The organism is Bradyrhizobium sp. 157 (assembly GCF_023073815.1).
Taxonomy (GTDB): Bacteria; Pseudomonadota; Alphaproteobacteria; order Rhizobiales; family Xanthobacteraceae; genus Bradyrhizobium.
This window is the reverse complement of sequence record NZ_JADPKF010000073.1, coordinates 1-55,065: the sequence shown is the minus strand read 5'-3', so window position 1 is coordinate 55,065 and position 55,065 is coordinate 1. Positions and strand designations below refer to the sequence as shown.

55 protein-coding genes (1 of these 55 only partly in view) are annotated in these 55,065 nt (G+C 62.8%); 36 read left to right on the top strand and 19 right to left on the bottom strand.

All coding sequences use genetic code 11. The features are described from left to right. Positions 1-721, bottom strand: partial view of a tyrosine--tRNA ligase gene (tyrS, locus tag IVA95_RS16055; RefSeq protein ID WP_247511342.1) — the 5' portion only. Its footprint begins 533 nt before the window's first position; only the first 721 of its 1,254 coding nucleotides appear in the window; it begins with the start codon at positions 719-721; its stop codon lies off the left edge, out of view. Positions 722-897: 176 nt separating this feature from the next. On the opposite strand from tyrS, the gene IVA95_RS16050 reads away from it, so the two are divergent. Together IVA95_RS16050 and IVA95_RS16045 are read left to right on the top strand one after the other, a co-directional pair. Next, positions 898-1,998, top strand: a complete 1,101-nt coding sequence (locus IVA95_RS16050) for an anhydro-N-acetylmuramic acid kinase (protein ID WP_247511724.1) — start codon at positions 898-900, stop codon at positions 1,996-1,998. Positions 1,999-2,114: 116 nt separating this feature from the next. After that, positions 2,115-2,795: a glutathione S-transferase family protein gene (locus IVA95_RS16045; RefSeq protein WP_247511341.1), complete on the top strand. Its 681-nt coding sequence runs from the start codon at positions 2,115-2,117 to the stop codon at positions 2,793-2,795. Between the two features lie 116 nt (positions 2,796-2,911). Here the strand turns inward: IVA95_RS16045 and IVA95_RS16040 are convergent, their stop codons facing one another. Next, positions 2,912-3,559, bottom strand: coding sequence for an alpha/beta hydrolase (locus IVA95_RS16040; RefSeq protein ID WP_025589847.1), 648 nt, complete (start codon positions 3,557-3,559; stop codon positions 2,912-2,914). Between the two features lie 276 nt (positions 3,560-3,835). Between IVA95_RS16040 and IVA95_RS16035 the strand changes: the two genes are divergently transcribed. From IVA95_RS16035 to IVA95_RS15995, 9 genes are all read left to right on the top strand, one after another. Then, positions 3,836-4,990 carry a cysteine desulfurase family protein gene (locus IVA95_RS16035; protein WP_247511340.1) on the top strand — a complete coding sequence of 385 codons (1,155 nt, stop codon included), beginning with the start codon at positions 3,836-3,838 and terminating at the stop codon, positions 4,988-4,990. Positions 4,991-5,080: 90 nt separating this feature from the next. Then, positions 5,081-6,562: a Fe-S cluster assembly protein SufB gene (gene sufB / locus IVA95_RS16030; RefSeq protein WP_247511339.1), complete on the top strand. Its 1,482-nt coding sequence runs from the start codon at positions 5,081-5,083 to the stop codon at positions 6,560-6,562. Further along, positions 6,559-6,888 (top strand): hypothetical protein, encoded by a 330-nt coding sequence (locus tag IVA95_RS16025; RefSeq protein ID WP_247511338.1) that lies wholly within the window; start codon positions 6,559-6,561, stop codon positions 6,886-6,888. The genes sufB and IVA95_RS16025 overlap by 4 nt, the downstream gene beginning before the upstream one ends. A 23-nt stretch (positions 6,889-6,911) precedes the next feature. Next, the gene (sufC, locus tag IVA95_RS16020) at positions 6,912-7,664 is read left to right on the top strand and encodes a Fe-S cluster assembly ATPase SufC (protein WP_247511337.1); all 753 of its coding nucleotides are present in this window, start codon (positions 6,912-6,914) and stop codon (positions 7,662-7,664) included. 17 nt (positions 7,665-7,681) lie between these two features. Further along, on the top strand, positions 7,682-9,007 hold the full coding sequence (sufD, locus tag IVA95_RS16015) for a Fe-S cluster assembly protein SufD (protein ID WP_247511336.1): 1,326 nt from the start codon (positions 7,682-7,684) through the stop codon (positions 9,005-9,007). Beyond that, positions 9,004-10,251, top strand: a complete 1,248-nt coding sequence (locus tag IVA95_RS16010) for a cysteine desulfurase (protein WP_247511335.1) — start codon at positions 9,004-9,006, stop codon at positions 10,249-10,251. Before sufD ends, IVA95_RS16010 begins: the two co-directional genes overlap by 4 nt. Next, a complete protein-coding gene (locus IVA95_RS16005) occupies positions 10,248-10,619 on the top strand; it encodes an SUF system Fe-S cluster assembly protein (protein WP_028346267.1) in 372 nt (123 codons plus the stop codon). The genes IVA95_RS16010 and IVA95_RS16005 overlap by 4 nt, the downstream gene beginning before the upstream one ends. 9 nt (positions 10,620-10,628) lie before the next feature. Next, a complete protein-coding gene (locus IVA95_RS16000; RefSeq protein ID WP_247511334.1) occupies positions 10,629-11,042 on the top strand; it encodes a VOC family protein in 414 nt (137 codons plus the stop codon). 134 nt (positions 11,043-11,176) lie between these two features. Next, positions 11,177-11,563, top strand: a complete 387-nt coding sequence (locus IVA95_RS15995) for an iron-sulfur cluster assembly accessory protein (protein WP_171710914.1) — start codon at positions 11,177-11,179, stop codon at positions 11,561-11,563. On the opposite strand, the gene IVA95_RS15990 is transcribed toward IVA95_RS15995, so the two are convergent. After that, the gene (locus tag IVA95_RS15990; protein WP_247511723.1) at positions 11,502-12,449 is read right to left on the bottom strand and encodes an SIR2 family protein; all 948 of its coding nucleotides are present in this window, start codon (positions 12,447-12,449) and stop codon (positions 11,502-11,504) included. The genes IVA95_RS15995 and IVA95_RS15990 overlap by 62 nt on opposite strands. An 89-nt stretch (positions 12,450-12,538) precedes the next feature. On the opposite strand from IVA95_RS15990, the gene IVA95_RS15985 reads away from it, so the two are divergent. Next, positions 12,539-12,964 (top strand): TfoX/Sxy family protein, encoded by a 426-nt coding sequence (locus IVA95_RS15985; protein WP_247511333.1) that lies wholly within the window; start codon positions 12,539-12,541, stop codon positions 12,962-12,964. A 21-nt stretch (positions 12,965-12,985) separates the two neighbouring features. Here the strand turns inward: IVA95_RS15985 and IVA95_RS15980 are convergent, their stop codons facing one another. Both IVA95_RS15980 and IVA95_RS15975 read right to left on the bottom strand, forming a co-directional pair. Continuing rightward, a complete protein-coding gene (locus tag IVA95_RS15980) occupies positions 12,986-14,053 on the bottom strand; it encodes a GGDEF domain-containing protein (protein ID WP_247511331.1) in 1,068 nt (355 codons plus the stop codon). A 125-nt stretch (positions 14,054-14,178) separates the two neighbouring features. Further along, complete coding sequence (locus IVA95_RS15975) at positions 14,179-15,693, bottom strand: DEAD/DEAH box helicase (protein ID WP_247511329.1); 1,515 nt, start codon at positions 15,691-15,693, stop codon at positions 14,179-14,181. 383 nt (positions 15,694-16,076) lie between these two features. On the opposite strand from IVA95_RS15975, the gene IVA95_RS15970 reads away from it, so the two are divergent. Further along, positions 16,077-17,573 carry a caspase family protein gene (locus IVA95_RS15970; RefSeq protein ID WP_247511328.1) on the top strand — a complete coding sequence of 499 codons (1,497 nt, stop codon included), beginning with the start codon at positions 16,077-16,079 and terminating at the stop codon, positions 17,571-17,573. 338 nt (positions 17,574-17,911) lie between these two features. Next, positions 17,912-19,123 carry an FAD-dependent oxidoreductase gene (locus tag IVA95_RS15965; protein ID WP_247511327.1) on the top strand — a complete coding sequence of 404 codons (1,212 nt, stop codon included), beginning with the start codon at positions 17,912-17,914 and terminating at the stop codon, positions 19,121-19,123. A 96-nt stretch (positions 19,124-19,219) separates the two neighbouring features. Here IVA95_RS15965 and IVA95_RS15960 read toward each other — a convergent pair whose 3' ends face one another. The 3 genes from IVA95_RS15960 to IVA95_RS15950 all read right to left on the bottom strand — a co-directional run bounded on the left by IVA95_RS15960 (position 19,220) and on the right by IVA95_RS15950 (position 21,328). Next, positions 19,220-19,963 (bottom strand): outer membrane protein, encoded by a 744-nt coding sequence (locus IVA95_RS15960; protein WP_247511326.1) that lies wholly within the window; start codon positions 19,961-19,963, stop codon positions 19,220-19,222. A gap of 222 nt (positions 19,964-20,185) precedes the next feature. Further along, the gene (locus IVA95_RS15955) at positions 20,186-20,956 is read right to left on the bottom strand and encodes a glucose 1-dehydrogenase (protein ID WP_247511325.1); all 771 of its coding nucleotides are present in this window, start codon (positions 20,954-20,956) and stop codon (positions 20,186-20,188) included. 186 nt (positions 20,957-21,142) lie between these two features. Continuing rightward, on the bottom strand, positions 21,143-21,328 hold the full coding sequence (locus tag IVA95_RS15950) for a hypothetical protein (protein ID WP_247511324.1): 186 nt from the start codon (positions 21,326-21,328) through the stop codon (positions 21,143-21,145). Between the two features lie 163 nt (positions 21,329-21,491). Here IVA95_RS15950 and IVA95_RS15945 point away from each other — a divergent pair, with 163 nt between their 5' ends. Continuing rightward, positions 21,492-21,629 carry a hypothetical protein gene (locus tag IVA95_RS15945; RefSeq protein ID WP_247511323.1) on the top strand — a complete coding sequence of 46 codons (138 nt, stop codon included), beginning with the start codon at positions 21,492-21,494 and terminating at the stop codon, positions 21,627-21,629. Between the two features lie 11 nt (positions 21,630-21,640). Here the strand turns inward: IVA95_RS15945 and IVA95_RS15940 are convergent, their stop codons facing one another. Both IVA95_RS15940 and parE read right to left on the bottom strand, forming a co-directional pair. After that, positions 21,641-22,477 (bottom strand): porin family protein, encoded by an 837-nt coding sequence (locus tag IVA95_RS15940; protein ID WP_247511322.1) that lies wholly within the window; start codon positions 22,475-22,477, stop codon positions 21,641-21,643. A 227-nt stretch (positions 22,478-22,704) separates the two neighbouring features. Continuing rightward, the gene (parE, locus tag IVA95_RS15935) at positions 22,705-24,759 is read right to left on the bottom strand and encodes a DNA topoisomerase IV subunit B (protein ID WP_247511321.1); all 2,055 of its coding nucleotides are present in this window, start codon (positions 24,757-24,759) and stop codon (positions 22,705-22,707) included. A 502-nt stretch (positions 24,760-25,261) separates the two neighbouring features. Between parE and IVA95_RS15930 the strand changes: the two genes are divergently transcribed. The 7 genes from IVA95_RS15930 to IVA95_RS15900 all read left to right on the top strand — a co-directional run bounded on the left by IVA95_RS15930 (position 25,262) and on the right by IVA95_RS15900 (position 32,329). Continuing rightward, positions 25,262-25,792 (top strand): DedA family protein, encoded by a 531-nt coding sequence (locus IVA95_RS15930; RefSeq protein ID WP_213247350.1) that lies wholly within the window; start codon positions 25,262-25,264, stop codon positions 25,790-25,792. Positions 25,793-26,014: 222 nt separating this feature from the next. After that, a complete protein-coding gene (locus tag IVA95_RS15925; protein WP_247511320.1) occupies positions 26,015-27,004 on the top strand; it encodes an MBL fold metallo-hydrolase in 990 nt (329 codons plus the stop codon). 343 nt (positions 27,005-27,347) lie between these two features. After that, entirely contained in the window at positions 27,348-28,016 is a 669-nt protein-coding gene (locus IVA95_RS15920) for an FMN-binding negative transcriptional regulator (protein WP_247511319.1), read from the top strand. Beyond that, positions 28,013-28,993 carry an N-acetyl-gamma-glutamyl-phosphate reductase gene (argC, locus tag IVA95_RS15915; protein WP_247511318.1) on the top strand — a complete coding sequence of 327 codons (981 nt, stop codon included), beginning with the start codon at positions 28,013-28,015 and terminating at the stop codon, positions 28,991-28,993. The genes IVA95_RS15920 and argC (IVA95_RS15915) overlap by 4 nt, the downstream gene beginning before the upstream one ends. Before the next feature lie 88 nt (positions 28,994-29,081). Further along, positions 29,082-30,134, top strand: coding sequence for an N-acetyl-gamma-glutamyl-phosphate reductase (argC, locus tag IVA95_RS15910; protein WP_247511317.1), 1,053 nt, complete (start codon positions 29,082-29,084; stop codon positions 30,132-30,134). Between the two features lie 9 nt (positions 30,135-30,143). Next, entirely contained in the window at positions 30,144-30,770 is a 627-nt protein-coding gene (locus IVA95_RS15905; protein WP_247511315.1) for a class I SAM-dependent methyltransferase, read from the top strand. Between the two features lie 143 nt (positions 30,771-30,913). Then, on the top strand, positions 30,914-32,329 hold the full coding sequence (locus tag IVA95_RS15900; protein ID WP_247511722.1) for an outer membrane beta-barrel protein: 1,416 nt from the start codon (positions 30,914-30,916) through the stop codon (positions 32,327-32,329). 81 nt (positions 32,330-32,410) lie between these two features. Here IVA95_RS15900 and IVA95_RS15895 read toward each other — a convergent pair whose 3' ends face one another. Next, positions 32,411-32,809 (bottom strand): MAPEG family protein, encoded by a 399-nt coding sequence (locus IVA95_RS15895; RefSeq protein WP_213247761.1) that lies wholly within the window; start codon positions 32,807-32,809, stop codon positions 32,411-32,413. 82 nt (positions 32,810-32,891) lie between these two features. Beyond that, positions 32,892-34,697 carry a class I poly(R)-hydroxyalkanoic acid synthase gene (gene phaC, locus IVA95_RS15890; protein ID WP_247511314.1) on the bottom strand — a complete coding sequence of 602 codons (1,806 nt, stop codon included), beginning with the start codon at positions 34,695-34,697 and terminating at the stop codon, positions 32,892-32,894. Positions 34,698-34,986: 289 nt separating this feature from the next. On the opposite strand from phaC, the gene IVA95_RS15885 reads away from it, so the two are divergent. The 5 genes from IVA95_RS15885 (at position 34,987) to IVA95_RS15865 (ending at position 40,104) form a co-directional block, all read left to right on the top strand. Beyond that, positions 34,987-35,280: a hypothetical protein gene (locus IVA95_RS15885; RefSeq protein ID WP_247511312.1), complete on the top strand. Its 294-nt coding sequence runs from the start codon at positions 34,987-34,989 to the stop codon at positions 35,278-35,280. A gap of 325 nt (positions 35,281-35,605) precedes the next feature. Continuing rightward, the gene (locus IVA95_RS15880; protein ID WP_247511311.1) at positions 35,606-36,826 is read left to right on the top strand and encodes an LL-diaminopimelate aminotransferase; all 1,221 of its coding nucleotides are present in this window, start codon (positions 35,606-35,608) and stop codon (positions 36,824-36,826) included. Positions 36,827-36,853: 27 nt separating this feature from the next. Further along, complete coding sequence (locus tag IVA95_RS15875) at positions 36,854-38,173, top strand: homoserine dehydrogenase (protein ID WP_247511310.1); 1,320 nt, start codon at positions 36,854-36,856, stop codon at positions 38,171-38,173. 80 nt (positions 38,174-38,253) lie between these two features. Then, complete coding sequence (glpX, locus tag IVA95_RS15870; protein ID WP_213247332.1) at positions 38,254-39,255, top strand: class II fructose-bisphosphatase; 1,002 nt, start codon at positions 38,254-38,256, stop codon at positions 39,253-39,255. 129 nt (positions 39,256-39,384) lie between these two features. After that, a complete protein-coding gene (locus IVA95_RS15865) occupies positions 39,385-40,104 on the top strand; it encodes a haloacid dehalogenase type II (RefSeq protein ID WP_247511309.1) in 720 nt (239 codons plus the stop codon). 90 nt (positions 40,105-40,194) lie between these two features. On the opposite strand, the gene IVA95_RS15860 is transcribed toward IVA95_RS15865, so the two are convergent. Beyond that, positions 40,195-41,289 (bottom strand): methyl-accepting chemotaxis protein, encoded by a 1,095-nt coding sequence (locus IVA95_RS15860; protein WP_247511308.1) that lies wholly within the window; start codon positions 41,287-41,289, stop codon positions 40,195-40,197. Between the two features lie 296 nt (positions 41,290-41,585). On the opposite strand from IVA95_RS15860, the gene recJ reads away from it, so the two are divergent. Further along, on the top strand, positions 41,586-43,427 hold the full coding sequence (recJ, locus tag IVA95_RS15855) for a single-stranded-DNA-specific exonuclease RecJ (RefSeq protein ID WP_247511306.1): 1,842 nt from the start codon (positions 41,586-41,588) through the stop codon (positions 43,425-43,427). Between the two features lie 41 nt (positions 43,428-43,468). Then, entirely contained in the window at positions 43,469-44,278 is an 810-nt protein-coding gene (locus tag IVA95_RS15850; RefSeq protein ID WP_247511304.1) for a glucose 1-dehydrogenase, read from the top strand. A gap of 53 nt (positions 44,279-44,331) precedes the next feature. Here IVA95_RS15850 and IVA95_RS15845 read toward each other — a convergent pair whose 3' ends face one another. Then, on the bottom strand, positions 44,332-45,222 hold the full coding sequence (locus IVA95_RS15845) for a LysR substrate-binding domain-containing protein (RefSeq protein ID WP_247511302.1): 891 nt from the start codon (positions 45,220-45,222) through the stop codon (positions 44,332-44,334). A gap of 109 nt (positions 45,223-45,331) precedes the next feature. Between IVA95_RS15845 and IVA95_RS15840 the strand changes: the two genes are divergently transcribed. Next, a complete protein-coding gene (locus IVA95_RS15840; RefSeq protein WP_247511301.1) occupies positions 45,332-46,021 on the top strand; it encodes an NAD(P)H-dependent oxidoreductase in 690 nt (229 codons plus the stop codon). A 64-nt stretch (positions 46,022-46,085) separates the two neighbouring features. Here IVA95_RS15840 and IVA95_RS15835 read toward each other — a convergent pair whose 3' ends face one another. Beyond that, complete coding sequence (locus IVA95_RS15835; RefSeq protein ID WP_247511300.1) at positions 46,086-47,312, bottom strand: lytic murein transglycosylase; 1,227 nt, start codon at positions 47,310-47,312, stop codon at positions 46,086-46,088. A gap of 67 nt (positions 47,313-47,379) precedes the next feature. Next, a complete protein-coding gene (locus tag IVA95_RS15830) occupies positions 47,380-47,829 on the bottom strand; it encodes a MarR family transcriptional regulator (RefSeq protein WP_247511299.1) in 450 nt (149 codons plus the stop codon). A gap of 200 nt (positions 47,830-48,029) precedes the next feature. Here IVA95_RS15830 and IVA95_RS15825 point away from each other — a divergent pair, with 200 nt between their 5' ends. Then, entirely contained in the window at positions 48,030-48,497 is a 468-nt protein-coding gene (locus IVA95_RS15825) for a carboxymuconolactone decarboxylase family protein (protein WP_247511298.1), read from the top strand. A gap of 12 nt (positions 48,498-48,509) precedes the next feature. On the opposite strand, the gene IVA95_RS15820 is transcribed toward IVA95_RS15825, so the two are convergent. From IVA95_RS15820 to efp, 3 genes are all read right to left on the bottom strand, one after another. Then, a complete protein-coding gene (locus tag IVA95_RS15820) occupies positions 48,510-48,932 on the bottom strand; it encodes a DUF805 domain-containing protein (protein ID WP_247511297.1) in 423 nt (140 codons plus the stop codon). Between the two features lie 121 nt (positions 48,933-49,053). Further along, on the bottom strand, positions 49,054-50,670 hold the full coding sequence (locus IVA95_RS15815; protein WP_247511296.1) for a peptidoglycan DD-metalloendopeptidase family protein: 1,617 nt from the start codon (positions 50,668-50,670) through the stop codon (positions 49,054-49,056). Between the two features lie 42 nt (positions 50,671-50,712). Then, the gene (efp, locus tag IVA95_RS15810; protein ID WP_171710882.1) at positions 50,713-51,279 is read right to left on the bottom strand and encodes an elongation factor P; all 567 of its coding nucleotides are present in this window, start codon (positions 51,277-51,279) and stop codon (positions 50,713-50,715) included. A gap of 472 nt (positions 51,280-51,751) precedes the next feature. Here efp and epmA point away from each other — a divergent pair, with 472 nt between their 5' ends. From epmA to IVA95_RS15785, 5 genes are read left to right on the top strand one after another with little or no spacing between them, the layout of a single operon-like run. Next, positions 51,752-52,804 (top strand): EF-P lysine aminoacylase EpmA, encoded by a 1,053-nt coding sequence (gene epmA, locus IVA95_RS15805; protein ID WP_247511721.1) that lies wholly within the window; start codon positions 51,752-51,754, stop codon positions 52,802-52,804. After that, entirely contained in the window at positions 52,801-53,892 is a 1,092-nt protein-coding gene (locus IVA95_RS15800) for a lysine-2,3-aminomutase-like protein (protein ID WP_247511295.1), read from the top strand. Before epmA ends, IVA95_RS15800 begins: the two co-directional genes overlap by 4 nt. 7 nt (positions 53,893-53,899) lie before the next feature. After that, on the top strand, positions 53,900-54,112 hold the full coding sequence (locus IVA95_RS15795) for a hypothetical protein (RefSeq protein WP_247511294.1): 213 nt from the start codon (positions 53,900-53,902) through the stop codon (positions 54,110-54,112). Positions 54,113-54,138: 26 nt separating this feature from the next. Beyond that, on the top strand, positions 54,139-54,390 hold the full coding sequence (locus IVA95_RS15790; protein WP_213247304.1) for a hypothetical protein: 252 nt from the start codon (positions 54,139-54,141) through the stop codon (positions 54,388-54,390). Between the two features lie 22 nt (positions 54,391-54,412). Next, positions 54,413-54,568 (top strand): hypothetical protein, encoded by a 156-nt coding sequence (locus IVA95_RS15785; RefSeq protein WP_247511293.1) that lies wholly within the window; start codon positions 54,413-54,415, stop codon positions 54,566-54,568. Positions 54,569-55,065: the final 497 nt, after the last annotated feature.

The window sequence follows — 55,065 nt, the reverse complement described above, 5'->3', positions numbered from 1 at the left end:
CGGTCTTGCCCATCTTGGCGCCCGACGCGGTCGTGAGCAGCGGCGTGGTCAGCGCGAACAATTGCGGCGTGCCCATGCGGCGGCCGAGATCGACGCCCATCACGATATTGCCCCACTGATCGGAGCCGCCCATCTGCAGCCGGCAGCCGGTGCGCCGCGCCAGTTCGACGAAATCGTAGGCTTGGCAGACCATGTAGTTGAACTCGATGAAGCTCATCTCCTGCTCGCGTTCGAGCCGGAGCCTGACCGAATCCATCGTCAGCATGCGGTTGACCGAGAAATGCCGGCCGATCTCGCGCAGCATCTCGATATAGTTCAGCTTCGTCAGCCATTCGGCATTGTCGAGCATGATGGCATCGCTCTGGCCATCGCCGTAGCGTAGCACCTTCGCAAACACGCCGCGGATCGAGGCCTTGTTGGCCTCGATTTCCTCGATCGGGCGGATGGCGCGCGATTCGTCCTTGCCGGAGGGGTCGCCGACCATGGTGGTGCCGCCGCCCATCAGAGTGATCGGCTTATTGCCGCTCTGCTGCAGCCAATACAGCATCATCATGGTGAGGTAATTGCCGATATGGAGCGACGGCGCGGTGCAGTCATAGCCGACATAGGCGGTCGCCTGGCCCTTGGCGGCCAGCGCATCAAGACCTTCGAAATCGGAGCATTGGTGGATGAAGCCGCGTTCCTGTAAAATGTTCAGGAAATCTGATTTAAATTTGGTCATTGGCGGGCTGCTTGATCATTCTATTTTCACTGTAATTGTAACGAGTTGCGGAACCATGGCGGAACAGGCTGCCGCAGGGCCGGGCGCTGTGGCATTATAAGATGTGCGTGTTTGGCACAAGCTGGTCGTCGTCGGCGGGACGTATCGAGCAGGGCGTTTCAAAGGCACAATCGACTATGATGTTGACCGCATTAGGTTTGATGAGCGGCACCTCGCTCGACGGGGTGGATGTCGCTTTGATCGAAACCGACGGCCGCCGCGTCAATGCCCTGGGCCCATCAGGATACCGGCCCTATACCGATACGGAGCGCGGCCTCTTGCGCCAGGCGCTGTACGAGGCCGCTGAGCTGTCGGATCGCGCGGCGCGGCCCGGCTGCCTGCGCGAGGCCGAGCGGGTTGTCACAGCGGCGCATGCCGAGGCGGTCGCCGCCTTTACCGCACAACACCGGATGCGCTTCGACGATATCGACATTGTCGGCTTTCACGGCCAGACGGTGCTGCACCGGCCAGAGAAAAAGCTGACGGTCCAGATCGGCGACGCGCTGACGCTCGCTAAGACGATCCACATTCCGGTCATGTACGATTTCCGTGCGGCCGATGTCGAAGCCGGCGGGCAGGGCGCGCCGTTTGTGCCGGTCTATCACCGCGCGCTCGCCCAATCGCTGGATTGGGAGGGGCCGACCGTCGTGGTCAATATCGGCGGGGTCGCCAACATCACCTACATCGACGGCGACACGCTGATCGCCTGCGACACCGGTCCGGGCAACGCGCTGCTCGACGATTACATGTTCCGCCGCATGAACCAGCGCTTCGACACCGAAGGCCGCACCGCCGCGCTTGGCAAGGTGGACGCAGCCTGGATCAACCGCGCGCTGCAGATGCCGTTCTTTTCGCTGCCGCCGCCGAAATCGCTCGATCGCAACGATTTTGCGGGGCTGAAGCTCGGCGACATGCCGCCCGAGGATGGCGCGGCGACGCTGACCGCCTTTACGGTCGCTGCGATCGCCCGGGTGGTACCCTTGCTGCCGAAGGAACCGAAGAACTGGATCGTGGCTGGCGGCGGCGCCCGCAATCTGACCATGTTGCGGATGCTGCGTGAGTGTCTGGCGCCGGCGACCGTCCGGGCCGCGGACACCCTGGGCTGGGCCTCCGACGCCATCGAGGCGCAGGCATTTGGATTTTTGGCGGCGCGGGGCCTGAAAGGCCTGCCGCTGAGCTATCCCGCCACCACGGGGGTGCCGATCCCGATGACCGGGGGCATCATCGCGCGACCGTGACGCGGTTCAAGATATGTTGATGCAATTGCATCGACCTTGACGACTACATGCAGATGCATCTAACTTAGATGCAAATGCATGAAGCGGGGCCGAGCGGCCTCGCGTTGGAGGTCGTCATGGCGCAGAAGCTCACTTTGATCAGCCACAAGCTTTGCCCCTATGTGCAGCGTGCCGTGATCGCGCTGAACGAAAAGGGCGTTCCGTTCGAGCGGGTCGATATCGATCTCGCCAACAAGCCGGACTGGTTTTTGAAGATATCGCCGCTCGGCAAGGTGCCGGTGTTGGTCGTGACCAGCGCAGACGGCAAGGAGGTCGCGCTGTTCGAAAGCAACGTGATTTGCGAATACATCGAAGAAACCCAGGGCGGCGCCAAGCTGCATCCGCAGGATGCACTCCAGCGCGCGCAGCATCGGGCCTGGATGGAGTTCGGCTCCACCATTCTGAGCGAGCTCTGGGGCCTGGAGACGACGGGGGATCCTGCGGTGTTCGAAAGCAAGCGGCAGGCCGTCGCCGCAAAGTTTTCGCGCGTCGAGGAGGCGCTGGGGACGGGGCCGTTCTTTGCCGGTCAAAAATTCAGCCTGGTGGACGCGGTGTTTGCGCCGATCTTCCGATATTTCGACGTGTTCGATCAGTTGATCGACCTCTCGGTCTTTGCCGATACACCGAAGGTCCGCGCATGGCGGGAGGCGCTGGCGCAGCGGCCGAGTGTCCGCACGGCAGTGGGACCCGACTATCCGCAATTGCTGCACGCGTTCCTGGTGCGCCATAACGCGCATATGCTGAAGCTGGCGGCTTAGGTATCGCCGTGTTGCTGTAGCCCGGATGGAGCGCAGCGCAATCCGGGACTCGTCACCACTGGCAGCGGTCCCGGATTTCGCTGCGCTTCATCCGGGCTACGCATCTCAAATTGACGTCAGCGGACGTTGGCGAGCCGCATGTCGAGATAGCCGGTCACCGTTTCCATCAGCGGCTCGAGCTTGCCGTCGAAGAAGTGGTTGGCGCCGGGGATGATCTGCTGATCGATCACGATGCCTTTTTGCGTCTTCAACTTCTCGACCAGCGTATTGACGTCCTTCGGCGGCACCACCGCGTCCTTCTCGCCATGCACGATCAGGCCGGAAGACGGGCAGGGCGCGAGGAACGAGAAGTCGTATAGATTGGCGGGCGGCGCGATCGAAATAAAACCTTCGACCTCGGGCCGGCGCATCAGGAGCTGCATGCCGATCCAGGCGCCGAACGAAAAGCCCGCGACCCAGCAGGCGCGCGCTTCGGGATTGATGGTCTGCGCCCAGTCGAGCGCGGAGGCCGCGTCCGAGAGCTCGCCGGTGCCATGATCGAATGAGCCTTGGCTGCGGCCGACGCCGCGGAAATTGAAACGCAGCACCGAGAAGCCGCGATGCGCAAACGCGTAGTAGCACTGGTAGACGATCTGGTGATTCATCGTGCCGTGAAACTGCGGATGCGGATGCAGGATCATGGCGATCGGCGCGTTCTTCTGCTTGGCCGGATGATAACGGCCTTCGAGACGGCCCGCGGGGCCGGTGAAAATTACTTCAGGCATTGATGATCCCTAAGCAACGGACGTGATCCGGCGGAAGAATGTGATCATGCGCCGTTGGGCGATGCGCGAACGGCGCTCCCGTGAACTGGTTGCGGCCTTCTAGCATGAGGCGAGGGGCAAAAAGCAAGCATCTTGAACATCTCGAAGGCGGTTCAATGCGTTAGCCTACGATTGTAGGAGACGGCGCGATCCCCAATTGCCATAAGGCATCTCGCGATGGCGCATGGCCTAAGCTCGCGCTGGCCCGCCCGCGGACATAGGTAATATTATACAGCAATGCCTGACCGGATCTATCTCGACTGGAATGCGACGACGCCGCTTCGCCCAGAGGCGAGGCAGGCGATGACGGCTGCCTGGGAGCTGGCCGGCAATCCGTCCTCAGTGCATGCTGAAGGGCGTCTGGCGCGCCGGCTTGTCGAGGACGCACGGGCCGCTATCGCGGCGGCCGTCGGCGCCCGTCCCCAGGATGTCGTCTTTGCTTCCGGAGGCACCGAAGCCAATGCAATGGCGCTGGCACCGGGATTGCGCCGGGCCACAGGTCGGCCAGTGCAGCGGCTGGTGGTCTCAGCCATCGAGCATACGTCGGTGCTGTCGGGAGGGCGGTTTCCTGCGGATATGATCGCGGCGATTAAGGTCTCCGGTGCCGGCTTGGTGGACCTCGCCCATCTGCGTGCGTTGCTTGCCGATGGGCCGCCAGCGCTGGTTTCGGTGATGCTGGCCAACAACGAGACCGGCGCCATTCAACCAATCGGGGAAGTCGCTGACATCGTGCATGAAGCGGGCGGGCTCCTGCATGTCGATGCGATTCAGGCATTCGGAAAAATACCTTTCGATATCAGCTCAATAGGGGCCGATCTGATCACGCTGTCTGCGCACAAGATCGGTGGTCCCAAGGGCGTTGGTGCGCTGGTTCTGGCCGAGGAGGTGCAGGGGCTGGAGCCGCTGCTTCGCGGCGGCGGCCAGGAGCTGGGCCGCCGGGCAGGAACCGAGAATGTCGCTGGTATTGCGGCCTTCGGCGCAGCGGCCAAGGCGGCCATGGCCGAGCTGCCGGCTAATGCTGTCCGGCAGCAGGGCTTGCGTGAGCGCCTTGAGAAGGGGTTGAGCCAAACGCCTGAAATAATTGTATTTTCAGAGGATGCGCCGCGCCTGCCCAATACCACGTTGTTTACCGTTCCCGGGCTCCGGGCCGAAACGGCCGTAATTGGCTTCGATCTCGGCGGTATTGCGGTATCGTCAGGTTCCGCCTGTTCCTCTGGCAAGGTGCAGCCGTCCCACGTTCTGGCCGCCATGGGGTTCAATAGGGAACTGGCGCAGGGAGCGGTGCGGCTCAGTCTGGGCTGGTCTACCACAGAGACAGATATTGATTTGGCCCTTCAGGCTTGGCGAAAGCTCGCCGATGCCTTACTTAGAGGGCGACGAAACACGGCTTGAACCGTTCTAAGCGCGTTTCGTCGGAAGACCTCGAATTCGACTTTTACGATTGTTCCACCGCGGTCCTTGAAACCGCGAGCGGAGGATGGAATGCCAGCCGTACAAGAGACGGTCGAGCGGGTACGCCGCATCGACGTCGACCAATACCGATATGGTTTTGAGACGCTGATCGAGTCCGACAAGGCCCCCAAGGGTCTCTCGGAAGACACCGTCCGCTTTATTTCCGCGAAGAAGAACGAGCCGGCCTGGATGCTGGAATGGCGTCTGGAGGCCTATCGCCGCTGGCTGACCATGACCGAGCCGACCTGGGCGCGGGTCAACTATCCCAAGATCGACTATCAGGAGCTCTATTACTATTCGGCGCCGAAACCGAAGAAGCAGATCGGCTCGCTTGACGAGATCGATCCGGAAATCTTGAAGACATACGAGAAGCTCGGCATCCCCCTCCGCGAAGTCGAGGTGCTTGAAGGCGTGGTGAAGCCGGAAGGCGAGCGCAGAATCGCGGTCGATGCTGTGTTCGACTCGGTTTCGGTCGCGACCACCTTCCAGAAGGAGCTGAAGGCCGCCGGCGTGATCTTCATGCCGATCTCGGAGGCGATCCGCGAACACCCCGAACTGGTGAAGCAGTATCTCGGATCGGTCGTGCCGACCTCGGACAACTATTTCGCGACGCTGAATTCGGCGGTGTTCTCCGACGGCTCGTTCGTCTACGTGCCGCCGGGCGTGCGCTGCCCGATGGAATTGTCGACGTACTTCCGTATCAACGAGCGCAACACCGGCCAGTTCGAGCGCACGCTGATCATCGCCGACAAGGGATCGTACGTCAGCTATCTCGAAGGCTGTACCGCACCGCAGCGCGACGAGAACCAGCTCCATGCGGCGGTCGTTGAGCTCGTCGCTCTCGACGACGCCGAGATCAAGTATTCGACGGTGCAGAACTGGTACCCCGGCAACTCGGAAGGCGTCGGCGGCATCTACAATTTCGTCACCAAGCGTGGCGACTGCCGCGGCAATCACTCGAAGATTTCCTGGACCCAGGTCGAGACCGGTTCGGCGATCACCTGGAAATATCCGAGCTGTATCCTGCGCGGCGACAATTCGCGCGGCGAGTTTTATTCGATCGCGATCTCGAACGGTCATCAGCAGGTCGATAGCGGCACCAAGATGATCCATCTTGGCAAGAATACGTCGAGCCGTATCATCTCCAAGGGCATCGCGGCCGGCGTCTCGCAGAACACCTATCGCGGTCTTGTCACTGCCCATCGCAAGGCGACGGGCGCACGCAACTATACCGCCTGCGACTCGCTTCTGATCGGCGGCAAATGCGGCGCGCACACCGTTCCTTACGTCGAGGCGAAGAACTCGTCGGCGACCTTCGAGCACGAAGCGACGACGTCAAAGATCTCCGAGGACGTGCTGTTCTATTGCACCCAGCGCGGCCTCAGCCAGGAAGAAGCCGTCGGCCTCGTGGTCAATGGCTTCGTAAAGGACGTGCTGCAGCAACTGCCGATGGAGTTTGCGGTTGAGGCGCAGAAGCTGATCTCGATCTCGCTGGAGGGCAGCGTCGGATGATCGCAACTGACATCAGCGAGATGCGCACGCTGTTGCCGATCTTGAACGAGATCGATGAAACCAGTTTGTCGCGGCTCGACAGCTCAGAGTGGTTCCGGCCAAGCGCCGCGCAGGCACGCCGCCTTGAGGCCGCCGCCGACAGGATGGGTGTTTATCTGATGGCCTATCGGGCGAACTGCCGCGCGGCTGTCGGCGACGGACTTTGCAATTTGATCGCAGCGGCGGAACTCGATGCGGTCAAGCTTGACGAGATCGCAAGTCTGGAAAGCGCGTGCCCGGACGCCGCGATTGTCGCCTATGAGCGCCCGATCCGGCAGCGCCACTAAACGAATTTCCACAAGGGAAAGTTATGCCATTACTCGAAGTGAAAGACCTGAAGGTTCGTGTCGAGGATAACGAAATTCTCCACGGGCTAACGCTGACCGTGAACCCGGGCGAAGTCCACGCGATCATGGGGCCGAACGGCTCCGGCAAATCCACGCTCTCGCATGTCATCGCTGGCAAGCCGGGTTACGAAGTCACCGACGGTCAAATCCTGTTCCGGGGCGAGGACCTCCTGGAGATGGAGCCGGACGAACGCGCCGCCAAGGGCGTGTTCCTGGCGTTCCAGTACCCGGTCGAAATTCCCGGTGTCACCACCTGGAACTTCCTGCACACGGCGTTGAATGCCCAGCGCAAGGCGCGCGGCGAAAGCCAGCTTTCGTCTCCGGAGTTTCTCAAGAAGGTTCGTGCGGTCGCCAAGTCGCTGAACATCCCGCAGGACATGCTCAAGCGTGGCGTCAATGTCGGCTTCTCCGGCGGCGAGAAGAAGCGCAACGAGATTCTGCAGATGGCGCTGTTCGAGCCGGCCGTCTGCATCCTCGATGAGATGGATTCCGGCCTCGACATCGACGCGCTCAGGATCGCAGCCGACGGCGTCAACGCGCTGCGTTCGCCCGATCGCGCCATGGTGGTCATCACCCACTACCAGCGGCTGCTGAACTACATCATACCTGACTTCGTGCACGTCATGTCGAAGGGCCGGGTCGTCAAAAGCGGTGGCAAGGATCTGGCGCTGGAGCTCGAGGCTTCCGGCTATGCCCAGTTCGAAGAAGCGGCCTGACCGCGGACGGATTTGTGATGAATGTGGTTCTGGCAAAAAACGAAACCGGGCGCGCGCTGAGCGAGAGCTTTGCGGTGGTGCGCGATCGGCTGCCGGGCGGTGGCAAGATCGCCGAGGCGCGGAATACCGCCTTCGAGGCCTATGACCGTGTGGGTCTGCCGCACCGCCGGCTCGAGGACTGGAAATACACCGATTTGCGGGCGCTGATACGCGAGGTGCTGCCGCTGGCGACCGCACCGGACGCGGCCACACTGAAGCAGGCTGCTGCCGCCGTGAAGCTGCAGGCGATCAAGGGCGCCCGTCGGCTGGTGCTGGTGGACGGCGTGTTCGCGCCGAAGCTCTCCGAACTGGAGGGGCTGGAGAAGGGCGTTACCGTCCGCAACCTGCACGACGTGCTGGAGACCGGCGATGCCGCGCTGCAGACGCAACTATTCACGCCCGACAATGCCAATCCGATGGTCGCGCTCAACAGCGCCATGATGACTGATGGCGTGGTGATCGAGATCGCCAACGGCGTCGTGCTGAAGCAGCCGCTACAGGTCATTCATGTCGCGAGCGGTGCCACGCCGGCTGCGATGTTCACCCGTTCGCTGCTGCGTCTCGGCAAGGATGCCGGCGCGACGCTGGTCGAAAGCTACATCGCGGCCGACGGCGCGAAGGCCTATCAGGCCCATGACTCCCTGATCGTCGCAATCGGCGACAATTCGCGGCTTGACCATGTTCGACTGGTCGAGGATGGGCGTGACGCGGTCAACATTTCGTCCGCCGTGGTGACGCTGGGCGCGCATACGCATTTCAATACCTTTGGCATGACCTCCGGCGCGGCCGTCAGCCGCTATCAGGCGACCATCGCCTTTGCCGGCGAGGGTTCCCGGGTCGAGACCAACGGCGTCAACCTGCTCAATGGCCGCCAGCACGCCGACACCACGCTGTTCTTGGACCACGCGGTGCCGAACTGTGCCAGCAGAGAAGTCTTTCGTGCCGTCGTCGACGGCCGCGGCCATTCGGTGTTCCAGGGCCGCATCATCGTCCGTCCGGACGCGCAGAAGACCGACGCCAAGATGATGACGCGGGCGCTGCTGCTGTCCGACGAGGCCGAGGCCGACAACAAGCCGGAGCTCGAGATCTTCGCTGATGACGTCACCTGTGGCCATGGTGCGACCACCGGCGCTCTGGACGAGAACCTGCTGTTCTATCTGCGTGCCCGCGGCCTTTCCGAGAAGGAGGCCCAGGCGCTGCTGATCCAGGCATTCGTGGGCGAGGCCATCGAATCGATTGCCAACGACGATCTGCGCGAACTCGCAATCGCCGCCGCGCAGCGTTGGCTGGAGGCGCGGGCATGACCCAGCATCCGGCGGTCAAGAATGGCGCCTATGACGTCGCCCGCGTGCGCGAGGACTTTCCCGCGCTGGCGATGAAGGTCTATGGCAAGCCGCTGGTCTATCTCGACAACGCGGCCTCGGCGCAAAAGCCGAATGCAGTGCTCGACCGCATGACGGAAGCCTACAAGAGCGAGTACGCCAACGTACACCGCGGCTTGCACTATCTCGCCAATGCCGCGACCGAGGCTTACGAGGGTGCCCGTGCCAAGGTCGCGAAATTCATCAATGCGGCGCGTAATGAAGAAATCATCTTCACCCGCAATGTGACCGAGGCCATCAACCTCGTGGCATCGTCCTGGGGCGAGCCCAACATCAAGCAGGGCGACGAGATCGTGCTCTCGATCATGGAGCACCACTCCAACATCGTGCCCTGGCACTTTCTGCGCGAGCGCCATGGCGCAGTGATCAAATGGGCGCCGGTCGACGACGACGGCAATTTCCTGATCGAGGAATTCGAGAAGCTGCTGACGCCGCGCACCAAGCTTGTCGCCATCACCCAGATGTCGAACGCGCTTGGCACCTTCGTCCCAGTCAAGGAGGTCGTGAAGCTCGCCCATGACCGCGGCATCCCGGTGCTGGTCGACGGCGCGCAAGGTGCGGTCCATCTGCCGATCGACGTGCAGGACCTCGATTGCGATTTCTATGCCTTCACCGGCCACAAGATCTATGGTCCGACCGGGATTGGCGCGCTCTATGCCAAGCATCAGCACCTAGTGGCAATGCGGCCCTATAATGGCGGCGGCGAGATGATCCGCGAGGTGGCAAAGGACTGGGTCACCTACGGCGATCCGCCGCACAAGTTCGAAGCCGGGACGCCACCGATCGTCGAGGCGATCGGGTTGGGCGCTGCGATCGACTACGTCGAGTCGATCGGCAAGGACCGCATCGCCACCCATGAACACGATCTTCTCACCTACGCCCAAGAGCGTCTGCGCGAAATCAATTCGCTGCGCCTGATCGGCACCGCGCGTGGCAAGGGGCCGGTGATCTCCTTCGAGATGAAGGGGGCACACGCCCACGACGTCGCAACCGTAATTGACCGGCAGGGAATCGCGGTGCGCGCCGGCACCCATTGCGTGATGCCGCTTTTAGAGCGGTTCAATGTCACAGCCACCTGCCGGGCCTCGTTTGGAATGTATAATACCCGGGAAGAAGTCGACCATCTGGCACAGGCGCTGATCAAGGCGCGGGATTTGTTCGCATGAGTGATACGGCCGAAGTCAAAACCGCCAACATGGAAACCAACTCGGCGCTGCCGCCGGAGGAGACGGAGCGGCTGGGCACCGAAATCGTCGCGGCGCTGAAGACGGTGTTCGACCCGGAGATTCCGGCCGACATCTACGAACTCGGACTGATCTATAAGGTCGACCTGAAGGACGACCGGAGCGTCGATGTGACGATGACGCTGACCACCCCGAATTGTCCGGCGGCCGGCGAACTGCCGACGATGGTGGAGAACGCGATTGCCAGCGTGCCCGGCGTCGGTGTCGTGAATGTCAATCTGGTGTGGGATCCGGCCTGGACGCCGGATCGGATGTCCGACGAGGCGCGCCTCGTCCTCAACATGTGGTGAAGGGATCCGTTGCCGCAGCTATCCGGCGTCATCGAGACCGCACTGTACGTCGATGATCTCGACCGCGCCCGCGCGTTCTACCAGGAGGTGCTGGGTCTGGAAGCGCTGACGGCGGATTCGCGGTTCGTTGCTTTCGATGTAGGCGGCCGAAGCGTGCTGCTGCTGTTTCGCCGCGGCTCGGCGCCCGAGACGATCCAACTCCCCGGCGGCACCATTCCGCCGCATGATGGCAGCGGCCCCATTCATATGGCCTTTGCCATCCCGGCGGCTGAGCTGCCGGTGTGGGAAGAGGCACTCGGCGAGCACAATGTCGCGATCGAAGGCAGGACGGACTGGCCGCGCGGCGGCAAGAGCATCTACTTCCGCGACCCGGACAACCATTTGCTGGAACTGGCGACGCCGGGAATTTGGAAGATTTACTAGACTAGCGGGCGTACGGAGCGTTTCGAGGGGTTCTGATCGAGTTCATGACGAGAGACCTTCACAGTGGGAATTTCGTTGTTATTTTAATGGCATGATAGTTCGTCGCCACGCTGCGACGCCGGAGATCGACTGCAATGGATACCACCGTCCAGTCCAAGCCGAAGCCGCGGCCGCGCCCGCAGGTGATGAAGCTGACCGAGGCCGCCGCCGCGCGGATCACGGAGCTGACCAAGCGGGCCGATTCCGAGATCGTCGGCTTGCGTGTCGGCATCAAAAACGGCGGCTGCGCCGGGCAATCCTATACGGTGGAATACGCCCACGAGATCCGCCCGACCGACGAAGTGGTCGAGGACAAGGGCGTCAAGATCCTGGTCGATCCCAAGGCGGTCCTGTTCCTGCTCGGCACCGAGATGGACTACAAGGCCGACAAGCTCCAGGCCCAGTTCATCTTCAACAACCCTAACCAGGTTTCCGCCTGTGGCTGCGGCGAGTCGGTGCAACTGACGCCCGCGAAGGTTTGATCTCCTTTCTTGCCGGCTCAGTAGCTGGCCCGGGCAACGTGCGTATTCTCGCCTGAACGTCGCGCAGCAGTGCGACCAGCGCATCGTCCACAGGCGTGTCTCCCTCCGGCGCGAGCAACGTCATCCCCCAGCGCGCCAGCAGCGCCTCCTGCACGGGGTTAGGCGAGGGCATAAACACGAACGAACGTGGGCGATCCTCTTTTCGGCCGGACTTCTCCCAGATCTCCCAGATCCGATGCAGCAGCAGGCGGATGTTCGGGTCCGACATGCTGTAGCCGATGAACAGGATCGTCCGTCCAAGCGCGTCGGCGCGGAATTTGATGTCGAGCGGTGAATCGAACGACAGGCGATTGAAAAAGTCGGTCTCCGTCAGGACGAGCGAATCATCGTCGTCGAAGTCGCCGTGAAACTTGATGATCTGGGTGACGCCTTCCGGCGCGTCGGCGATCTCCTTGGCGTTGGTGATCTTCGCGTACGGTCTGTGGTGAACCTCGAACGCGGTTTCGAGGTTACGGTCGTAGTTGGTGGTGTAGATGGCCGGGAAGTCGAGCTCGACGATCAGCCGATGCAGCTCCGAAGTGGCCACGCGGTCGCAGGCGACTTTCCAGGTTCGGTCCATCCAACTGCGCAGCGGGCCCATGCTGCCCTGCTTCAGGCGGTAATATTCGGCAAGCATCTGGTAGCTCTCGCGCATGTCGTCCATCGTGCTGCGATCGAGCTCCAGCTCATCGAGCAGATGATCGATCAGCGTCTGCCATGAGGGCAGCCCGACCGACATCGAGACGCCGGCGCCGACGAACAGGATGGCATGCCGCTCCTTGATCGCGCGTGCCAGGACATCGCGGGGGGCCAACCGCACCTCTGCACCGCTCTTCGAGTACTTCATGCTCATTCAATTGGCTCTGTTGTGTTCCGTTCCAATTAGTTCTGCTATCACTGGCCCGGAACTGCTCCGTCCGCCGCTGCAGGATTTGCATGGACCGCGATTTCCTGATCGACCTGTTTGCCGATTTCGGCCCGGTCACCATCCGCCGGATGTTTTCCGGCTACGGTATCTCCGCCGATGGCACCAATTTCGCGCTGGCGCTGCGCGCCGGCCTCTATTTCCGCGCCGATGAACAGACCATTCCGCAATTCGAAGCGGAAGGCTCGGCGCCGTTTCAGTATCAGACGCGGGCCAAGACAGTCACAGTGAATTCGTATTGGCAATTGCCGGCGCGCCTGTTCGACGACTCCGAGGAACTGGCCGAATGGGCGAGAGCTGCACTGGCAGCGGCCCAGCGCGCGGCCTTGCGCAAGCGGCCGAAGGCACGCAAGGCGGTGAAGGTGTCCGGGAAGGCTGCGGGCAAGCGGCCTGCGAAGCGGAAGGCCACGGGCGCAAGGAAGGCGCCGCGAAAATAGTTGTGGTCAGGTGACTTGACGTTAGGCGACCTGGCTGCGGGTCTCGGCGGCGTATTCGGGGTCGACTTCGCAGACCACGCGGTTGCGGCCATTGCGCTTGGCAGCGTACAGGCAGACATCAGCGCGCTCGATCAGCGAATCCGTGTCGTCGTCTGGCTTCAGCATGGAGACGCCGGCGGAGATGGTGACGCGGCCGAGAATTTCGCCGGTCGATTTCTTCTTCAATTCCTTGGCCATGACGGCGCGGCGGATGTGGTCAGCGACCGTCAGCGCCTGACGCAGCCCGGTATTCGGCAGCACCACCGCGAATTCCTCGCCGCCATAGCGGGCAGTGATGTCCTGACCCTTGATAGTTTGCTTCAGCGACATCGCCACCAGCCGCAGCACCTGATCGCCGGTGAGGTGGCCGTAGGAATCGTTGAACGACTTGAAATGGTCGATGTCGAACATCATCAGCGACAGCGGTTCGCCGCTTGCCAGCGCCGTCCGCACCGCCATCTCGATCGAGCGGTCGAAATATTTGCGATTACCCAAGCCGGTCAGGGGATCGGTCAAGCTCTCGGCACGGATCGCTTCGAGGCTGTGCTGCAGATTGCTGATCTCGGTCTTAGACAGCGCGAGCCGGTTCTCCAGCGCCTTGTTGATCTCGCGCATCTCGCGCGTCGATTTCACCAGGCCGTCGACGATCGCCTTGATCTGATCGCGGTTTTTGGCGCTCCTAAGCTTTTCGTTCGCGCCGCTCAGCTTGGCCTCATAGCTCTCCGACATGCCGAGCGCCTCGGTGATGAGGGTCATCACGTCGTCGATCTCGCCGATCACACGCGCGCCGACCTTGTCGATGCGGTCGGAAGCCTTGATGTGGGAGAGATAGGTTTCGTAGATCTGTTCGAGATCGGACTCGCTCAGCGTGCCGTTGCGCGCCAATGTCTCGTTGATGATCTTGTTGAGGGGAGCATTGTATCCGGTCGCGTAGACGTACCAGATTTCATAGTTGCGTGGGACGGCGGTCTGCCTGAGGGATTTGATCTGGCCCAACGCGACTTCGGCAAACGCCATCGTGCGTTCGTGCTCGTCCAGCAGCTTGACCACTGATCCGTCCCCAATAGCGAGCAGCGCCGGTCGTTGCCGTGCAGCAATGATTAAATTATCGCCGCAAGTTAACGGAGGAGGATGAACGGCCGGTAAACAGTTCCGGCCGTTGGGATCGACGCTTATCAGACGCGGGCGCGAACGGGCCGCAACAGGAATGCAGGAAGGTGCGAGTGATCGGCGGGCTCCGATTCGACGTCGCGGTGGGCGCGCCGCGGTTCGGGTCGCCCGATCGAGGGTACGCGCGAAGGCTGCGCAGGGGCGGGCGGCGAGAAGGCGGCGGCCTCCGGCTGCGGAGCGGCACTGCGGCCTGCGCCTTTGGCATGCCGTGGTTCACGATCGGCGCTCTTGTCGCTGCGCTTGTCCGTGCCTCTGGCCTGTCGCGGCTCGCGTTCGCCACGCGGTTCGCGATCGCGCCGTGGCTTGCGGCCGCCGCGCGAACCTTCCCGGGAGCCGTCGCGTGAACGATATTCGCGCGGCTGATCGCCTTCCTCGGACGAGTCCGAGTGCACGGTGTAATCGCCTTCAGCGAGAGGAATGGTTTGCCCGATCAGCCGTTCGATCGCGGCGATTGATTTATTGTCGAGCGAGGTGACGATCGAAATCGCGGTGCCGGCGCGTCCGGCGCGGCCGGTCCGGCCGATGCGATGCACATAGTCGTCGGCATGATGCGGCACGTCGAAATTGAAGACGTGGCTGACGGCGGGAATGTCGAGACCACGGGCGGCGACGTCGGAGGCCACCAGCAGCGGAATCTCGCCCTTGCGGAATTGATCGAGCGCCGCGGTGCGCGCCGACTGGTCCATGTCGCCATGCAAGGCACCGACGCTGAAGCCGTGCTTCTGCAGCGATTTGTAAACGACGGCCACCTCGCGCTTGCGATTGCAGAAGATGATCGCGTTGTTGAGATCCTTGGCGTCGCGCAACAGGCGGCGGAGGATTTCGCGCTTCTGGTGCGGCTCACGACCGCAGCCGACCTGGAATTGCGAGACACCCGTCGCTGTCGTCGCCGGCTTCGATACTTCGATGCGCTCGGGATTGTGCAGGAAGGTTTCGCTGATGCGGCTGATTTCCGGCGGCATCGTCGCGGTGAAGAACAGGGTCTGTCGCGTGAACGGCACCAGCTTGCAGATGCGTTCGATATCGGGGATGAAGCCCATGTCCAGCATGCGGTCGGCTTCGTCGATGACCAGGAGTTCGACGCCGGTGAGCAGGAGCCCGCCGCGCTCGGTGTGGTCGAGCAGTCGGCCGGGAGTTGCGATCAGGACGTCGACGCCACGGGTCAGCTTGGAATCCTGGTCGCCGAACGAGACGCCGCCGATCAAAAGCGCGACGTTGAGTTTCTGTCCGGCGCCGTACTTGTCGAAATTCTCTTTCACCTGTGCCGCAAGTTCGCGGGTCGGTTCGAGGATCAGGGTGCGGGGCATTCGTGCCCGGGCGCGGCCCTTTTCCAGAAGCGTGAGCATAGGCAGGACGAAGGCGGCAGTCTTGCCGGTGCCGGTCTGGGCGATGCCGAGGACGTCGCGGCGGGCCAGAACGGGAGGGATCGCCTGTTCCTGGATGGGAGTGGGGGTGGTGTAACCGCTGGCCGCAACTGCGGCGAGGACCTTATCGGAAAGACCGAGATGGGAAAAAGACATTGAGCCTCTAGTCGACACCGCCGTTCGGAATCGAGGGTAAAAAGGCTGTCGCGTTTTGCCCCGAAACGGCGCGCTTTGAAAAGCTGGGGGCTCTGACTTACGCAGACGAGCGGCTAACCTAGGGAATCGCGTTTCGATCCAAGGCCGCGTTGAGCGCGAACATAGGGTCGAAATGGCCAAAGTCAATCTGGGAACAGCAATATGGTCGAAAAAGCTTAATGTTTTCGCACAAATAAGGGCGAAAACCGTCATTTGGCCGTCAAATCGAGCCGCGGGATTCGCAATAGATCGACACCGTTGAACCGTGGGCAATGACGTGCCGACTATGGCATGAAGCGGTTTGCACGGCCCAAACAGGACGATTCGTGCGTGTGGGGAATTCGATGACCTCCTGGCTTTCCAGACTCCTGGCCGCGACGGCCATTGTAGCGAGTTGCATCACATCCACCGCGCCCGCCCATGCGGAAAAACGTGTCGCGCTCGTGGTCGGCAACAACGACTACCGGAACGTGCCCAAGCTGCAGAAGGCGGTCAACGACGCCCGCACCATGGGCGATACGCTCAAGCAGCTCGGCTTCACGGTGATGGTGGCGGAAAACCAGAACCGGCAGGCGTTCAGCCAGACACTGCTCGCGTTCGACAAGGCGGTCGACGCCGGCGATACGGCGTTCTTCTTCTATGCCGGACACGGTTTTGAAATCGCGGGCCAGAATTTCCTGCTGCCGACCGACGTGCCGGCGGCGACCGAAGGGCAGGAAGAGCTGGTCCGCGACGCCTCGATCCTCGCCGACCGCATCATCGAGCGGATGCAGAATCGGAAGGTGCGCACCGCCATCCTGGTGTTCGATGCCTGCCGCAACAATCCGTTCGAGCGCGCCGGTACGCGTGCGGTTGCCGGCGCCGGCGGTCTCGCGCCGATGACGCAATTGCCGGAAGGCGTGTTCTCGATCTTCTCGGCGGGGCCACGGCAGACGGCGCTCGATCGGCTTTCCAATGATGACGCCAATCCGAACTCGGTGTTCACGCGAACCTTCGCCAAGGAGATCACGCAACCCGGCGCGAACCTCGTTCAGGTCGCGCAGCGCACGCGGCGGGCGGTCAGCGAATTGGCGGAGACCGTTCGTCACAAGCAGATCCCGGTTTACTTCGACCAGATGGTCGACGACGTGTTCCTGAACGGCATGGTCCAGGGCCAGCCCGACGCTGCGAAGCCCGCCGAGCCGTTGCAAAAACTTGCAGCCTTGCCGCCGGTCCAGCGGCTGCAGCCGCAGAACGATTCCATGAACGCGCCGATCGCAATGTTCTCGCGCCACAATGGCGGCTGGACCGTGGTGTTCTCGATCGCCGACCCGACGCTCGGCATTTCCTGGCGGATCGGCGATAGCGGCGATTTCCGCGAGACCGGCTTCATGGATACGCTCGACCCGCGGACTCGAAAGCGGATGCCCAACCCGTCGGTCGAGCTGCCGGCCGATGCGCCGGCGGCCATCATCCAGGTGCGCTATGTCGACACCAATGGCGAATTACAGGGGCCGTTCCCGATCCGGTTCGATCCCGAGGCTGCGCTGATCCGCGACCAGCGGAAGATTCTCGACATGACCGCGACGAGCTGGCTGTCGTTTCGCGAGTACAACGGGCTTCTGGTCTACTACACGCACCTGATGTCGTACCGCTGCGCAATCCGCGAAGTGCGCGTCGGCATCGACAGTGCGGTGCCCGACAAGGTGCTGAAAATGCCGCCTTGCAACACTCGCGATCCCAGCGTCATTCCGCACGACGCGCAGCCCTATTTGAAGCTCGCGCCGGCGACCAAATCGGTCTCCGTGGAATTGACCTATCGCGACGGCAGCGTGTCGGAGATCAAGAGTTTTAGGCGCTGACGGCCGCATCAGGGCCTCATGGTTCAAGACGCGCGAAGACGCGCTCCCCACCATGAGGGTCTGAGACGTCACCGAAGCCTAGCTGTCATGCCCCGCGAAGGCGGGGCATCCAGTACGCCGCGGCTTAGCGGTTCAATCACTGCTGCCTCTGGAATACTGGGTCGCCCGGTCGAGCCGGGCGATGACAGGTGAATGCGTGTCGGCGTTCTCGCGGCGCATTGCGCCTGTTCAGCAAATTGGATTTTCTGCGGAGCGGTTTTCGCACCGCATTTGGCTTTGCCGGTCCGGAACAACGTGATTGACTTGCCTCGCCGACAAATCGGCGACAGGAGCGAGCGATGAAAGTACGTTGCTGCATCGTCGGCGGCGGACCGGCCGGAATGATGCTCGGATATCTGCTGGGCCGCGCCGGCATCGATGTCGTGGTGCTGGAGAAGCACGCCGACTTCTTTCGTGATTTTCGCGGCGACACCGTGCATCCCTCGACGCTTCAGGTGATGGACGAGCTCGGGCTGACCAATGGCTTCCTGAAACTGCCGCACCAGCGCTTGCAGAAGATGCAAGGCATGTTCGGCGGGGAAGCGGTGCGGATCGCCGATCTGAGCAGGCTTGACGTCAAATATCCTTTCATCGCCTTCATGCCGCAGTGGGATTTTCTCAACTTCCTTCGCGAAAGTGGGAAGCGGTTCGCCTCGCTCAAGGTGATGATGTCGACGGAAGCGATCGATCTCATTCGAGACGGTGAGCGCGTCACCGGCGTGAAGGCGAAGACTCCGGATGGCATTATCGACATCGAGGCCGACCTGACCGTTGCCTGTGACGGACGCCATTCGCTGGTGCGCGAACGCGCTGGCCTTGAGGTCGAGGAAATCGGCGCGCCGATGGACGTCTTGTGGTTTCGCGCCGGCAAGCGGGAAGGTGAAGGCGAAAACCTGTTTGCGCGGGTCGATCCCGGCAAGATGATGGTGACCTTCGACCGCGGCGACTATTGGCAATGCGCGTTCGTGATTCCCAAAGGACAATACGACGCGGTGAAGGCGAGGGGGCTGCCCGCACTGCTCGACGATATCGCGCGCATGGCGCCGGTCCTGAAACCGGGACTTTCCGAGGTGAAGAGCTGGGACGACGTCAAGCTATTGACGGTTGCGGTCAACCGGCTGAAGCGCTGGACGCGGCCGGGGCTATTGTGCATCGGCGACGCCGCGCATGCGATGTCGCCGATCGGCGGCGTCGGCGTCAACCTCGCGGTTCAGGATGCCGTTGCGACGGCGAATCTGCTGGCCTCGAAGCTGGTGAGCGGCTGCCCGTCGGAAGATGAACTCGACGCGGTGCGCCGGCGGCGCGCGTTTCCGGTGCGGATGACGCAGCGGATGCAGGTCGTCGTGCAGAACAACATCGTGAACGCTGCGCTGAAGCCGGGCAACCAGCCGCTGAAGGCTCCGCTTGTCATGCGCCTCGTTACCGCCATCCCTTGGCTGCAGGGCGTCACAGCGCGATTTGTAGGGCTCGGCGTGCGCCCCGAGCATGTGCAGTCGCCGGTCCGCGGCTAACCGGCATCGCGTGCCACGCTGACGAACTCACCGGCGTGCAGGCAACAAAAAGCCCCGGACGATGCCGGGGCTTTAAGCTGTCGAGGTTAGCGAAGATCAGTACCTCGCGACAACCGGGGCGGGGGCGCCGAACTTGTAGGCGATGCCGACGCGAACGTCGTTGATTGTCACCCGGTTTCCGACTTCCGCGCTGTTCGTGAGGGGAGAAACAAAGCTGGCGCGACCGAGGTCGGTGTAACGATATTCGACGCGGGCCAGCCAGTTGTCGACGAAGGCGTATTCGATGCCAGCACCCGCCGTCCAGCCATCATGCGAGCTGACGCTGGCCGTGACAAACGGAGGCGTACCGATGAACGCATAGGAGGTGTCCCAGCTACCCCAGGCGTAGCCAGCCGTGCCGAAGACCATCCAGCGGTCGAATGCAAGACCCAGCCGGCCGCGGACCGAGCCGTAATCGTTGACCGTGGTGCTGATGGCATAGGTGGGGATGCCACCCAAAAGGAAATTGCCGCTATCGTTCAGATCCGAAGCTTGCCAGTCGGCTTCAACGCCGAGCACGACGTTGCTGATCTGATAGTTGAAGCCAACAAATCCGCCGCCGATCACGCCGGACGGATCAAGGCTGTAGGGCACTGGAAACAAGCCAGCCGCGTTGGTCAAGGTGCCAGTCGAGCGGCCCCAACCGTAACCGACGTCGGCGCCGATGTAGAAGCCAGTCCAGCTGTAAACGGCGGCGATCGGCGCGGGAGCCTTGGTGTAAGGCCGGGCTGCCAGATCGGCGGCCGAGGCGCTGACCGTGCCGATGGCCAGAGCGGCGGCGGCCAGAACGATTTTCTTCATGATTATTTCCCCAATTAAACAGGTGACGCGAGCGGTTGATTCTGATCACGACATTAATGTCGAACTGCCACAAAAGCTGTCACCTACACGCCACAGTGGCAAACCTTCGAACACTTCCGGACCAAGACATTGCCGGTCGGTTGCCGCTTTTCGGTTCTTGAAAGCGTCTTCGGGTCGAAGCCGTTTGCGCGGCAACGTTAAGAGGGGCCTAACAGGAGCCGGCTAACCCATGACGGAATAGCCGCCATCGACCGGGATAGCCGTGCCGGTGACGAAATCCGACGCGGGCGAGGCGAGGAATACGGCAATCCCTGCAAAGTCATCGATCGCGCCCCAGCGCGCCGCTGGCGTGCGCGCCAGCACCCGCTCGTGCAGGCCGCCGATCTCCTGGCGGGCGCGTTTGGTGAGATCAGTGTCGATCCAGCCCGGCAGCACGGCGTTGGCCTGGATGTTGTCGGCTGCCCAGGCACAGGCGCAGGAGCGGGTGAACTGCACGATGCCGCCCTTGCTCGCGGCATAGGCCGGCGTGAAGCTGGCGCCGAAGATCGACATCATCGAGCCGATATTGATGATCTTGCCGCCGCCGGCCGCCTTCATGGCGGGATAGACCGCCTGCGAGCACAGGAAGGCGCTGGTGAGGTTGGTCTGGATCACGCTATTCCACTCGGCGATATCAAGCGCATGCGGCGGCTTGCGGATGTTGATGCCGGCATTGTTGACGAGGATATCGATGCGGCCGAGTTCGCGGACGACGCGCTCGGTCATGGCGGCGACTGCTGCCTTGTCGGTGACATCAGCCGCAACCGCAATCGCCTTGGCGCCGCCTTGCGTAAGCTCAGCGACCGCGTCGGCCGACTTCGCTTCGTTGCGGCCCACCACGGCGATCGCCGCGCCGGCCTCTGCGAGGCCCCGGGCCATGCCGAGCCCGATGCCGCCATTGCCGCCGGTGACGATGGCTACCTTGCCGGTAAGATCGAAGAGTGTTGCTGCCATTGTGTTTCCTTCTTTGTCATGCCCGGGCTTGCCGCCTTCGCTAAAGCTTCGGCGGCCGGGTGAACTCGTGGCCCGGCGAAGCCTTGGCGGAGACGGGTCCCGGGCATCCACGCCTTCTTTGCCGCCGATTTTTAAAGCCGTGGATGGCCGGGACAAGCCCAGCCATGACGAGCGAGAAACCCACGCCTAGCGGTTGCCTAGCCAGATTAGGATCAGGCCGACGGCGCCGAGCACCGCACCATATCCCGCCCATTGCAGCTGGTTGATCATGAAGCTCGATGATGGCCAGCGAATCGTGCCCGTGCCCTGACCGATCCACAACAGGCCGATGGCAAGCGCCAGAAAGCCGATGATCGAAAGCGATCGGGCCATGGATTTCCTCCTGCTGCCTTTTCGACCTCTGGGACGCCGCGCGGATCTATAACAATCCCGACAGGAAACCGTTGCCGGTGGCAGCCGTAGCTTCCGAGTCGGATATACAGCCAGCCGGCTTCGCGAGGCCGGAAGTCGCGGCGTCGCCATCTCAAGGGTCATCATGAACCGCCGGACGGTCATTCTCACGCTCACGCTGGCGATCGCCGCCGCCATCACTCGTGACCGGTCGGTGGGTGCGGCACCCCGCAGACGCAAAAAAGCCCCGGGCGATGCCGGGGCTTTTGAGCTGCTGAATTAATTTGGCAGAGATCAGTACTTGGCCTGGATCGGAGCGCCGCCCCAGTTGAAGCGGTAGACCAGCGAGGTGCTGATGGTCTGCACCCAGGGCTTGAAGGTGACGGCCGTACCCGTCGGGCCTACGAAGGGAGCGGCTCCCGGACCAAGCGTCTCCGGCAGCGTAGCGCGGTCGTAGAATGCCGAGCGGTACTCGGTCTTCATGAACCAGCCGGGCGCAGCGATTCCGAAAATGTCCAAGTTGTTCTCGACACCACCGCCGATGAACCAGCCGTTGCGCTGGAAGGAGTCCGTGGTGGCAAACGCCGGACCGCCGCCAGGCGCCAGGGTGGAGAGGCTCGAGCCCGACCATTCCGAACCGGAATAACCGCCGTTAACGTAGGAGAGCACGTTCGGCGCGACGAGGTAGCCTAATCTCACGCCGGCTGCATAGCTGGTGCGAAGCTTTTCGCGGCCTTCGATGAAGAAGAACGGATCGCTCAGCGAGCCACGGATATCGCCGAACTGTCCGTCACCGAAGATACCAGCCACCCAGCGGCCGCCGAACTGCCAGTCATAACCGATACCCACCGTTCCAAACCAACCGCTGCCGCCCAAGCGTTGATCGCGGGTCAGGGCAGTTCCGGCGGGTCCAAAGGCGCCAAACGGTCCGGCAACGCCAGTGCTCACGACGTTGCTGTCGGCTGCCCACAATCCGCCACCTGCACCACCAAAGATGTAGAAGCCGGTCCAGTTGTATGCAGCAGCGACCGGAGCCGGAGCCTTGGCATAGGGACGGGCGCCGAGGTCAGCGGCAACGGCCGATCCAGTCATCGCCGCCACTGCGGTCAGAGCGAGCAGTACCTTTTTCATTTTCTAGTCCCTTACCGTAGATGCGCCACCGCCCTGACGGGTGCGCGAGCGCCGATTCCCAAAATCCAGTAACGTGACTATACGCAGTTCCCGCCAAAATGCTGTTGCGGGGGAAGCACACTGGGCCGAAAAGGAATGACCGGCAAAAGCCCGAAAAACGAGCAAATTCCGGCAATGACTGGCCAAATAGGCCGAAGATCGCCGGAAAATCGCCTCTCCTGATGAGATCAGACGTCCAGCAACTCGTCGCTGGCGAATTCCGCCTTGTCTGAGATGAAGGCGAATCTGGCCTCGGCCTTGGTTCCCATCAGCCGCTCGACAGAATCGGCCGTGCCTTCGCGGTCGTCGGCCAGAAGCACCACGCGGAGCAGCGAACGCTTGGCTGGGTCCATGGTGGTTTCCTTGAGCTGCGCGGGCATCATCTCGCCGAGGCCTTTGAAGCGGTTCACCTCGACCTTGGCGTTGGCGTTGAATTCGCTCTTCAACAATGCGTCTTTGTGTGCATCGTCGCGTGCATAGACCGACTTGCTGCCATGGGTGAGCTTGTAGAGCGGCGGCACCGCCAGATAGAGATGGCCCTCGTCGATCAGCCGCGGAGTCTGCCGGTAGAAGAACGTGATCAGCAATGACGCGATATGGGCGCCGTCGACGTCGGCGTCGGTCATGATGATGATGCGCGAATAGCGCAGATCCTCTTCGCGGTAATGCGCGCCGGTGCCGCAACCGATCGCCTGCATGAGATCGGCGAGCTGAGCGTTCTGGGTCAGCTTGTCCTTGCCGGCAGAAGCGACGTTGAGGATTTTTCCGCGCAGGGGAAGCACGGCCTGGGTCTTGCGGTCGCGCGCCTGTTTCGCGCTGCCACCGGCCGAGTCGCCCTCGACGATGAAGAGTTCGGAGCCTTCGGTCGCCGTGTTGGTGCAATCGGCGAGCTTGCCGGGAAGCCGCAGCTTCTTCACCGCGGTCTTGCGCGAGGTTTCCTTCTCGGCGCGGCGGCGCAGCCGCTCGTCGGCGCGCTCGATGACGAAATCGAGGAGCTTGTTGGCCTGCAGCGGATTGCCCGACAGCCAGTGGTCGAACGGGTCCTTGATCGCCTGCTCGACGATCTTCTGCGCTTCCGCCGTGGCGAGACGGTCCTTGGTCTGGCCCTGGAATTCTGGCTCGCGCACGAACACCGACAGCATCACGGCAGCGCCGACCATGACGTCTTCCGATGTGACGGGCGCGGCGCGTTTGCCCTGGCCGATGCGCTCGGCGTGGTCCTTCAGGCCACGCAGCAACGCGCTGCGCATGCCGGATTCATGGGTACCGCCGTCCGGCGTCGGCACGGTGTTGCAGTAGGAGGAGAGAAAGCCGTCGGCATCCGCCGTCCACGCCACCGCCCACTCGCAGGCGCCATGGGCGCCGTTGCGCCCCGACTTGCCGGAGAAGATATCCGGGTGCACCAGCGTATCGGCGTGAATGGCAGCGGCGAGATAGTCCTTCAGGCCGCCCGGGAAGTGGAAACTGTCCTCGGCCGGTACGTCCTCGATGCCCTTCAACAGCGAGGGATCGCAGCGCCAGCGAATCTCGACGCCACCGAACAGGTACGCTTTCGAGCGCGTCATCTTGAACAGGCGCTGCGGCTTGAAGGCCGCCTTGGCGCCGAAGATGTCGGTGTCCGGCTTGAAGCGGATCCGGGTGCCGCGGCGGTTGTTGATCTTGCCGAGGTCTTCGAGCTTGCCTTTGGGGTGCCCGCGCTCAAAGCTCATCCGGTAGAGCTTTTGGCTGCGCGCGACTTCGACCTCGAGCCGCGAGGAGAGGGCGTTGACCACGGAGACGCCGACGCCGTGCAGGCCGCCCGAGGTCTCGTAGACCTTGGAGTCGAATTTGCCGCCCGAGTGCAGCGTGCACATGATGACTTCAAGCGCGGATTTCTTCGGAAACTTTGGATGCGGATCGACCGGGATGCCGCGGCCATTATCGGTGACGGTCAGAAAGCCGTCGGCGCTCAGTTCCACCTCGATGAACGAGGCGTGCCCTGCGAGCGCCTCGTCCATGGCGTTGTCGATGACTTCCGCGAACAGATGGTGCAGCGCCTTTTCGTCGGTGCCGCCGATATACATGCCGGGGCGGCGGCGCACCGGTTCCAAGCCTTCCAGCACCTCGATGTCGGCCGCGGTATAGCCAGCCTCGGCGCTGGTTCCACGCGAGGCGGCCTTGGGTGCCGCGCGACCCTTCGGTTCCGCCCCAAAGAGGTCGCTGGCGGGCTTCGATTTTGTAACTGATTTCAATGATTTGGACATGGCTCTTTAGATGTTGCGCGCAGCGCGCGGCAGCGAATCGGTTGCTGTGACTATGCCACGGATGGGCTCAAAAGGTGACCGCCGAGGCGGGTCCGGTGCACCTGCAAGGGAAGCGGCAGCCAATAAGGGGATTGCGTCCGATTAACAATAACCAAGCCGATCGAGGTGAGCGGACTTGCGTTCATCCTTGGTTGCGTGAAGGTCGCGGCGGCAGGGGGGGACAAATCCGATGATCAGGTTGCTGTTGGCCGTCGCACTCGCGGCGCCGTGTGTTTGCGCGTCGCTGACGGGCCCACGCAGGCCACCGCCGCCACAGAGCTGATCGCATCGCTCAGGTCCTTGGCTCAGATCCTTGGCTCAGGTCTCTTGCCCATACGGTGTGGGTTCACGCGCCGGCCCCGGCTTTGTGACTTGATGTCGCGGAAGCGGCTGGCTTACCTGTTCTTCCCAGCGGAACCGGTAGAAGGTTCAAAGACAGGAATCGGGGCGGAAAGGGCTCGGAATGGATGATTATGTGCGTGCTCTGGCTGATTTCGTGCGCGACAATCAGGTCTGGGCCGCCCCGATCGTCCTGGTGCTGGCATTCGGCGAATCGCTGGCTTTCGTCTCGCTGGTGGTTCCGGCCTGGGGCGCGCTGGTCGCGATCGGCGCGCTGATCGGCGTCAGCGGCATCAGCTTCTGGCCGGTCTGGCTCGCCGGCGGCCTCGGCGCGGCGCTCGGCGACTGGGTCTCTTACTGGATCGGCTTCAAATACAAGGAGCACGTCGCCGAGATGTGGCCGCTGTCGCGCTATCCCGGAATCCTGCTGCGCGGCGAAGACTTCGTTAAGAAATGGGGGGTGCCTTCGATCTTCATCGGCCGGTTCTTCGGCCCGCTGCGGGCCTCGGTGCCGCTCGCCGCCGGCATCTTCGAGATGTCCTACTGGCCGTTCCAGATCGCCAATTTCGTCTCGGCGCTGGTCTGGTCGGCCGTTCTGCTACTGGTCGGCGACGTCATGGGCAAACTCGCCGAATGGCTGTGGCGGGTGGCGTAGGACACACTGGAATAAGCTGATGTCGGGGGTGTTAGCCCCAACAATGTGCTCGGCATACCGGAGCCATCTTCACGTTGCCGTCGTTTCGGTGTCTTCCCGTTAACGTAAGGGCGCTAGTAGAACCAGCGGCAACCAAAGCTAACGGCACGCCAAGCGGAAGAATTCCCTCCATCGCATTCGATTCCCTCCATCGCATCCATCGTCTCACTGGGAGAGATCACTATGGAACTGACACGTCGTCACGCACTCACCGGAGCGGCCGCGCTCGCCGCCATGCCGCTGTTGCCGCAGGCGCCCGCCGAGGCGGCTGCCCCTGTGGCGGACAAGCAGGCGCCGAGCTTCTATCGCTACAAGGTGGGCGATGCCCAGGTGACGGCGATTTCGGATGGCGTCAACAATTTCGCGCTGCCTGCCACGTTCGTGCTCAACGCCAAGAAGGACGAAGTCAACGCGGCGCTCGAAAAGGCCTTCATGCCGAAGGACAAGATGTCGATCCAGTTCGCGCCGCTGGTCATCAATACCGGCGGCAAGCTCGTGGTGGTCGATACCGGCAACGGCGCCGCGGCCTTTGCATCGAGCAAGGGCAATGTCGGCCAGTTCGGCGCCAACATGGTCGCCGCCGGCTTCGACCCCAAGGCGGTCGACATCGTCGTGATCTCGCACTTCCACGGTGATCACATCAACGGTCTGTTGACCGCCGAGAACACGCCTGCCTTTCCCAATGCCGAGGTGCTCGTGCCGGCGGCGGAGTGGAAGTACTTTATGGACGACGGCGAGATGAGCCGGGCGCCCGAGGGGCGGATGCAGACCGTATTCAAGAACGCCCGCCGTGTGCTGGAGGCGGGGCTCAAAGAGAAGGTGACGCCCTATGAGTGGGGCAAGGAAGTAGCGCCTGGACTGACGGCGGTGGAAACCATCGGCCACACGCCGGGCCACACCTCCTACGTTCTCGCGTCCGGCTCCGACAAGGTGTTCATCCAGTCCGACGTCACCAACCTGCCGGCGCTGTTCGTCACCAACCCGGGCTGGCACCTGATGTTCGACCAGGATCCGGCCCTGGCAGAAAAGACCCGGCGCCGGGTCTACGACATGCTGGTCGCCGACAAGATGCGGGTCCAGGGCTTCCATTATCCGTTCCCGGCCAACGGTTTTGTCGAAAAGGACGGCAATGGCTATCGGCTGATTCCGGCGCCGTGGAATCCGGTGATTTGACACGAAGTGTCATTCCGGGGCGATGCGCAGCATCGAACCGAATCTGGAGGTTGTGGCGCGAGATTCTCCGATGTGCGGGTGCACATCGTAGTTCGCCCGCTTCGCGTCCGCCCCGGAATGACTGGAATAACTTGACGCCAGCTGGGCGCGGCCTTATAGCCGCGCCCATGACTATCGCTTCGATCATCTCCATCGCTCGCCGCCGCCGCGCCATCATCGCGGTATGGGCGGACGTCTGCGTTTAGGATTGTCGCCTCTGCCGCCGGATCGGGTCCCGCGGCTTCTCCCTTTTCCAGAAAACGCGGTCTGAACTGGCGGCTCCTACGTCAAGCAGGAGTTTGAGATGTATACGCCACCACCGTTCAAGTCCGACCGCGCCGCGAGCCTCGCGTTCGCGGAAGCGCGCGGCTTTGGCCTTGCCTGCGCGTGGGATGGCAACAAGCCCACCGCCTCGTCGCTGCCGTTCTATCTGACCTCAGCCAATGACGGCACGCCACGCGCGGCGTTTCACGTTGCGCGGCAAAATCCGCTGGTGAAGCTCGCCGACGGCGCGACCTCGTGGCTATTGGCCGTCAATGGCACCGATACCTATGTGTCGCCGGACTGGTACGTCTCGCCGGATCAGGTGCCGACCTGGCTCTATCAGGCGGTGCATCTGACCGGCGCGGTGCGGGTGATGTCGGACGATGAGCTCGCCGCTCAGATCGAGACGCTGAGCGCGAAGTTCGAGGAGCGGCTGTTGCCGAAGAAGCCGTGGCTGTCGTCGAAGATGACGGCAGGGCGGCTGGCGGCGATGAAGAAGGCGATCGTGGGACTCGAGATGACGATCGAAGAGGTGGAGGGCAGCTTTAAGCTGAACCAGCACAAGTCCGAGACCGACTATACAGCGGTCGCCGGATCGCTTGCCTCGCAGGCCGACGCCGGCGCCAAGCAGATTGCGAATTTGATGAGAGAGGCGCGGCCGCAGGCCTTTACCAACGAAACGAACCAGCTCGAAAGGACCGTGCCATGACCCTCACCGACAGCCATCAGACCGAGACCGTCGGGGCCTCGATCAAACCCGCCGTGTTCGTTGACGGCGCATCCGGAACGACGGGGCTCGGCATTCAGGAACGCCTTCGGCTGCAGGACGACATCGTCGTAAAAAGCATCGCCGAGGAGGAGCGCAAGGATGCCGGCGCCAAGCGCGCGCTGATGGAGGAGGTCGATCTCGTCATCCTCTGCCTACCTGACGACGCCGCGAAGGAGACCGTAGCCTTGATCGACGGCATGGGAGCCCCGGCTCCTAAGGTGCTCGACGCGTCGACAGCGTTTCGAGTCGCCAGCGACTGGACGTACGGCTTTCCCGAACTCACGCCTCGTCAGGCCGACAAGATCCGGACCGCGCGTAAGGTTTCGAATCCCGGCTGCTATCCGACCGGCGGCATTGCGCTGTTGCGGCCGCTCGTCGATGCCGGCCTGCTGCCGTCAGACTATCCCGTCACCATCAACGCGGTCAGCGGCTATTCGGGTGGCGGCAAGTCCATGATTGCGAGTTTTGAGGATGGCAGCGCGCCGTCCTTCGAATTGTATGGCCTCGGCTTCGAGCACAAGCATCTGCCGGAGACGCAGCTCTACTCCAAACTGACGCGGCGGCCGATCTTCGTGCCGTCGGTCGGCAACTATCGGCAGGGCATGCTGGTATCGATGCCGCTGCATCTCGACACGTTGCCTGGTAAACCCAGCGGAGCCGACCTGCACGCCGCACTGGCCAAGCGCTATGCCGGCAGCACCTATGTCTCGGTGATGCCGCTCGAGAACGCGGCGACCAAGGGCGGGCGGCTCGAGCCCGAGGCGCTCAACGAGACCAACAAGCTGGAGCTTTACGTCTTCGCCAACGAAAAGCATCGTCAGGCGGTGCTGGTCGCGCGGCTCGACAATCTGGGCAAGGGTGCCTCCGGCGCAGCCGTGCAGAACATGCGGCTGATGCTGGGCCTTGCCGAGAAGTAGCTGATCGGGCGTTGCCGCGCGGCGAGCCGGTGGACGAAGCGACGCTGCTATTCTACTGCCACAAGACGCCTGAAGAAAGGAACGCGTGATGAGCTCGAAAAAGAAGATCGGCATTCTCGGCGCCTCCGGTTACACCGGAGCCGACGCGGTGCGCCTGTTGGCGCGGCATCCGAATGCCGAGATCACCGCGCTCACCGCCAACACCCACGCTGGCAAGTCGATGGGTGACGTGTTCCCGCATTTCTTCATGCTGGACCTACCGAAGCTCATTGAATGGGAGAAGGTTGACTGGACCACGCTCGACGCGGTGTTCTGCGGGCTGCCGCACGGCACCACGCAGGAGATCATTGCCGCGGTTCTCAGGGCCAACCCCGGGATCAAGGTGCTCGACATGTCCGCCGATTTCCGGCTGCGCGACAAGCACACCTATGCGCAATGGTACGGCCATGAGCACCGGGCGCTCGAACTGCAGGGCGAAGCCGTCTACGGCCTCACCGAATTCTACCGGGAGAAGATCACGTCTGCCCGGCTGGTCGCCTGTCCCGGCTGTTATCCGACCGCGGCGCTGCTCGCGCTGGCGCCGCTCGCCAAGGCAAAACTGATCGACGTCGACGACATCGTCATCGATGCCAAATCGGGCGTCACCGGCGCCGGGCGCGGCTTGAAGCAGAACACGCTGTTCAGCGAGGCGGGCGAGGGGCTGTCGCCCTATTCGGTCGGCACCCACCGGCACGCGCCCGAGATCGAGCAGGAGATCGGCGTCGCCGCCGGCTCAGCGGTAACGGTGAACTTCACGCCGCATCTGATCCCGATGGCGCGCGGAGAACTCTGCACGTCCTATGTCAGGCTGAACCGTGGCGCGACGCCGGACGATCTGCGGGCCGCGCTGGAGAAGGCGTACGCCAATGAGCCTTTTGTGCATGTCGTCAAGAAGGGCGTGCTGCCGCAGACCCAGAACGTGCGCGGCTCCAACTATGTGCAGATCGGCGTCGTTGCGGACCGCATCAAAAACCGGGCGATCGTGATTTCCACGCTCGATAATCTGGTGAAGGGCTCGGCCGGGCAGGCGATCCAGAACATGAACTTGATGTTCGGATTGCCCGAGACGGCCGGGCTGGAGCAGATCGCGCTATTTCCGTGAGGTGCTGCAGTGGACGAAGCGACGCTGCAATTCTACCGCGATAATGCCGAGGCCTATGCCAAGCGTACGTTCACCTCGCGCCAGGCGCGGCTGACGGCGTTTCTGGCGCAGCTTCCGCCGGGCGCTTCCATTCTCGAACTCGGCTGCGGCGCCGGCGGCGACACCGCGGAAATGCTGGCGCGTGGGTTCGATGTCCGACCCACCGACGGATCGTCGGAAATGGCGACCATCGCCTCAAAGCATCTCGGCCGCACCGTCGAGACGCTGCTGTTTCATGAGCTCGATGAGGTGGAGGCGTATGACGGCGTCTGGGCCAATGCCTGCCTGCTTCATGTGCCCAGGCCAGAGCTTGCGGAGATTCTTGCACGGATCCGGCGCGCGCTGAAACCGGGTGGTGTGTTCTATGCCAGTTACAAAGAAGGCGAGGCCAGCGGGCGCGACACGCTTGATCGCTATTACAACTATCCCTCGCAGGATTGGCTGCGTGCCACCTATGCCGAAGCGGGGAACTGGAGCTCGCTGTTGATGGAGCGCGGCGAAGTCAAAGGCTTCGACGACAAGATGGCGTCGATGCTTTTCGTCGTGGCTCAAAAAACGGCTGACTGTGAGCTGCCTGACATCGAATTCCCCCGCTAATCAAGCGGGGAATTCGTGGAACCTGTGGCGGCCGAGCTACAGAATCGGGGACAAGAAACCAGTAAAGATACGGTTCGAGTACCGGCAGCACGTCTGTCGGGAAAGGGCTGGGGCCGCCGGATTGGAAAATGCCGTACATGAAAATGAAAAAGTACTTGCTGGCCACCGCTCTCGCTGGTCTGGGATCAGCTCCGACGATCGCTGCAGACCTGGCCGCGCGGACTTACACCAAAGCCCCGGCGCTGGCAGCCGTCTACGACTGGACCGGCTTCTATATCGGCGTCAACGCGGGTGGAGGGGTCGGGCGCGACCGGACGCAGCATCAGCCGCTTCCGGGGCAAGACTATTCGCTTTACCTGCAGCCTGAAGGCGCGCTCGGTGGCGGGCAGATAGGATACAACTGGCAGACCAATTCCATACTCGGGCCGATCGTCTTCGGTGTTGAAGCGGATATCCAGGGAGCCGGCCTCAGCGACGACCGCACCAATCTGAATTTCGGGGGTCTGCTCGTTACGAACTATAGCCAGAGGCTCGATTGGTTCGGAACTGTTCGCGGGCGTGTCGGCCTGGCCAAGGGACCGGTGCTGAGCTACGTCACGGCCGGCTTTGCCTATGGCGACGTCAACACGACGATAACTCAGTCGGTACCGGGTCCAGCTGCGGCGACGTTTTCAACCGATCGCCTCCAGGGTGGATGGACCGTGGGCAGCGGTGTCGAGGCTGCGCTGGGCGGCAACTGGACCGGAAAGATCGAACATCTCTACCTGAATCTCGGCAACAGGACGGATTTCGCCGCGCCGCTGTTCGCCCCAAGCAATGTCAGTACCGAGATCCGCCAACATATTTTCCGCGCCGGCTTGAACTACCGGATTGGCGGCAACTCGAATTATCAGCCGGTGGCCGCGGCCAATTGGAGCGGTTTCTATCTCGGCGGCAATTTCGGCTCCGGATACGGCCGTGACCGGAGCTCACTGAACGTGCCGCTTGGCCCGTTCGTGGACACCTTCAACCTGGCCCCCGACGGTTTCGTTGGCGGCGTGCAGGCGGGTTACAACTGGCAGGCGGCCAATGGGGTATTCGGCGTTGAGGCCGATATCCAGGGATCGGGCCTGCAAGACGACAAGACGTGCGTGTTGACCTGCAGCGCAGGCTTGTTCGCGGCTTACGATGCCAAGCTACCGTGGTTCGGCACCGTTCGCGGTCGCCTTGGCTATTCGGTCGGACCGACACTGTTCTATGCGACGGGCGGTTACGCCTATGGAAACGTTAAGACCCGCGTCACGACGGATTCGTTCGTCGGCGTGGTGTCGAACACGTTCGAGACGACAAGGAGCGGCTGGACCGCGGGGGCCGGCATCGAAACCCCGTTCACCCTGCTTGGATTGCTCGGCCCTAACTGGACCACCAAGACCGAATATCTCTATGTCGATCTCGGCTCCACCTCAGACAATTTCATTATCGGCGCGACTCCGGCAACGACCACCCGTTCGGTGACCGAGCACATCTTCCGCACCGGCATAAACTACCACTTCAATTCGCCGGTCGTCGCGAAGTACTGAGCGCGATTTCAGAGATGCCAATGAAAAACCCCGGAGCCGAGCTCCGGGGTTGTTGCTTGGGGTCTCGTGTGTGGAAGGGCCTCAAACCACCCTGAAGATCGCCAGCGCCAGCACGGCTTGCGCGAGGAAGCCGACGGTGAAGGCCAGCGTGCGGAATACCGGCAGGCCCAGCGTGTAGACGATAAGATGCGCGACACGCGACCAGAAATAGACGGCGCAGGCGAGCACGGTCCATCTGTCGGAATAATCGATCGCGTGCAGGATCAAGACTAGCGGTGCGAAGATCACGAGGTTCTCGACCGCGTTGTCATGTGCGAACATCAGCCGATTGGCCCAATCCGCGTGCGGCTTGTCGTTGCGCGAGGGGTTGGCCATGGCGCCGGAGAGGCCGCGCACCTGACAGCGGTTGATGATGTAGGGGATCCACATCAGCCCGGTCAAAATCACGGTCAGAGTCAGCCAGAACAATTCACGCGTGATTGGTTGCGTCATTGGTTTCCCCTCAATCGATTTCGATTCCCGGCACGGGATATCAGGTTATACCCAACCGCCCGCGGCTGCGCTATGCGCGGACCTTGACGTAACTGCCGGGCGCGTCCTCGATCGGCGGCATCTCCTCGGAACCGACGGCGCGTGCGCGCACGCGCTCGGGGTCGATGCCCTCCAGCCATTGCAGCCAGTCGGGCCACCACGATCCCTTGTGCTCGGCGGCGTTCTTCAGCCAGTCGGCGAGCGTGACATCCTTGATGTTGTCGTTGGTCCAGTACTGGTATTTGCCCGCCGCCGGCGGGTTGACCACGCCGGCGATATGGCCGGAGCCGGACAGCACATATCTGACCGGGCCGCCGAAGAACTGCGAACCGTAGAGCACCGAGTCCGCCGGCGCGATGTGGTCCTCGCGCGTCGCCAGATTGTAGATGGGCACCTTGACCTTCGACAGGTCGAGCAGCGTGTTATCGAGCACCATGCTGCCGGAGGACAGCCGGTTCTCCAGATAGCAGTTGCGCAGGTAATAGGAATGGTTGGCCGCCGGCATCCGCGTGGCGTCGGAATTCCAGTGCAGGAGGTCGAAGGAGGCGGGCTGCTGTCCCTTCAGGTAGTTGCTGACGACATACGACCAGATCAGGTCGTTGGAACGCAGCATGTTGAAGGCCATCGCCATCTTGCTGCCTTCGAGAACGCCCCGTTCTTCCATCTCGCGCTCGAGCGTCGAGATCTGGTCTTCGTCGACGAACACGAGCAGATCGCCGGCATGGGTGAAGTCGACCTGCGCCGCAAACAATGTAGCGGAGGTGACGCGCTGGCGCCGCTTCTCGGCGAGCCAGGCCAGCGTCGAGGCGAGCAGGGTGCCCCCGACGCAGTAGCCGGCGGTGTGGACCTTCATCTCGCCCGTGACCTTCTCGATGACATCCATCGCGGCGAGCGGGCCTTCCTTCATGTAGTCGTCGAAGGTCTTCTTGCCGAGCTCCTTATCCGGATTGACCCAGGAGATCACGAAAACCGTGATGCCCTGATCGACGCACCATTTGATGTAGGATTTTTCCGGCTTGAGGTCGAGAATGTAGAACTTGTTGATCCAGGGCGGCACGATCAGGAGCGGCGTGCGCAACACCGTCTCCGTGGTCGGCGTGTACTGGATGAGCTGCATCAGCTCGTTCTGGTAAATCACCTTGCCAGGCGTCGTCGCCATGTTGACGCCGACTTCGAGATTCGACGGATCGGACTGCCGGATGCGCAGCATGCCGCGCCCGGCCTCGATGTCCTCAGCCAGCATCTTCATGCCGCGAACGAGGTTGTCGCCGTTGGAGGCCAGCGTCTCGCGCAGCACTTCCGGATTGGTAAGCACGAAGTTCGACGGCGAGATCGCGTTGGTGATCTGCTGAACGTAGAACTCGGCCTTCTTGCGCGTGTGCGGATCGACACCTTCGGCGTTCTTCACCAGCTCTTGCGCCCATTGCGCGGTGAGCAGATAGAGCTGCAGCACAAAATCGAAGAACAGATTCGATTTCCACTCCGGATCCTTGAAGCGCTTGTCGCGCGGCGACGGCTCGATCGCAGGCTTGGCCTGTTCGCCGGCCATGCGGCGCATCGCAGAGCCCCAGAGCTCGAGATACGCTTTACCCATCCTGATCTGCAGAGCTTCGGCGCGCTCCTTGTCCGTCAGCCAGTATTCCGCCACCTTGGTGAAAGTCTTGACGACCTCGCCGAGCTCGCTCGGCGGCTTGTCCTGCACTTCGCCCGTCTCGCGCGGTTTGAGGTAGGCCGCGAGCGCCTGGCCACTCGTCTCCATCGCCTTCGCAATATTCATGGCAAAGGCTTCGGCGTTGAATGTTTTCGGAGCCTGGGTTTCGGTGCTGACGTCACTCATATCAGGGACACTATAGGTTCGTTTCGGGTTCGTCACCGCGCCCATTTGCCGTCAATGGGCTTGGCGTTAACCTGCTGCACTGCGATAAACTTCTCGTGTTGCGACACATTGAGGCCGCACCTGTCGCATTTGCTCTTTGGGCTTTAATCGTTTCGGGCAACAATGGTTTGAACGGCTCTAGCGAAATCAACGCCGCGGGACGATTTGGCGTTGCAAGGCTCGTACCAGCGCATAGATGCCGTCGGGGTACGCGTGCGCTGCATCAGGTAGTTGGGGATTTCCGGGACGGATGCCGGTGGATCGAACGATAAGGCTGCGGTCGGTTGCCACGCTGCTTGCGTCGGCGCTTGCGCTCGGCGGCTGCTCGACCCAGATCGCGGACATGCCGGGCCTCGGCCTGCCGGCTGATGCGCCAGAGCGTCCGAAGGAAGCGGGCGGCTATCTACCGGTTCACGACCTGCCGCCGGACCGCAACGAGGAGGCGATGAAGCCGGCCGAGCTGGCTAAAATCCAGGCAGAATTGACCGCCGCTCGTGACCGTCAGGCGACCGCCGCTACCCCGCCAAAACCGGCCAAGAAGTGAGATAGCCTTTTTTTGGACGCGTTTTCTACCGCAGATAAGTCTACGCAATCTGCGCAAACTTGATTGCTATGCGAACCGGTCACCACCCCGGATCAAGTCCGGGGCAGGCTTTCGCCTGAAAACGCCATAAAAACTGGCGCTGCCGGGCTCCCGTGGTAAAAGAACCCAATTCAACCGCATTGCGGGTCCAGAGCCTAGAGACCTCGCGCCTGAATTCGCTCCAAATCCTTGATTGGGCGCGATTTTTGGACGAAGCCGATCGGGTTTCGTAGCGCGCGCAGGTTCCGTTCGATTCTGTCCTGCCGGTTGTCGGAGCAAGGGTCCCATGGAAGATTTTTATCGCATTCGCCGCCTGCCGCCTTACGTGTTCGAGAAGGTCAACCAGGCCAAGGCGGCCGCGCGCAATGCCGGGGCCGACATTATCGACATGGGCATGGGCAATCCGGACCTGCCGACGCCGCCCCATGTGCTTGAAAAGCTGAAAGAGACGCTGGGCAAGCCGCGGACCGATCGCTACTCGGCCTCGCGCGGCATCAACGGCCTTCGCAAGGCGCAAGCCGCCTATTACGGACGGCGGTTCGGCGTAAAACTCAATCCGGATACCCAGGTCGTTGCGACGCTGGGTTCGAAGGAAGGCTTTGCCAATGTGGCGCAGGCGATTACCGCGCCCGGCGACGTCGTGCTGTGCCCAAATCCGAGCTACCCGATTCACGCCTTCGGCTTTCTGATGGCGGGCGGCGTGATCCGCTCGGTGCCCTCGGAACCGACGCCGCAATTTTTCGAGGCGGTGGAGCGCGCCATCATTCATTCGATCCCGAAGCCGATCGCGCTGATCGTCTGTTATCCCTCCAATCCGACCGCCTATGTCGCCGAGCTCGATTTCTACAAGGATCTGGTGGCGTTCGCGAAGAAGCACGAGATCTTCATCCTGTCGGATCTGGCCTATGCCGAAGTCTATTTCGACGACAACAATCCGCCGCCCTCGGTGCTGCAGGTTCCCGGCGCAATTGACGTCACCGTCGAATTCACCTCAATGTCGAAGACGTTCTCGATGGCGGGTTGGCGCATGGGCTTTGCGGTCGGCAATGAGCGGATCATTGCCGCGCTGGCGCGGGTGAAATCCTATCTCGACTACGGCGCGTTCACGCCCATTCAAGTCGCGGCCACCGCCGCGCTGAACGGGCCGGACGATTGCATCAAGGAAATGCGCGACACCTACCGCAGGCGCCGCGACGCGCTGGTCGAATCGTTCGGCCGGGCAGGGTGGGAGATTCCGCCGCCGCAGGCATCGATGTTCGCCTGGGCGCCGCTGCCCAAAGCATTTGAAGGCGTCGGCAGCATGCAGTTCGCGACCCTGATGGTCGAGAAGTCGGGCGTGGTGGTTTCGCCCGGTGTTGCCTTCGGCGAGCATGGCGAAGGCTATGTCCGCATCGCCATGGTGGAAAACGAGCAGCGGATCCGCCAAGCCGCGCGCGGGGTGCGCCGCTTCCTTGAAAGCGGCATTGAAACGTTGCACAACGTGGTTCCTCTCGCCAACCGGCGCTAATTCCTTTTATTGCAGGTTCTCTCATTCATGGTCGCACCCCTGAGAGTGGGTATCGCGGGGCTCGGCACTGTTGGTGCCGAGGTCGTCCGCCTCATCGAAGAGCAGTCGCGGATGCTCGCCGAGCGCAGCGGGCGCGGTGTGCGCGTCGTTGCCGTCACCGCGCGCTCGAAGGCGAAGAAGCGTTCGCTCGATCTGCGCGGCATCGACTGGGCGAAAAGCCCGCTTGATCTGGCCAGCCACCCCAACGTCGATTGCTTCGTCGAACTGATGGGCGGCTCCGGCGAGCCGGCGCTGTCGGCGATCGAGGCTGCGCTAAAGACTGGCAAGTCGGTGGTAACTGCCAACAAGGCGCTGATCGCCAAGCACGGCGTGCGGCTGGCGAAGGTGGCCGAGAAGCACGGCGGCGCGTTGAACTACGAGGCGGCGGTCGGCGCCGCCATTCCGGTGATTAAGACCTTGCGCGAAGGGCTTGCGGGCACCGGTGTCAACCGCGTCTACGGCATCCTCAACGGCACCTGCAATTACATCCTGAGCCGGATGGAGCATGAGGGATTGTCATTTGCCGAATGCCTGAAAGACGCGCAGCGGCTCGGGTATGCCGAAGCCAATCCGTCCTTCGACGTCGATGGCCATGACACGGCGCAGAAGCTCGCGATTCTGGCGAGTCTTGCCTTCGGTACCAAGGTGGCGCAGAGCGCGGTGTATGTCGAAGGGATCTCCTCGATTGCGCCGGAAGATTTGCGTGCGGCCGAAGAACTCGGCTATCGCGTCAAGCTGCTCGGCGTGGCGGTGCGCACCGCCAAGGGCATCGAGCAGCGCGTGCATCCGACCATGGTGCCGAAATCGTCCTCGATCGCGCAGGTGATGGGCGTCACCAACGCCGTGACCATCGACGGCGAAGGCATCCCGCCGATCACGCTGGTGGGGCCGGGCGCCGGAGGTGCAGCGACCGCGTCCGCCGTTGTCGCCGACATCGCCGATGTGGCGCGCGGCATTCGCGCCAAGCCGTTCGGGCGTCCCGTCGATCGGCTGCGCGACACCACCAAGGCGCCGATGGAACGGCACGAGGGCGGCTACTACATCCGCTTGATGGCGCGCGATCTCGCCGGCACCGCCGCCACCATCGCTACGCGCCTTGCCCAGCAGAAGATCTCGCTGGAGTCGATCGTGCAGCGCCATCCCGAGGGTGTCGACTTGAATGGCGCCACGAAGAAGGCGTCACCAGTTCCGGTCATTCTGATTACCTACGCAACTTCAGAGGATGCGGTGTATCGTGCGCTGGAGGCGGTGCAGCGCGATAAAGTGATCAGCGGCCGGCCGCAGGTGATACGGATCGAGAAAAACTAGCGCGCGATTTGCAAGGGATTGCGCGTCCAACGGTTGAAGACGGGCCGGGGGCCCGGTGTGAAGATTAAGGAGTGCTCGCTATGTCGACCCATATTTCCGTTCCGCCGCAATTGCTGCTCGAGCGCATCCTCACGCTTGAAATCGTGCGGGTGACGGAACGTGCAGCCGTTTCGGCCGCGCGGCTGCGCGGCCACGGCCAGGAGAAGGCGGCGGACCAGGCCGCAGTGGACGCGATGCGCCGCGAGCTCAACAAGCTGCCGATCGAAGGCACCATTGTGATTGGCGAGGGCGAGCGCGACGAGGCGCCGATGCTGTTCATCGGCGAGAAGGTCGGCCTGAATGCAGGTCCTCAGGTCGATATCGCCGTCGACCCGCTGGAAGGCACCACGCTCTGCGCCAAGAACATGCCGGGCGCGATCGCGACCATGGCGATGGCCGATGGCGGCACGCTGTTGCACGCGCCCGACGTCTACATGGAGAAGCTTGCGATCGGACCGGGCTACGACAAGGGGGTGGTCGAACTTGACGCGTCGCCGGCCGACAACGTCCGCCGCCTCGCCAAAGCCAAGGGGGTCGAGCCCGGTGCGATCACGGTGCTGGTGCTGGATCGCCCGCGCCACGCCGACATCATCGCCAGCATCCGCTCGACCGGCGCTGCAGTGCGGCTGATCACCGACGGCGACGTTGCCGGCGTGATCCATTGCGCCGACCCCGACAACACCGGCGTCGACATGTATATCGGCACCGGCGGCGCGCCCGAGGGTGTGCTGGCGGCGGCGGCGCTGCGCTGCATCGGCGGCCAGATGCAGTGCCGGCTGATCCTCGACAGCGAGGAAAAGCGCGAGCGCGCCCACAAGATGGGCGTGACCGACCCGAAGATGATCTACGGTATCGAGGACATGGTGCGGGGCGACTGCCTGTTCGCGGCCACCGGCGTCACGACAGGCTCGCTGCTCACGGGGGTCAAGTTCCGCAAGGATGCTGTGATCGAGACCGAAACGGTGGTGATGCGCTCGGTCACCGGCACGGTGCGCTACATCAAGGCCGAGCACCGGCAGCTGGATAAGTTTCACCTGGATTGAGACTCATCGTCATTCCGGGGCGCGAAGCGAACTATGGTGCGCAATTGCGCACCTGAGAATCTCGAGATTCCGGGGTCGATGCTGCGCATCGCCCCGGAATGACGACAAGAAGAACCAGGGGAGGCGCTCGTGTCCGACGTATCAGCCGTAAAAGCGCTGGTGTTCGACGTGTTCGGCACCGTCGTCGACTGGCGCACCAGCCTCATCAATGATTTCACGGAGTGGTCGAAGACCTCAGGCATCAACGCCGACTGGACCGCGCTCGTCGACGGCTGGCGCGGCGTTTACATGGCCTCGATGGATGAGGTGCGCAAGCATCCCGAACGCGGCTATCAGATCCTCGACACGTTGCACCGACGCTCGTTGGAAAAGCTGGTCGCGCAATTCGCGATCAAGGGACTGAGCGACGCCGATCTGCACTACCTGACGATGGGCTGGCACCGCCTGCATCCGTGGCCCGACAGCGTGCCAGGGCTGACGCGGCTGAAGACAAAATACATCATCTCGCCGCTTTCCAACGGCAACGTCGCGCTATTGACCAACATGGCAAAGTTCGCCGGCCTGCCGTGGGATCTCATCATGTCGGCGGAGTTGTTCGAGCACTACAAGCCCGATCCGGAAACCTATCTCGGCGCCGCCAAATTGCTCTGCCTGCCGGCGGAGCAGGTGATGATGGTCGCCGCGCATAATGGCGACCTGAAAGCCGCGCAGCAGAACGGCCTCAAGACCGCCTTTGTGGCGCGACCAACCGAATACGGCCCGCACCAGAAATACGATTTCGAGGCCACCGGCAATTGGGACATCGTCGCCAAGGATTTTGGCGGGATCGCCGACCGGCTGGGGTGCTAGTTCTTACTCATGTACCGGCCTCGATGCGGCGCCCGTGGGATGGGTGGAGCGAAGCGATACCCATCCTACGCGTTAGCGATCCGGCGCAGCCTATCCCGCGCCGGCCTGGATCACGCCGAACCAGCCGAGGCCCCTGTAGGTCTCGTAACCCGGCGTGGCGTGGAACGCGACGAGGGCGCCGGAGCGATCCTGATGGAAGCCGGAGCGCCGCCCTTCCAATGGAAGCGAGATGCGTTCGGTGAGCAGGCCTTGGCCGTCGGACGCCGCGATCACCCGGAAATTCGAATCGACCAGCAGCACGCGCGCCTTGTCGGCTGCGCCGACGCGCACGCCCTGGACGATGGCGCGGGCCTGCGGCTCCCAGTCGAAATGAATTGCCAGCACGCCGGTTGGTTTGCCGTTCGCCTTGCCGCCTTCGCGAACGCTGGCGCAGTAGGTCACGACCTGTGCATTGCCGAGCAAGGGTTGGCATTCGACGTCGCCGGCGGCGTAATCGTCGCCGGAGCGCAGGGCTCGCGCGGCGCGAAACCACTTGGTCTGCGCCACGTTCTGGCCCACGACGCCGAAGCGATCGGCGCGGCCGTTGGCCAGCACATTGCCGTCGAGATCGCAGAGCCAGAGATCGAGATAGACGGTATAGGCGCCGAGGATCACGGACATCCGTTCCGACACATGGCTGACGGCAGCAGCGCTTGGCTCAGCCGCGCAACCGACCACCGCGGAATCGGTTGCCCACCAGCGCACATCGCAGGTGCGCTCATAGAGGTTGCGGTCGATCAGCTCGATGGCGTTGAGCGACAGATCGACCATGCGCTCGCCGCGCGAGCGGTCGGCCATCTGCGCGATCGAATTCATCAGATTGCCGGTCCGGTTGGTGAGCTGGCTTTCGAGCTCGCGGGCAATGGTCTCGACCTGCTGGCCGACGTTGCGGACTTCCTGCGCCACCACGGCAAAGCCCGCACCTTGTGCGCCGGCGCGCGAACTCTCGATCAACGCGTTCAGCGCCAGCATCTTCATCTGGTTGGTGATCTTCTGGATCGACTTGGTCTTCTCGCAGGCGACCTGGTTGACCTCGGCGGTCAATCTCGCGATCAGCGCGGAAACGTCGGATTCGTCCTCGGCGCCCGCTGATTTGGCCGGCTGTTTTGCGGTCGTTGCGGTTTGGGAGCGAAGCGCGACGGACATTGGCGGGAATTCCTCAGTCTTTGTGCGGATGTCGATCTTCTGCGGATCGGCGGGACTCAAATGTGAGCGTATTCGACTCCTTTGTCGGGGATCATGGCTAACGATTGGTTTAAGTTCCGGCGCCTTACGGGTAGTTTTGCAGAGACAAGTTGCATCTTCTTTGTGCAGGTCGATTTTGTCGGCAGAGGCGGGGGTACCCGGGGCGGCGCGAGCTGATTCGTTCGCTGTGGCGGCTCGCCATCGCCCCGGTTTGCGTTTGCCGACAGGCCGCTTTGCCCCTATCTCTCGAAGGCATCATGATCCTTCCCGCATCCGCACTTCCCGTTGAACTGCCGCCGGCGTTTCTCGGCGTGGCGCATTCGGCAACGGGCAAATTGTGGCGCGACCGGCTCGACGCCCGGGGCGCGGCGCGAGCGCTGGCGATCACCCAGCGCTACCAATTGCCGGAAATGCTGGCGCGCGTACTGGCGGGCCGCGATGTCGGGATCGAGGAGGTTCATGATTTTCTCGATCCGACCATCCGCAAACTGATGCCCGATCCACACACCGTGACGCAGATGGAAGTGGCGGCCAAACGCATTGCCGATGCCGCGCTGCGCGGGGAAAAGGTTGCGATCTTCGGCGACTACGACGTTGACGGTGCCACGTCCGCGGCGCTGCTCGCCTGGCACCTGCGCCATTGCGGGCTCGATCCGCTGATTCACATCCCGGACCGGATCTTTGAAGGCTATGGCCCCAATGTCGAGGCGGTGCGGGCGCTGGCCGCCAAGGGCGCAACGCTGCTGGTGACCGTCGATTGCGGCACGACCAGCATCGAGCCGCTGGCGGAAGCGCGAAAGCACGGCCTATCCGTCGTCGTCATCGACCATCACCAGACCGGCGATGAATTGCCGGAGGTCGACGCGCTGGTGAATCCGAATCGCCCGGACGACCTCTCCGGGCTTGGTCATTTGGCAGCGGTCGGTCTGGTGCTGATCACGCTGGTCGCCGTGAACCGCGAATTGCGCGGCCGCGGCTTCTGGAACGCGGAGCTGCCGGAGCCGGACCTTTTGGGCATGCTGCACCATGTGGCGCTCGGCACCGTGGCCGACGTCGCGCCGCTGACCGGGCTCAACCGCGCCTTTGTTGCCAAGGGCCTGATCGCGATGCGGCGCCGCGACCATGTCGGCCACACCGCGCTGATGGATGTGGCGCGACTGAACGGCCCGCCGGAAGCCTGGCATCTCGGTTTCATGCTGGGGCCGCGCATCAATGCGGGCGGCCGGATCGGGCGCGCCGATCTGGGCGTGCGGCTCTTGCTGGAGGGCGACGTCTCGGAGGCCGCGCGGATCGCTGCCGAGCTCGACCGGCTGAACAGCGAGCGCCGCGTCATCGAGCAGGCGGCAGAGGCGCAGGCCGAGGCCGAGGCGCTGGCCTCGCTTGGGCTCGAAGACAAGGGCGCAGTGATCGTGACCGCTGCCGAAGGCTGGCATCCCGGCATCGTTGGTCTCGTCGCCTCGCGGCTGAAGGAGAAGTTTGCGCGTCCGGCTTTTGCCATTGCGCTCGAGCCCGGCGGCATCGGCACCGGATCGGGCCGCTCGATCTCGGGCGTCGATCTCGGCAAGGCCGTGCGGCAGGCGGTGAAGGAGCGGCTTTTGATGAAGGGCGGCGGCCATGCCATGGCTGCCGGCGTGACGCTGCGCAAAGAGAAGCTCGCGGAGTTTCGTGCCTTCATGGAAAGCGCGCTGGCCGAGGACGTCGCCAATTCCCGTCACGAGAACGAGCTGTTCATCGACGGCGCCGTTAGCGCGCGCAGCGTGACCGTGGAATTCGCCAATACGCTGAACCGCGCCGGTCCGTTCGGCGCAGCCAATCCGGAGCCGGTGATCGCGCTGCCGGCACATCAGCTCGTCTATGCCGACGAAGTTGGCCAAGCGCATTTGCGCGTCCGCTTTAAGTCCGGCGACGGCGCCATCGTCAACGGCATCGCGTTTCGCGCGGTCGGACAGAAGCTCGGACATGCACTGACGCAGAACCGCGGCCAGCTTTTGCACGTGGCTGCTACGCTCGCGGTCGATCGCTTCCAGGGTTCGGAACGCGTGCAATTGCGCGTGCTCGACGTCGCCGTGCCGGATCCGGGACCGGCCGTGATCAGGTAGAACAAGAAACGTCTCAATCAACAAACAGAACGGGAGAAGAAATGACGGGGCAGGTTCAGGGCAAGGTCGCGCTGGTTACAGGCGGCGCATCCGGCATTGGCGAAGCGGTCTGCGAATTGCTGGCGCGCGAGGGAGCATCGGTCGCGGTGACCGACATCGACGATTTGAGAGGCCCCGAGGTCGTCGCGCGGATCAAGAAGGCGGGTGGGGAGGCGAGCTTTTGGCATCACGACGTCACCAGCGAGGAGCGCTGGATCGAAGTCGTGGCTGATGTCATGCAGCGCTATGGCCGGCTCGACGTGCTGGTCTCGAATGCCGGCATCGGCATTTCGGTGCCGTCGATCACCGAGATGACGCTTTTGGACTGGCGGCGGCAGACCGCGATCAATCTCGACGGCGTGTTTTTGTCGGTGAAGCATTGCCTGCCCATGATGCGCAAGACTGGCGGCGGCTCCGTTATCATGATGTCGTCACTGGCAGGCCTGCGCGGCGCGGCCGGGCTTTCTGGTTATTGTGCGACCAAAGGCGGTGTGCGGCTGTTTGCGAAAGCGATCGCGATGGAGTGCGCGACGTTTGGCGACGGCATCCGCGTCAACTCGGTGCATCCCGGCATCATCGACACGCCGATCTGGGGCAAGATTCCGGCGGGAGCCACCGGCAGCGGGCAGAACGCGCCGATCGATCCGGAGGAGCGGGCGAAAATGGCAACCCCGCTCGGCCGCGCCGGGCAGGCCGAGGAGATTGCGCAGGGCGTGCTGTATCTGGCGTCCGATGCCTCGCGCTACGTGACGGGGACCGAGCTCGTCATCGATGGCGGCATGAATGCGGGCGGGGTGGTGCGGGGGGCGTGAGCGCGTAACGGGGGGCGGAACCCGCTTCTTTGCAGCACCCGCGCCAGAGCGCGCTATTTGGACGCCGCGGTAAATTGCGCCCGCAGCCAGGCCTGCACTGCCTCGATCGGCTCCGTCAGCGGCTGGCTGCGGTCGCGCACGAGATGCAATGAGAAACCCTCAAGTTCCGGTCCGAACGGGACCACAAGCGTGCCCTGCGCCAGTTCGTCGGAGACGAGCAGCAGGCTATGCAGCGCGATACCGGCGCCGGCGACGGTCGCCTGGATTGCATGGGTCTCATCGCTAAAGCGCAGACCCGCCCGCGCATCGATGCCGTCAATGCCGGCAATTTTCAGCCAGCGACGCCAGGTCGGATTGCGGGGATCGCGACGATACCAGTCGAAATGCAGCAGGGTTGCCGATCGCAGGTCGCTCGTTTTCTTGACACCGAGACGCGGGCTTGCGACCGGCGCAAAGCGATCGACGGTGAGCGGCTCGGCGACCAGATCGGGATAAGGTCCGGGGCCGTAGCGCAGGGCGAGATCGGCGGCGCCCGAACCGAGGCCAACGACTTCCAGCGACGCGAGCAACGTGAGATCGATGTCCGGCCGCGCCTTGCGAAAGGCAGCGATGCGCGGCACCAGCCACTTGGCCGTGAAAGCCGGCGTCGCGGAAAGCGTGACCGCGGCGCGCCGCTGCCTGCGGCTCAAGCCATCGATGACGCGTGCAAAGGAATCGAAGCCGTCGCGCAGAACCGGCAGCAAGACTTGCCCCTCCGCCGTCAGCACCACCTGGCGAGTGCGCCGTTCGAACAGGCTTACGCCGATCGCTTCCTCCAGCTGCCGCACCTGATGACTGATCGCCGTTGGCGTGACGTGCAGTTCGTGGGCTGCGCGCTTGAAGCTCAGATGTCGCGCGGCGGCCTCGAACGCGCGCAAACCGGTCAATGGCGGCAGTCGTCTCATGGCTAAAGCCTATGGATGAATAGATCTCAGCCATAAGCTGAGCAATTTGCGTTTGTCAACGCGAATTTCTCGCACCAATGTACCGAAAACGGATGAAGGAAGATAAGCCATGAAGCTGCTACAAATTGATTCGAGCGCGCGTTCCCAAGCCTCAGACCGGAGCCCGCGGGGATCGCACACACGCCGGCTCACCGCGCGGTTCACCCGGCGCTGGCTGCAACACCGGCCGAATGATTTTCTGGTCAGTCGCGATGTCGGCCAATCACCGCCGCCGCCGGTGACCGAAAAATGGATCAGCGCCGCCTTTACGAAGCCCGACCAACGTGAGCCCTGGATGAAGGAGGCGCTCGCGGAAAGCGACGCGCTGGTCGATGAACTGATCGCAGCCGATCTGATCGTGGCCGGCGTGCCGATGTACAATTTCGGCATGCCCGCGCAGTTCAAGGCCTATATCGACCATGTCGTGCGGGTCGGGCGCACGTTCGGCTTTGACCGTTCACGGCCGGACGATCCCTATACGCCGCTGCTGGCAGGCATGGACAAGCGCCTCATCTTGCTCGGTTCGCGAGGTGACTACGGGTACGATCCGGGGGGCCGCATCGCTCATATCAATCATGTGGAAGGTGCTATCCGTGATGTCTTCGCCTTTCTAGGCGTCACCGCATTCCACAGCGTTGCAATCGAGTATGACGAGTTCGGCGGCGACCGGTTGCAGGCGTCGATTGCGGCGGCCGAACGCACCGTCGATGATCTGGTCGACCGGCTGGTGGAGGAAGCGGAGCCGCGGCAGGCGGCTTGAATGCGGGCGGAATGGCGCGGAGGTAATCGTCATTGCGAGGAGCGTAAGCGCAACGACGGTGGAGCTACCCGCCCTGCCTCAACCGCGCGAGCACCTTCAGTCCGCCATAGCCATCTGCCGGCAGCAGCCCCATCTTCGTTTGATAATCCCTGACCGCCTTCATCGTGTCGTTGCCGACGCGGCCGTCGGTGCCGCCGGTGTCGAAGCCGGCTTTGGTTAGCCGCGTCTGCAGCTCCTGCACTTCGGCGAGCGTCAGCGTGCGTTCGGAGCCGGGGAAGGGCTGGATGAAAGGCGGGGCGCCCAAAATGCGATCGCCGAGATGGCAGATCGCGAGCGCGTAGTTCATCGACGGATTGTAGCTTTTGACCGAATAGAAATTCGGACCCAACAGGAACGCCGGACCGCCTGAAACCGGCACCCACATCTGCGCGGACGCATTCGGCTGCGGAAACGGCTTGCCGTCGGCGCGCGTGACGCCGGCGCTGGCCCATGCTGCATAGGTCCGGCTGCCGCTCGAAGCCCCTCCGGATGCGCGGACTTCATAGCCCCAGTGTTCGCCGCGGTGATACTTGCCGCGGTTGAGCAGGTAGCGCGCGCTGGAGCCGAGCGCATCGTCGGGCTTGCCGAACGGCGAGACGCGGCCGTCCTTGTCGTAGTCCATGCCGACATTGAGCCAGACTTCCGGCATCCATTGCGTGTGACCCATCGCGCCGGCCCAGGATCCCCGCATTTCTTCCGGCGTGCTCCAGCCGCGGTCGACGATCTTGAGCGCGTTGATCAGCTCGGTTTCCCAATAGGCGCGGCGGCGCGGCTCGTTCCAGGCCAGCGCCGCGAGCGCCGGAAAGATCGGGCGCATATGGTTCTGCTGCACCAAGGGATCGCCATAGGCCGACTCGACGCCCCATAGCGCCAGCAGCGTGCCGCGCTCGACGCCAAAGTTCTGCTCGATGCGCGCGAACAGCGCCTCGTGTTTCCGGAGCGCCTCGCGGCCGTTGATGATGCGCCAGTCCGAGACGCGGCGGTTGATGTATTGCCAGATCTGCTCGTGGAATTCCGGTTGCTTCTGCATCTGCCGGAACACGCTCATGTCGGGCTCGATCCGACCCATCACCCGCGTCCAGGTCGCATCCGAAATGCCTTTTGCCAGGGCACGCGCGCGAAAATTGTCGCGCCACTGATCGAAGCCGGGCGGGGCAGCCAAAACGGGTAGCGTCGTCGCGAGCAGAGCGCCGGTACCGAGGCCCAGCACCGTGCGGCGGGTTGGGGCTTTCTGGGAATCAGGCTGTTTCATGCCCGCAGTCTAGCGGCACGGCGGGCCTGCGCCAAAAGCCATGACGCCGCGGGAACCGGCGCTTCCTTCACAAATCCGCGGCGATTCTGGCCAGCCAGCGGCGGATCAGGCGCTGGCCGTTGGGAGAAAGCCCCGCTGCCAAGCGCAGCTCGATTGCTTGCGCGTGCCGCCGGCATTTGTTGAGCAGGGCCGCGCCCCGCCGCGTCAGCGTCCATTGCAGCACCCGGCCATGGCTTGGGTGCGGGGTCTTCCTGATCGCTCCGTCGCGCTCGAGATTGCGGATGATGACGCCGACCGTCTGCGGCGTCAGCATCGCCACGCGCGCAAGCTCCGCGCCGGACAGACCGGGATAGGCCCTGAGCATCGTCAGCACCACGAATTGCGGCGAGGTGACGCCGAGCTCGGCCAGCGACCGCTCCATCGCCAGCCGCGTCGCGCTCTGGGCCTGGCGCAGCAGATAGGCGAGGTAACCTTGCTCGCCGCGCTTGCCCTCGCCGGGCGGCGGCGGGCGGATCATCGCGAATGCGGGATCTTCGGCGGATCTTTTGCGGTTACGGGCTGCGGATTTCCGCTCGGCCGGCTCTTCGCGATTTCTCGTTTTTCGCGCGTGGGCGTTTTGCGGCCCATGCGATCGTGCACTCGCCGAAGTTACGATCTTGCGCAACATATCAGTGCTCTTATAATAAATCAGAGCACTGATAACATGAGGCACAAGAGATGTCACACGCCCGCAAAGAGTACCGAGACTTCATGTCATTGACGCCGGACGCTTACGAGGCCGTACTGGCGCTCAGCCAGGTCGCGGGCAAGGCGGGCATGGACAAGCAATTGCTCGAGCTGATCAAGCTGCGCGCCTCGCAGATCAACGGCTGTGCCTTCTGCGTGCAGTACCACATCCTGGAGGGCGAAAAGCTCGGCATGCCCACCGACAAGCTCAATCTCGTGGTGGTCTGGCGCGAGGCGCCGCAGTTTTCCGCGCGCGAGCGTGCCGCGCTGGCCTGGACGGAAGCGCTGACGTTGCTAAGTGATGGTGTCAGCGACGAGGTCTATGCGCAGGCGAGCGCGGAATTCTCCGAGAAGGAGCTCGCCTATCTCACCTCCGCTGTCGCCTCGATCAATGTCTGGAACAGGTTCGGCGCGGCGTTTCGCTGGACGCCACCGGCGCGGAAGAATCAGGCCGCCTGAGCGGCACGGGCGCTACAAGCCGGTTTGGGCGAGTGGGTCACGACCGAACCGGTTGTTTCCAGATCTTCCCGGCACGACGCTCAGGACGATCACCACCAGCAAAGTGATGATCCATCCGCTGACGCTTGTTACGCTGGAAACAATGGGAATTGCGAGCGCGGCGAGCATCCACCATCCTGAAACATTCAGATCGTGTAGCCGCTTCACGGTGACGGCAATGAGCGGCCAAAGGAGGACAAGCAGCACCAGCAGGATCGACCAGTCATGGCTGACATCGTGGCGATCATAATAGCGCACGCGCGGAACGGTGAGGTTGCGCCATATCCTTATCAACAACGCATTAACAATCACGATGCCGAAATAGCCAAGCCGAAACTCCTGGCGGCTGATGCGGCCTTCCAGCGACAGGAAATACCAGGCGAATGTGGTGAACATGCTGTGGGTACGGATTGCGGTTTGTATCTCAATGCCACGTTACGCCGCCAGCGGTTAATGCCGACGGAATTCATTGCAGGGATTTGAACGGTTCCGCGTTCGAAAGCGAACCGGTTTTCGATTAATTCTCGCGGCCTTCCCGCGCGGCATGACGCAGCACATTCTCTGGCAACGCGTGAGCAACGGCAGCCGCCGCCGGCGGCTCGGTCCCGATCTGGTGGCCGCGACCGCGGATCAGCCGTTCGTAGGAGGCGATCAGCGTGGTGTAGGGGTTGACCCAGATCCAGCCGTCACGCGTGAACACCTGCACGTCGAAGTGCAGGTGGTATGACGTGCCGTTGGGGAAATCGAGGTAGTTGGAGACCACGCCGATCTTCTCGCCCTCGGCGACCCGGCGCCCGTTGAGGATGCCGTCCGCATCCATGGCTGAAGGGTTCATGTGCATGTAGCGAAAGCGGATGTGCTCTTTGCCTGTGTTGATCTGCAGCGTTGCCGCCTGTTGCTTTAAGGAACGGATGATGACGCCGTCGCGGACGGCGATGACCGCCTGTTTCCTCGGATGGCAGGAGTTGTCGGCGCCAGGGTTCGGCGGGCAGGGCGCGGGGCGGATGTCCTGGCCCTGGTGACCGAAGCCGGCCGCACATTGGCCGACCTGGAAACTGCGGGCTTCGCAAAAATTGTCCCGCCACGGATAGACGCTTTGATAGGTGCCTTGATGGGTGCCTTGGCGTTCGCCGGATTTGCGCTTGGCGAACTGCTGCGAGCTGACCCGGGCCGGAGCTCTCTCCAGCGGAAAGCGTATCTGCGAATAGGCAACGAGGTCGGCGCGGCCGCCGCGCCTCCGTGCGCCGCTGTTGGCGATGATGTCACCGCTCGGACGATAGCTGAAGTCGGGCGAAAGGGTGGCCGGCCGTTCAGCAACCTCGGAGGAAACGTCGAAGCGCGGTCGCGCCGGCTGGCCTCCGGCGATGCGCAGCGCCTTCAGGAAGCGCTGGGCAATCGGGTAAGCCTCGCGGCAGGCCAGCCGCCGCGCTCGCGGCGCTGAATCGAGGCATTGGATCGATACCACGTAGGGCACGCCGAAACGGGTGAAGGCGTAGCGCACATAACCTTCACGAATGAAACGGCGCATGTCGGGGTATTGCGACGCCAGCGCCTTGACCGGCTCGCCCTTGCCGCCGAGCGGATCGGCAAGATCGTAGACCAGGATCGAGCCCGTGATCTGCACCTCCACCGGCCGGGCGAAGATTCGCGACGGAAGGCCCTCACCGGCGCCGGGATCCAGCGAAAACACCGCGTCATAGCCGGAGGGGCCGGCGTAAAACAGGTCGACGGGGCGGAAGCCGGCCTGATGGCGTGACACCGCCGGGGCCTGCGTGCCACTGGCCTCGGCCTCGAGATAAGCCGCGGTATCAAACGGCAACAGCACCGGCACCGGACTACGGCCGATTCCGGCGAACATCGCCGAATTGATCGCGTTCAACTGCACCAGCGCAGGCGTCGCGCGCGGATCCCATGCCGACACCCGCCGCTGGCCTGCGAAGGTGAAGCGCGACGCGATCGCCGGCCGGGAACTGATCTCGCTGCGAAGCTGATCCAGAACGGCGCGCCATTCGACGCGAACGGCCGACATCGACGGCGTTCTGAACTCATTGGCGGAAACGTCGGCAATCCCGGCGGAGAGCAAATAAAAGGCTGCCAGCCAACCCGAGAGCAAGCGGACAGCCTTTGTACCCAATGCATCGCCCCCGGCGTATGCCCCGTAGCCTATGGCGCGGTCTTAATCCTTTGCGCGTTCGACGTAGGAGCCGTCCTCGGTCATGACCACGATCCGTGTTCCCGTTCCAATGTGCGGCGGCACCGAGGTGCGTACGCCGTTGGAGAGGATAGCAGGCTTGTAGGAGGAAGACGCGGTCTGCCCCTTGGTGACCGGCTCGGTCTCCACAACTTCGAGGGTTGCGCGCTGCGGCAACTGGATGGCGACCGGGTTCAGGTCGTGCATCGACAGCTTCACCGTCATGTTTTCCTGCAAGTAGGGCGCAGCCGAGCCTACGATCTCCTTCGAAACCTGGACCTGGTCATAGGTCTCGGCATTCATGAAGTGGAAGCCGTCGGCATCCTCGTAGAGGTAGTTGAAATTGCGGTCCTCGACGGTGGCCTTCTCGACCTGGTCAGTGGTCTTGTAGCGTTCCGACACCTTCACGCCGTCGCCAATGCGGCGCATTTCGATCTGGCTGACCGGGGTTCCCTTGCCGGGATGGATGTTTTCGGCTGACAGGACGACATAGAGCTTTCCGTCTTGCTCGATGACGTTGCCCTTGCGAATAGAACTGGCGATGACTTTCAAAGCTGCTTTCCCGAATTTCTGGCCTTCGGCCGAATCGGACATGGGCGTCCGCAGGGCCAATCAGGCGGTTTCGGGCTGCAACATACTGATTTTGCCCGTCGATGCCAGCGTTTTACGGCCGTTTCAGCGAGCTGCTTGAAGCCGTAACTAGCCGGATTTTGCCCCGTTGCATGACGAGGCTGGCAAGCAATTGAACGATGGGACCGACCGTTGCTGATGGGCTTGGAAGTAATGTCTTAGTCGGTTCGCGAAGACCCGCGGCTTCAGCGGCATGCGTCGACATCGATCGGGCGAATGGACAAGGAGAGCGTCTTTCGACATGAAATGGCCGAGCTGGAATTGGATCTTGCCGCTTCCTCCGGCTCGCCGTATCGGACTCAAAGAAAGTCAACAATATCAATGATATTTACCGATTCCCTGAACACCTTGATTGGCTCCGCGGAGGATGCCGGTGGATTCGGAACCGCCTGCGATGGTTGATACCGGCCAGCTCTCGCCTTGGTGGTCGGCCGCGCGGCATGCCGATCGCAAGCCGTTCCTGACGGCGCGAGCCGCGATCACGACGGCTGTGCGAGGCTGGTTCGACGAGCAGGGTTTTACTGAGGTGGAAACCGGCATCCTGCAGGTCTCGCCGGGCAACGAGACGCATCTGCATGCCCTGCGCACCGAAATCATCAGCCATAATGGCACGCGGGCGACGCGCTATCTGCGAACGTCGCCGGAATTCGCCGCCAAGAAACTGCTTGCCGCCGGTGAAGCCAAAATCTTCGAGTTGGCGCGCGTGTTCCGCGACCGCGAGCGTGGCGATCTGCATCTGCCCGAATTCACGATGCTGGAATGGTATCGTGCCGACACAAGCTATGATGCTGTTATGGCCGACACCATCGACGTGATCGCACATGCAGCGCAGGCGACCGGGATCGGGCGGTTCTCGTTCCGGGGCAGAACGGCCGATCCCTTCGCCGAGCCGGAACTGCTGACGGTAGCATCCGCATTCGAGCGCTTTGCTGGAATCGATCTGTTGGCCACAATCAGCAATGGCGAGGGCGATCGCGCGAGGCTTGCAGCGGCAGCAAAACCGCGGGTGCGGATCACCGATGACGACACCTGGTCGGATATTTTCAGTAAACTGCTGGTCGAACATGTCGAACCGAATCTGGGGCAGGGGCGTTTGACTGTCTTGTTCGAATATCCGGCGCCGGAGGCCGCACTGGCGCGGACAAAGGCGTCCGATCCGCGTGTTGCCGAACGTTTTGAGGTCTATGCCTGCGGCGTCGAACTCGCCAACGGATTTGGCGAATTGACCGATGCCGCCGAACAGCGCCGCCGCTTCGCCGCTGATATGGACGAGAAGGAGCGGCGCTACGGCGAGCGCTATCCGCTGGACGAGGATTTTCTCGCAGCGGTTGCCGCGATGCCGCCGTCGAGCGGCGTCGCGCTCGGTTTCGATCGGCTGGTGATGCTGGCAAGCGGCGCGCAGCGGGTGGACCAGGTGGTATGGACGCCACCGGCAGGAGAGACATGAACAGGATCGATCCGAAGCTTTTGGCAACGCTGAGGCAGCCCGCCGATCTCATCGAGCGGGGGTTGGCGAAGACGGCCGATCTCGCCGACCTCGAGCGGGTCGCCGCGCGCTACGCCATCGCGGTGACGGCTGATATCGCCAATCTGATCGACACGGAAAATCCGGACGATCCGATCGCGCGGCAATTCATTCCGAGCGCGCTCGAACTGGTGAACGGGCCGGGCGAGAATGCCGATCCGATCGGCGACGACGCGCATTCGCCGGTCGCCGGCATCGTGCATCGCTATCCCGACCGCGTGCTGTTCAAGCTGGTGCATGTCTGCGCGGTGTATTGCCGCTTCTGCTTCCGCCGCGAGATGGTCGGCCCGGGCAAGGCAACGGCGCTGTCGGAAGCCGCCTATCGCGACGCGGTGAATTATGTCCGTGAGCACAAGGAAATCTGGGAAGTCATCCTGACCGGCGGTGATCCGCTGATGTTGTCGCCGCGACGGTTGGCTGAGATCATGACAGACCTCGCCGCCATCGATCACGTCAGGATCATTCGCATCCACACCCGCGTGCCGGTGGCTGCGCCTGCGCGCATCGATGGCGACATGATCAAGGCATTGAAAGTCGAGGGCGCAACGACCTGGATCGCCGTTCACGCCAATCATCCGAGCGAATTCTCGGGCGAGGCCCGCGCCGTCTGCGCGCTGCTGGCTGACGCCGGTGTTCCGCTGGTGAGCCAGACGGTGCTGCTTCGCGGCGTAAATGATGATGCAGCGACGCTGGAAGCGCTGATGCGGGCCTTTGTTGAAAACCGAATCAAGCCCTACTACCTGCATCATGGCGATCTGGCGCCGGGGACCGGGCATCTGCGCACCACCATTGCAGAGGGACGGGAACTGATGCGCAACTTGCGCGGCCGCGTCTCGGGCCTGTGCCAGCCGGATTACGTGCTCGACATTCCCGGCGGCCATGGAAAGGCGCCGATTGGACCGAATTATTTGTCGCATGCAAGTTCCGGGGAATGTGAATTATCCTCGGACGCGCAGTATCGTATCGTCGACTATTGCGGAGAAGTTCACTTCTATCCGCCAAAGCCGTGACCGGGCGATGACGGAGAACGGCGAGGAGAAACGGGAGCAGCCGGAAGACGAAGGCCACCGCGGAATCGAAAACGCCGTTCTGCTCGGCTTCTTCGTGCTGCTGGTGGCCGCCGGAATCTGGTTGCTCGGCACCATGGCCGATGTACGAAAGGCACAGGACTGCGCCGCGCAGGGACGGCGAAACTGCGCAATGATCGACGTGCCCGAACGGACACGATAAGTGAGTCTAAAAGGCGGAGAATCGGGATGCAAAGAACAATCTTGTCAGTCGCGCTGATGGTCCTGATCGGCATGCCTGCTGCGTTCGCGCAGGGCGGAACGTCGACGATGCCAAAGAATAGCCCGAGTGCCGGAGGGATTCCGGAAGCGCCGATCGGACATCGTCAGCCCCGCCGCAGCGATGTGCCCGAAAAGAACCAGCCTGACCCGAACGATCCCTTGAGCAAGGAAAACGCAGCGCTCGACCGCAAGATCAAGAGCATCTGCCGCGGCTGTTAGGGCGCGCACTCAAATCTGAGACATGGCCGGGCAAACCACCGGCCTGACGACGGTGGAAGTGCTCGGCGACATGAAAGCCACGAGCCTCAAGGATGCTCTGCGCTCAACCGGGGGCGGTGACGCTCGGAAGATGAGGGAAGCGACCTTCGATCGTTTTCAGCAATATCAGCGCGGCTAGTAGTCCAGGTCCGACAAGAACGTCGTGTTCACGATTTCGAACTCGGACTGCAACCAATTTTTCAATAGTTAAGCGCGCGCCAAGCGATGCGTTGTAGAATCTGCCGTGCTGCATTTCACCGGGTGGTGATCTATGCCCGAAAGCTCAAGCAGCGTATCGAAGCTCGCCTGGCGCTGAGCGCGATGCTTCGATGTGAAGTACGCCACAGGCGGTCAATTTTTGATGGGCGTGCGACGTGTGCTTGTCAGGCGAGCGGACGTCAAGCCGCGCCGAAAGGCATGCGTTTTCCGGAAAGTAATCCGGATTGCGACTTCCCCATGGAGATCGCAGCCCTATTGAAACGGGAGCAGGGCGCGCCGATCACGTGCCCTGCTGCGTTATCATTCGACTCGAGCGGCTAGAGCATGATGATTTTTGGTTAGATCGATTTGGCCGCAGACGCGCTTCACCTCTCCCGCTTGCGGGGGAGGTCGGCGCGAAGCGCCGGGTGGGGGCTC

What these genes read in the sequence shown, in the direction of transcription:
- IVA95_RS16050 (WP_247511724.1), top strand. Translation starts at nt 898, where the DNA reads ATGATGTTGACCGCATTAGGTTTGATGAGCGGCACCTCGCTCGACGGG.
- IVA95_RS16045 (WP_247511341.1), top strand. Translation starts at nt 2,115, where the DNA reads ATGGCGCAGAAGCTCACTTTGATCAGCCACAAGCTTTGCCCCTATGTG.
- IVA95_RS16040 (WP_025589847.1), bottom strand. Translation starts at nt 3,559, where the DNA reads ATGCCTGAAGTAATTTTCACCGGCCCCGCGGGCCGTCTCGAAGGCCGT.
- IVA95_RS16035 (WP_247511340.1), top strand. Translation starts at nt 3,836, where the DNA reads ATGCCTGACCGGATCTATCTCGACTGGAATGCGACGACGCCGCTTCGC.
- sufB (WP_247511339.1), top strand. Translation starts at nt 5,081, where the DNA reads ATGCCAGCCGTACAAGAGACGGTCGAGCGGGTACGCCGCATCGACGTC.
- IVA95_RS16025 (WP_247511338.1), top strand. Translation starts at nt 6,559, where the DNA reads ATGATCGCAACTGACATCAGCGAGATGCGCACGCTGTTGCCGATCTTG.
- sufC (WP_247511337.1), top strand. Translation starts at nt 6,912, where the DNA reads ATGCCATTACTCGAAGTGAAAGACCTGAAGGTTCGTGTCGAGGATAAC.
- sufD (WP_247511336.1), top strand. Translation starts at nt 7,682, where the DNA reads ATGAATGTGGTTCTGGCAAAAAACGAAACCGGGCGCGCGCTGAGCGAG.
- IVA95_RS16010 (WP_247511335.1), top strand. Translation starts at nt 9,004, where the DNA reads ATGACCCAGCATCCGGCGGTCAAGAATGGCGCCTATGACGTCGCCCGC.
- IVA95_RS16005 (WP_028346267.1), top strand. Translation starts at nt 10,248, where the DNA reads ATGAGTGATACGGCCGAAGTCAAAACCGCCAACATGGAAACCAACTCG.
- IVA95_RS15995 (WP_171710914.1), top strand. Translation starts at nt 11,177, where the DNA reads ATGGATACCACCGTCCAGTCCAAGCCGAAGCCGCGGCCGCGCCCGCAG.
- IVA95_RS15990 (WP_247511723.1), bottom strand. Translation starts at nt 12,449, where the DNA reads ATGAAGTACTCGAAGAGCGGTGCAGAGGTGCGGTTGGCCCCCCGCGAT.
- IVA95_RS15985 (WP_247511333.1), top strand. Translation starts at nt 12,539, where the DNA reads ATGGACCGCGATTTCCTGATCGACCTGTTTGCCGATTTCGGCCCGGTC.
- IVA95_RS15975 (WP_247511329.1), bottom strand. Translation starts at nt 15,693, where the DNA reads ATGTCTTTTTCCCATCTCGGTCTTTCCGATAAGGTCCTCGCCGCAGTT.
- IVA95_RS15970 (WP_247511328.1), top strand. Translation starts at nt 16,077, where the DNA reads ATGACCTCCTGGCTTTCCAGACTCCTGGCCGCGACGGCCATTGTAGCG.
- IVA95_RS15965 (WP_247511327.1), top strand. Translation starts at nt 17,912, where the DNA reads ATGAAAGTACGTTGCTGCATCGTCGGCGGCGGACCGGCCGGAATGATG.
- IVA95_RS15960 (WP_247511326.1), bottom strand. Translation starts at nt 19,963, where the DNA reads ATGAAGAAAATCGTTCTGGCCGCCGCCGCTCTGGCCATCGGCACGGTC.
- IVA95_RS15955 (WP_247511325.1), bottom strand. Translation starts at nt 20,956, where the DNA reads ATGGCAGCAACACTCTTCGATCTTACCGGCAAGGTAGCCATCGTCACC.
- IVA95_RS15950 (WP_247511324.1), bottom strand. Translation starts at nt 21,328, where the DNA reads ATGGCCCGATCGCTTTCGATCATCGGCTTTCTGGCGCTTGCCATCGGC.
- IVA95_RS15945 (WP_247511323.1), top strand. Translation starts at nt 21,492, where the DNA reads ATGAACCGCCGGACGGTCATTCTCACGCTCACGCTGGCGATCGCCGCC.
- IVA95_RS15940 (WP_247511322.1), bottom strand. Translation starts at nt 22,477, where the DNA reads ATGAAAAAGGTACTGCTCGCTCTGACCGCAGTGGCGGCGATGACTGGA.
- parE (WP_247511321.1), bottom strand. Translation starts at nt 24,759, where the DNA reads ATGTCCAAATCATTGAAATCAGTTACAAAATCGAAGCCCGCCAGCGAC.
- IVA95_RS15930 (WP_213247350.1), top strand. Translation starts at nt 25,262, where the DNA reads ATGGATGATTATGTGCGTGCTCTGGCTGATTTCGTGCGCGACAATCAG.
- IVA95_RS15925 (WP_247511320.1), top strand. Translation starts at nt 26,015, where the DNA reads ATGGAACTGACACGTCGTCACGCACTCACCGGAGCGGCCGCGCTCGCC.
- IVA95_RS15920 (WP_247511319.1), top strand. Translation starts at nt 27,348, where the DNA reads ATGTATACGCCACCACCGTTCAAGTCCGACCGCGCCGCGAGCCTCGCG.
- argC (WP_247511318.1), top strand. Translation starts at nt 28,013, where the DNA reads ATGACCCTCACCGACAGCCATCAGACCGAGACCGTCGGGGCCTCGATC.
- argC (WP_247511317.1), top strand. Translation starts at nt 29,082, where the DNA reads ATGAGCTCGAAAAAGAAGATCGGCATTCTCGGCGCCTCCGGTTACACC.
- IVA95_RS15900 (WP_247511722.1), top strand. Translation starts at nt 30,914, where the DNA reads ATGAAAAAGTACTTGCTGGCCACCGCTCTCGCTGGTCTGGGATCAGCT.
- phaC (WP_247511314.1), bottom strand. Translation starts at nt 34,697, where the DNA reads ATGAGTGACGTCAGCACCGAAACCCAGGCTCCGAAAACATTCAACGCC.
- IVA95_RS15885 (WP_247511312.1), top strand. Translation starts at nt 34,987, where the DNA reads ATGCCGGTGGATCGAACGATAAGGCTGCGGTCGGTTGCCACGCTGCTT.
- IVA95_RS15880 (WP_247511311.1), top strand. Translation starts at nt 35,606, where the DNA reads ATGGAAGATTTTTATCGCATTCGCCGCCTGCCGCCTTACGTGTTCGAG.
- IVA95_RS15875 (WP_247511310.1), top strand. Translation starts at nt 36,854, where the DNA reads ATGGTCGCACCCCTGAGAGTGGGTATCGCGGGGCTCGGCACTGTTGGT.
- glpX (WP_213247332.1), top strand. Translation starts at nt 38,254, where the DNA reads ATGTCGACCCATATTTCCGTTCCGCCGCAATTGCTGCTCGAGCGCATC.
- IVA95_RS15860 (WP_247511308.1), bottom strand. Translation starts at nt 41,289, where the DNA reads ATGTCCGTCGCGCTTCGCTCCCAAACCGCAACGACCGCAAAACAGCCG.
- recJ (WP_247511306.1), top strand. Translation starts at nt 41,586, where the DNA reads ATGATCCTTCCCGCATCCGCACTTCCCGTTGAACTGCCGCCGGCGTTT.
- IVA95_RS15850 (WP_247511304.1), top strand. Translation starts at nt 43,469, where the DNA reads ATGACGGGGCAGGTTCAGGGCAAGGTCGCGCTGGTTACAGGCGGCGCA.
- IVA95_RS15845 (WP_247511302.1), bottom strand. Translation starts at nt 45,222, where the DNA reads ATGAGACGACTGCCGCCATTGACCGGTTTGCGCGCGTTCGAGGCCGCC.
- IVA95_RS15840 (WP_247511301.1), top strand. Translation starts at nt 45,332, where the DNA reads ATGAAGCTGCTACAAATTGATTCGAGCGCGCGTTCCCAAGCCTCAGAC.
- IVA95_RS15835 (WP_247511300.1), bottom strand. Translation starts at nt 47,312, where the DNA reads ATGAAACAGCCTGATTCCCAGAAAGCCCCAACCCGCCGCACGGTGCTG.
- IVA95_RS15830 (WP_247511299.1), bottom strand. Translation starts at nt 47,829, where the DNA reads ATGATCCGCCCGCCGCCGCCCGGCGAGGGCAAGCGCGGCGAGCAAGGT.
- IVA95_RS15825 (WP_247511298.1), top strand. Translation starts at nt 48,030, where the DNA reads ATGTCACACGCCCGCAAAGAGTACCGAGACTTCATGTCATTGACGCCG.
- IVA95_RS15820 (WP_247511297.1), bottom strand. Translation starts at nt 48,932, where the DNA reads ATGTTCACCACATTCGCCTGGTATTTCCTGTCGCTGGAAGGCCGCATC.
- epmA (WP_247511721.1), top strand. Translation starts at nt 51,752, where the DNA reads ATGGTTGATACCGGCCAGCTCTCGCCTTGGTGGTCGGCCGCGCGGCAT.
- IVA95_RS15800 (WP_247511295.1), top strand. Translation starts at nt 52,801, where the DNA reads ATGAACAGGATCGATCCGAAGCTTTTGGCAACGCTGAGGCAGCCCGCC.
- IVA95_RS15795 (WP_247511294.1), top strand. Translation starts at nt 53,900, where the DNA reads ATGACGGAGAACGGCGAGGAGAAACGGGAGCAGCCGGAAGACGAAGGC.
- IVA95_RS15790 (WP_213247304.1), top strand. Translation starts at nt 54,139, where the DNA reads ATGCAAAGAACAATCTTGTCAGTCGCGCTGATGGTCCTGATCGGCATG.
- IVA95_RS15785 (WP_247511293.1), top strand. Translation starts at nt 54,413, where the DNA reads ATGGCCGGGCAAACCACCGGCCTGACGACGGTGGAAGTGCTCGGCGAC.